42 protein-coding genes (1 of these 42 cut by a window edge) are annotated in these 47,602 nt (G+C 68.8%); 34 read left to right on the forward strand and 8 right to left on the reverse strand.

Features of this window, described 5'->3' with window-relative positions; translation table 11 throughout:
- Positions 1-387: the 5' portion of a TetR/AcrR family transcriptional regulator gene (locus B0I29_RS36315; RefSeq protein WP_111653676.1), read on the reverse strand. It extends 309 nt beyond the left edge of the window; 387 of the gene's 696 nt are visible here — the first part of the coding sequence; the start codon lies at positions 385-387; its stop codon lies beyond the left edge, outside the window.
- A gap of 60 nt (positions 388-447) precedes the next feature.
- Here B0I29_RS36315 and B0I29_RS36320 point away from each other — a divergent pair, with 60 nt between their 5' ends.
- From B0I29_RS36320 to B0I29_RS36370, 11 genes are all read left to right on the forward strand, one after another.
- Positions 448-1,335: an AurF N-oxygenase family protein gene (locus tag B0I29_RS36320; protein ID WP_111653677.1), complete on the forward strand. Its 888-nt coding sequence runs from the start codon at positions 448-450 to the stop codon at positions 1,333-1,335.
- A gap of 45 nt (positions 1,336-1,380) precedes the next feature.
- The gene (locus B0I29_RS36325) at positions 1,381-1,665 is read left to right on the forward strand and encodes a hypothetical protein (protein ID WP_111653678.1); all 285 of its coding nucleotides are present in this window, start codon (positions 1,381-1,383) and stop codon (positions 1,663-1,665) included.
- A gap of 178 nt (positions 1,666-1,843) precedes the next feature.
- Positions 1,844-2,053 carry a hypothetical protein gene (locus B0I29_RS36330; RefSeq protein ID WP_111653679.1) on the forward strand — a complete coding sequence of 70 codons (210 nt, stop codon included), beginning with the start codon at positions 1,844-1,846 and terminating at the stop codon, positions 2,051-2,053.
- Positions 2,054-2,227: 174 nt separating this feature from the next.
- Positions 2,228-3,328 carry a uroporphyrinogen-III synthase gene (locus B0I29_RS36335; protein ID WP_111653680.1) on the forward strand — a complete coding sequence of 367 codons (1,101 nt, stop codon included), beginning with the start codon at positions 2,228-2,230 and terminating at the stop codon, positions 3,326-3,328.
- Positions 3,329-3,405: 77 nt separating this feature from the next.
- A complete protein-coding gene (locus B0I29_RS36340; RefSeq protein ID WP_111653681.1) occupies positions 3,406-4,062 on the forward strand; it encodes a sirohydrochlorin chelatase in 657 nt (218 codons plus the stop codon).
- A gap of 175 nt (positions 4,063-4,237) precedes the next feature.
- Complete coding sequence (locus tag B0I29_RS36345) at positions 4,238-4,585, forward strand: molybdopterin oxidoreductase (RefSeq protein ID WP_111653682.1); 348 nt, start codon at positions 4,238-4,240, stop codon at positions 4,583-4,585.
- Positions 4,585-7,047: a nitrite reductase large subunit NirB gene (gene nirB, locus B0I29_RS36350; protein ID WP_111653683.1), complete on the forward strand. Its 2,463-nt coding sequence runs from the start codon at positions 4,585-4,587 to the stop codon at positions 7,045-7,047. The genes B0I29_RS36345 and nirB overlap by 1 nt, the downstream gene beginning before the upstream one ends.
- Positions 7,044-7,355 carry a Rieske (2Fe-2S) protein gene (locus B0I29_RS36355; protein ID WP_111653684.1) on the forward strand — a complete coding sequence of 104 codons (312 nt, stop codon included), beginning with the start codon at positions 7,044-7,046 and terminating at the stop codon, positions 7,353-7,355. The genes nirB and B0I29_RS36355 overlap by 4 nt, the downstream gene beginning before the upstream one ends.
- Before the next feature lies 1 nt (position 7,356).
- Positions 7,357-8,691, forward strand: a complete 1,335-nt coding sequence (locus tag B0I29_RS36360; protein WP_111653685.1) for an MFS transporter — start codon at positions 7,357-7,359, stop codon at positions 8,689-8,691.
- A gap of 176 nt (positions 8,692-8,867) precedes the next feature.
- Complete coding sequence (locus tag B0I29_RS36365) at positions 8,868-9,302, forward strand: hypothetical protein (RefSeq protein WP_146617009.1); 435 nt, start codon at positions 8,868-8,870, stop codon at positions 9,300-9,302.
- A gap of 987 nt (positions 9,303-10,289) precedes the next feature.
- On the forward strand, positions 10,290-11,495 hold the full coding sequence (locus B0I29_RS36370; protein WP_111653687.1) for an acyltransferase family protein: 1,206 nt from the start codon (positions 10,290-10,292) through the stop codon (positions 11,493-11,495).
- Positions 11,496-12,301: 806 nt separating this feature from the next.
- Here the strand turns inward: B0I29_RS36370 and B0I29_RS36380 are convergent.
- Positions 12,302-13,330: a LacI family DNA-binding transcriptional regulator gene (locus B0I29_RS36380; RefSeq protein WP_111653689.1), complete on the reverse strand. Its 1,029-nt coding sequence runs from the start codon at positions 13,328-13,330 to the stop codon at positions 12,302-12,304.
- Positions 13,331-13,383: 53 nt separating this feature from the next.
- On the opposite strand from B0I29_RS36380, the gene B0I29_RS36385 reads away from it, so the two are divergent.
- Positions 13,384-14,568, forward strand: a complete 1,185-nt coding sequence (locus B0I29_RS36385) for an MFS transporter (RefSeq protein ID WP_181558154.1) — start codon at positions 13,384-13,386, stop codon at positions 14,566-14,568.
- On the opposite strand, the gene B0I29_RS36390 is transcribed toward B0I29_RS36385, so the two are convergent.
- Entirely contained in the window at positions 14,539-15,993 is a 1,455-nt protein-coding gene (locus tag B0I29_RS36390) for a serine/threonine-protein kinase (protein WP_111653691.1), read from the reverse strand. The two genes, B0I29_RS36385 and B0I29_RS36390, sit on opposite strands and share 30 nt — an antisense overlap.
- Before the next feature lie 49 nt (positions 15,994-16,042).
- Here B0I29_RS36390 and B0I29_RS36395 point away from each other — a divergent pair, with 49 nt between their 5' ends.
- From B0I29_RS36395 to B0I29_RS36410, 4 genes are read left to right on the forward strand one after another with little or no spacing between them, the layout of a single operon-like run.
- A complete protein-coding gene (locus B0I29_RS36395) occupies positions 16,043-16,609 on the forward strand; it encodes an RNA polymerase sigma factor (protein WP_181558155.1) in 567 nt (188 codons plus the stop codon).
- A 27-nt stretch (positions 16,610-16,636) separates the two neighbouring features.
- The gene (locus tag B0I29_RS36400) at positions 16,637-17,473 is read left to right on the forward strand and encodes a M23 family metallopeptidase (protein ID WP_181558156.1); all 837 of its coding nucleotides are present in this window, start codon (positions 16,637-16,639) and stop codon (positions 17,471-17,473) included.
- A 46-nt stretch (positions 17,474-17,519) separates the two neighbouring features.
- Entirely contained in the window at positions 17,520-18,164 is a 645-nt protein-coding gene (locus B0I29_RS36405) for a DUF3159 domain-containing protein (RefSeq protein ID WP_111653735.1), read from the forward strand.
- On the forward strand, positions 18,164-18,940 hold the full coding sequence (locus B0I29_RS36410; RefSeq protein WP_111653694.1) for an NYN domain-containing protein: 777 nt from the start codon (positions 18,164-18,166) through the stop codon (positions 18,938-18,940). The genes B0I29_RS36405 and B0I29_RS36410 overlap by 1 nt, the downstream gene beginning before the upstream one ends.
- Here B0I29_RS36410 and B0I29_RS47130 read toward each other — a convergent pair.
- Complete coding sequence (locus B0I29_RS47130; protein ID WP_181558157.1) at positions 18,900-20,873, reverse strand: GGDEF domain-containing protein; 1,974 nt, start codon at positions 20,871-20,873, stop codon at positions 18,900-18,902. The two genes, B0I29_RS36410 and B0I29_RS47130, sit on opposite strands and share 41 nt — an antisense overlap.
- A gap of 138 nt (positions 20,874-21,011) precedes the next feature.
- On the opposite strand from B0I29_RS47130, the gene B0I29_RS36425 reads away from it, so the two are divergent.
- The 3 genes from B0I29_RS36425 to B0I29_RS36435 are packed head-to-tail and all read left to right on the forward strand — an operon-like array spanning position 21,012 to position 23,982.
- A complete protein-coding gene (locus B0I29_RS36425) occupies positions 21,012-22,013 on the forward strand; it encodes an efflux RND transporter periplasmic adaptor subunit (RefSeq protein WP_245973040.1) in 1,002 nt (333 codons plus the stop codon).
- The gene (locus B0I29_RS36430; RefSeq protein ID WP_111653698.1) at positions 22,010-22,708 is read left to right on the forward strand and encodes an ABC transporter ATP-binding protein; all 699 of its coding nucleotides are present in this window, start codon (positions 22,010-22,012) and stop codon (positions 22,706-22,708) included. The genes B0I29_RS36425 and B0I29_RS36430 overlap by 4 nt, the downstream gene beginning before the upstream one ends.
- Complete coding sequence (locus B0I29_RS36435) at positions 22,705-23,982, forward strand: ABC transporter permease (RefSeq protein WP_111653699.1); 1,278 nt, start codon at positions 22,705-22,707, stop codon at positions 23,980-23,982. The genes B0I29_RS36430 and B0I29_RS36435 overlap by 4 nt, the downstream gene beginning before the upstream one ends.
- 6 nt (positions 23,983-23,988) lie before the next feature.
- On the opposite strand, the gene B0I29_RS36440 is transcribed toward B0I29_RS36435, so the two are convergent.
- The gene (locus B0I29_RS36440; RefSeq protein ID WP_245973042.1) at positions 23,989-24,699 is read right to left on the reverse strand and encodes an SDR family NAD(P)-dependent oxidoreductase; all 711 of its coding nucleotides are present in this window, start codon (positions 24,697-24,699) and stop codon (positions 23,989-23,991) included.
- Between the two features lie 114 nt (positions 24,700-24,813).
- On the opposite strand from B0I29_RS36440, the gene B0I29_RS36445 reads away from it, so the two are divergent.
- Genes B0I29_RS36445 through B0I29_RS36455 form a run of 3 tightly spaced genes read left to right on the forward strand, consistent with a single transcriptional unit; the run spans position 24,814 to position 26,334 of the window.
- On the forward strand, positions 24,814-25,023 hold the full coding sequence (locus B0I29_RS36445; protein ID WP_111653701.1) for a hypothetical protein: 210 nt from the start codon (positions 24,814-24,816) through the stop codon (positions 25,021-25,023).
- A 35-nt stretch (positions 25,024-25,058) separates the two neighbouring features.
- Positions 25,059-25,862 (forward strand): SDR family oxidoreductase, encoded by an 804-nt coding sequence (locus B0I29_RS36450; RefSeq protein WP_111653702.1) that lies wholly within the window; start codon positions 25,059-25,061, stop codon positions 25,860-25,862.
- A gap of 43 nt (positions 25,863-25,905) precedes the next feature.
- Positions 25,906-26,334 (forward strand): hypothetical protein, encoded by a 429-nt coding sequence (locus B0I29_RS36455; RefSeq protein WP_111653703.1) that lies wholly within the window; start codon positions 25,906-25,908, stop codon positions 26,332-26,334.
- Here B0I29_RS36455 and B0I29_RS36460 read toward each other — a convergent pair.
- Positions 26,331-26,609, reverse strand: a complete 279-nt coding sequence (locus tag B0I29_RS36460; protein WP_111653704.1) for a hypothetical protein — start codon at positions 26,607-26,609, stop codon at positions 26,331-26,333. The genes B0I29_RS36455 and B0I29_RS36460 overlap by 4 nt on opposite strands.
- A 198-nt stretch (positions 26,610-26,807) precedes the next feature.
- Between B0I29_RS36460 and B0I29_RS36465 the strand changes: the two genes are divergently transcribed.
- The 6 genes from B0I29_RS36465 to B0I29_RS36490 all read left to right on the forward strand — a co-directional run bounded on the left by B0I29_RS36465 (position 26,808) and on the right by B0I29_RS36490 (position 34,061).
- On the forward strand, positions 26,808-27,152 hold the full coding sequence (locus B0I29_RS36465) for a hypothetical protein (protein WP_146617012.1): 345 nt from the start codon (positions 26,808-26,810) through the stop codon (positions 27,150-27,152).
- Positions 27,149-30,544, forward strand: coding sequence for a P-loop domain-containing protein (locus B0I29_RS36470; protein WP_111653706.1), 3,396 nt, complete (start codon positions 27,149-27,151; stop codon positions 30,542-30,544). The genes B0I29_RS36465 and B0I29_RS36470 overlap by 4 nt, the downstream gene beginning before the upstream one ends.
- Before the next feature lie 55 nt (positions 30,545-30,599).
- Entirely contained in the window at positions 30,600-31,241 is a 642-nt protein-coding gene (locus B0I29_RS36475) for an alpha/beta hydrolase (protein WP_111653707.1), read from the forward strand.
- A gap of 23 nt (positions 31,242-31,264) precedes the next feature.
- A complete protein-coding gene (locus tag B0I29_RS36480) occupies positions 31,265-32,563 on the forward strand; it encodes a WD40 repeat domain-containing protein (RefSeq protein ID WP_111653708.1) in 1,299 nt (432 codons plus the stop codon).
- Positions 32,564-32,581: 18 nt separating this feature from the next.
- Complete coding sequence (locus tag B0I29_RS36485) at positions 32,582-33,010, forward strand: hypothetical protein (RefSeq protein WP_111653709.1); 429 nt, start codon at positions 32,582-32,584, stop codon at positions 33,008-33,010.
- Between the two features lie 79 nt (positions 33,011-33,089).
- A complete protein-coding gene (locus B0I29_RS36490) occupies positions 33,090-34,061 on the forward strand; it encodes a dienelactone hydrolase family protein (protein ID WP_111653710.1) in 972 nt (323 codons plus the stop codon).
- 1,235 nt (positions 34,062-35,296) lie between these two features.
- Here B0I29_RS36490 and B0I29_RS36495 read toward each other — a convergent pair.
- On the reverse strand, positions 35,297-36,328 hold the full coding sequence (locus B0I29_RS36495; RefSeq protein WP_111653711.1) for a LacI family DNA-binding transcriptional regulator: 1,032 nt from the start codon (positions 36,326-36,328) through the stop codon (positions 35,297-35,299).
- Positions 36,329-36,504: 176 nt separating this feature from the next.
- On the opposite strand from B0I29_RS36495, the gene B0I29_RS36500 reads away from it, so the two are divergent.
- Positions 36,505-37,878, forward strand: a complete 1,374-nt coding sequence (locus B0I29_RS36500) for a DUF1996 domain-containing protein (RefSeq protein ID WP_111653712.1) — start codon at positions 36,505-36,507, stop codon at positions 37,876-37,878.
- 61 nt (positions 37,879-37,939) lie between these two features.
- Here the strand turns inward: B0I29_RS36500 and B0I29_RS36505 are convergent, their stop codons facing one another.
- On the reverse strand, positions 37,940-38,563 hold the full coding sequence (locus tag B0I29_RS36505) for a DUF305 domain-containing protein (protein WP_111653713.1): 624 nt from the start codon (positions 38,561-38,563) through the stop codon (positions 37,940-37,942).
- Positions 38,564-38,686: 123 nt separating this feature from the next.
- Here B0I29_RS36505 and B0I29_RS36510 point away from each other — a divergent pair, with 123 nt between their 5' ends.
- The 5 genes from B0I29_RS36510 (at position 38,687) to B0I29_RS36530 (ending at position 47,146) form a co-directional block, all read left to right on the forward strand.
- A complete protein-coding gene (locus tag B0I29_RS36510; RefSeq protein WP_111653714.1) occupies positions 38,687-41,692 on the forward strand; it encodes a discoidin domain-containing protein in 3,006 nt (1,001 codons plus the stop codon).
- Between the two features lie 231 nt (positions 41,693-41,923).
- Entirely contained in the window at positions 41,924-43,594 is a 1,671-nt protein-coding gene (locus B0I29_RS36515; RefSeq protein ID WP_111653715.1) for a discoidin domain-containing protein, read from the forward strand.
- Positions 43,591-44,847, forward strand: coding sequence for a DUF1996 domain-containing protein (locus B0I29_RS47750; protein WP_111653716.1), 1,257 nt, complete (start codon positions 43,591-43,593; stop codon positions 44,845-44,847). Before B0I29_RS36515 ends, B0I29_RS47750 begins: the two co-directional genes overlap by 4 nt.
- Positions 44,848-44,955: 108 nt before the next feature.
- Positions 44,956-46,062 carry a sensor histidine kinase gene (locus tag B0I29_RS36525; protein ID WP_111653717.1) on the forward strand — a complete coding sequence of 369 codons (1,107 nt, stop codon included), beginning with the start codon at positions 44,956-44,958 and terminating at the stop codon, positions 46,060-46,062.
- 22 nt (positions 46,063-46,084) lie between these two features.
- A complete protein-coding gene (locus tag B0I29_RS36530; protein ID WP_111653718.1) occupies positions 46,085-47,146 on the forward strand; it encodes a LacI family DNA-binding transcriptional regulator in 1,062 nt (353 codons plus the stop codon).
- Positions 47,147-47,602 lie beyond the last annotated feature (456 nt).

Here is a 47,602-nt window from a genome sequence, read left to right on the forward strand (position 1 = left end):
GATGTCGGGCTGATGCACGACGAACCGGTACAGGTTCAGGTCGGCCTCGATCTGTGCCAGGTAGACGTCGATGACCGCGGCCACGACGGCCCGTTCCTCCCGGACGCCGGCCACGGCCGGGACCATCGCCTCCAGGATGATCTGGCCGGCCGACTGCCCGACCGCGAGCCAGAGCTCGGACTTGTCGGCGAAGTACCGGTAGAGGACCGGCTTGCTCACGCCGGCGTGCGCGGCGATCGCCTCCATGCCGATGTCCGGGCCGTGCAGGCGGATCGCCTCGATGGCCGCGGCAGTCAACTCCGCACGTCGTTGCTCGCGGTGGTTGTCCCAGCGGCCTTTACGGCCGTCATTTTTGCCGGGATTGACGGGAGGAGTGACCGGGCTCATAGTACAAGAAGTAACTGTTACCGCCGGTAACGTCAAGGCCGTCCGACGGAAGGCAAGAAAATGACGACCGATCGCGACCGCACCGCCACTCGGCTTCTCCGCTCGTCCGCCGAGCATTCGTACGATCCGGAGATCGAGATTGACTGGGAGGCGCCGTTCGTCGAGGGCAAGTACTTCGTGCCGCCGCACCGGTCCAGCCTGTACGGCACCGCCCTCTGGGATCGGCTCACCGAACAGCAGCGCATCGAGCTCACCAAGCACGAGGTGGCGAGCATCGCCGGCCTCGGCGTCTGGTTCGAGACGATCCTGATGCAGCTGCTCATCCGGGACTACTTCAAGCAGGACCCGACCGCACCCCACGCGCAGTACGCGCTCACCGAGGTCGGCGACGAGTGCCGCCACTCGGTGATGTTCGGCCGGATGATCGGCCGCCTCGGCGCCCCGGTCTACCAGCCGGACGGCGTCAACCAGTGGCTCGGCCGCTGGATCGCGCACACCGGCACCGGTCCGCGGATGTTCGCCGCCATCCTGATCGCCGAGGAGATCCTGGACACCCTGCAGCGGGAGGCGATGGCCGACGAGACCGTGCAGCCCCTGGTCCGGATGGTGTCGCGGATCCACGTCGTCGAGGAGGCCCGGCACGTCCGGTTCGCCCGCGAGGAACTGGCCCGGCAGATCAAGCTGGCCGGCAAGGGGCGGCTCGCCTTCGACAAGCTGGTGATCGCCCGGGCCGCCTATCTGACCGGCACCCGGCTGATCGACCCTCGGGTCTACAAGTCCGTCGGCATCTCGCCCGAGGAGGGGATGCGGGCGGCCCGGGCCAACCCGTACTTCCGGGAGACCATGCGGTGGGCCGGCGAGCGCGTTGTCGCGTACCTCAGTGATCTTGATCTGATCGGTGGTCCGGGCCTGGCGCTGTGGCGCAAGTCGGGGTTGATCTCCCGCTGAAAGCGGGATCGCGCCATCTCCCATCGAAGGGCTAGGGTATGGCGCATGGGAATCGCGGATCAGGCGGTGGTGCGTTCCGGCCGGCGGCTCGACACGAGCCGATGGTGGGAGATCGCCTATCACGCGCCGACCGCGCTGTTCTGGATCGTGCTGACCGGTCTCTACGCGGTGGTCCCGGCGATCGTGGCCGGCGTGCTGTTCCTGGGCGTGGCGGCGGTCTGTTTCGTGGTCGTGGCGGCCGCCGAGGACTACCCCCGCCGGCAGCGCGGCCTCGCCGTCGCCTGCGGGATCCTGCTGGCCGCCTCCCTGGCGATCGGCCTCGCGCTGTGATCGAAGTCGCCCGGGTGCGAGACGGTTTCGGGTCGGTTGCGGGTGGACGGACGCCGACCGGCTGATCAAGACGTCGGCCTGGCGGACCCGAACCGGACGCTCGGCCGGTGGGCGGCCACTTCTTCCCATGCGAGATTGTCGCGACGGTTTCGCAGGGAGCACGCGGGGAGAAGGTTCGATGGACGAGGCTCTGGTCGCCTACAACGCCGGCCGGGTGGACGGGGCCGCGGGTTACCGGGACCCGCAGATCGCCGAGGACCCCGAGCTGGGCGCCGATTACCGGGTCGGGCTGCTCGACGGCCGGATCGCGGCGTTCCACCTGATCGCCGAGATCCGCAAGGTCTTGGGCGTCGAGGGCTCGATGTACGAGGGCCCCGACGAACCCTGAACCGGACACATGATCAAATCCTCACAACGGCGATCACCTGCGAAGTGACCCGCCGTTATCATCACGGAAACATGAGATGGCCGGTCCCGAAATCAGGTCTTAGGACTCTTGCGGCGGGGTGGTTCACGACCTGGTCGTGAGCGCCCGCCGACGGCGGCACAGGATGGGGACCGGATGACAGAGGGCGCACTGGCCGGTTTCACCGTGGCGGTGACCGCGGAAAGACGCCGGAGCGAGATGGCGGCGTTGCTGGAGCGGCGAGGCGCCCGCGTGATCACGGCTCCCGCGATCACCATCATCCCGCTGGTCGACGACGACGCTCTGAAAGCGGCGACCCTGGCCTGCATCGGTTTGGAACCGCACCTGGTCGTGGCGACCACCGGATTCGGGTTCCGCGGCTGGCTGGAAGCGGCCGAGGGCTGGGACCTGGCCGACGCGCTGCGTGTCTCGCTGGGTAACGCGAAAATCATCGCCCGGGGACCGAAACCGTGCGGCGCGATCCGCGCGGCCGGGCTCACCGAGGACTGGGCGGCCAAGACCGAGGCGTCCGAAGAGGTCCTCGAACGGCTGCTCGCCGACGGCGTCTCCGGCAAGCGGATCGTGGTGCAGGAGCACGGTGAGCCACAGACCGAGTTCGTGAACGCGCTGCGCCTCGCCGGCGCGGCCGTCGTCGAGGTGCCGGTCTACCGCTGGGCGATGCCGCCCGACATCGCGCCGGTGCGGCGGCTCGCCGACCAGGTCGCGGCCGGGCTGATCGACGCGGTCACGTTCACCAGCGCGCCCGCGGTCAAGGCGTTCATGCAGGTCGCCGAGGACTCCGGCGCCGACGTGACCGCCGCCTTCCAGTGCTCCACGCTCGCCGCGTGCGTCGGACCGGTGACGGCGGCGCCGCTGGTCGAGCGCGGCATCCCGGTGGTCACCCCGGAGCGGTACCGGCTGGGCGCGCTGATCAAGACGGTCACCGACGAGCTGCCCCGGCGGGCGGTACGGTTGCGCGTGGCGGGTTCCACCCTGGAGGTACGCGGACACGCCGTCCTCATCGACGAGGCGTTCCACGCGCTCGCGCCGGCCGCGATGGCGATCCTCGCGTCGCTGGCCCGCCGCCCGGGCGTGGTGGTGTCGAAGGAGCAGCTCGCCGAAGCGCTGCCCCGGGGCAACGACGGGCACGCCGTGGACGTGGCAGTGGCCCGTCTCCGGGCGGCGCTCGGGTCCGGAAAACACATCGAGACGGTCATCAAACGCGGCTACCGGCTGCGGGTCGACGAAGCCGCGTAACACCCAGCACCACCCCGCGTGCCTGATGCCTTGCCGGGCCGCTCCACCGCGCCCTTAACCGAGCACGAGGAGATCCCGTGACCACTCTCATCGCTGTCGCGCACGGCACCCGCTCGCCCGCGGGCCGCCGGCAGATCCAGGAACTGGCCTCCGCGGTCGCCCACCGCCGGCCCGGCCTCGACGTCCGGCTCTGCTACGTCGACGTGCAGGAACCCAAGGTCGCCGACGTCGTCCCGGCCGTGGACGACGCGGTCGTCGTGCCGCTGCTGCTGGCCTGCGGTTACCACGTCCGGGTCGACATCGCCGAGGCGGTCACCGAGAAGCAATTCCCGGTGGCCGCGCCGCTCGGACCGGATCCGATGCTGCTGGACAGCATGATCCGCAACCTCCCGGACGCCGACGCCGTGGTGCTCGCCGCGGCCGGCTCCTCGGACCCGCTGTGGCGCGCCGACGTCGAGGGTGTCGCGGCCCAGCTACCCGGCAGCGCCCGGATCGGCTACACCTCCGGCGCGGGACCGCAGGTCAAGGACGTCGTCGCCGGGCTGCGGGCCGACGGCGCCCAGCGGATCGCGATCGCCGCCTACCTGCTGGCCGAGGGTGTTTTCTACCGTTCATTGCACAGCGCGGGCGCCGATGCGGTGACGCCGCCGCTCTGTCACGACCCGGCGATCGCCGACCTCGTATTGCGGCGCTTCGATGCCGCGCGCCTCACATCGGCCGGTCGGGCGTTGTAGGGATTTCCTGACAACAGCGTCACGGTTATGCGTCTGCCGGGTTAACGGGCCGCCGAGAGGCTTCCTCTTGTGACGGCGACCCAGACGCATAACCCGTTCTCCTCCTTCAGGGAATGCGCGATCGCGCTGAGCAGAGCCGAGCGTCGCGAGGCTCAACTTGAGGGGAGTTCCTGACATGCACTCCACACCCCGCTTCCTGCAGGGCGTCTTCGCTTTCGAGGGCAAGGGCCTGGACCGGCCGTCCCTGCTGGACGCCGCGCTGAGCTGGACCGTTCCGGCCGGCTCGAACGGGCAGGCCGTCTACTTCCGTGGCGGCAACGCGGCCGCCGAGCTGATCTGCGTCGTCCTGGTACGCGACGGCGAGCCGATGCGCTACTTCCCGGTCGGCGCCAAGGGCGATGTCCACGTGCCACTGCGGGTTCTGGAGGACCTGCCCGGCGGCACCACCGTCGAGCTCTGGCTCGCCGCCCCGGCCGGCGTCTCCGGAACCGCGATCGTCGACCTCGGACTGGTGGAGATCTGATGACCGAACGCCTGGTAGTGATCGGCAACGGGATGGCCGGCGCCCGTACCGTCGAGGAGATCCTCGCCCGCGACGGCGACTTCACCGTGACGATGTTCGGCGACGAGCCGTACGGCAACTACAACCGGATCATGCTCTCCAACCTGCTGGCCGGGGTGGAGACCGAGGATGGCATCTTCCTCAACGACCTGGCCTGGTACGCCGACAACGGCATCACCCTGCACGCCGGCACCAAGATCGAACGGATCGACCGGTTCGCCAAGGTGGTCTACGCGACCGACGGCACGGCCACCCCGTACGACAAGCTGATCATCGCGACCGGCAGCAGCGCCTGGGTCCCGCCGATCAAGGGCATCAACAACCCGCACCGCGGTTACCACCAGGGCGTTTTCGCCTTCCGTACGCTCGACGACACCCGCGGCATGATCCGTTATGCCCGGGACCACGAGCGGGCCGTGGTGATCGGTGGTGGCCTGCTCGGTCTGGAGGCGGCCCGCGGCCTGCAGAACCACGTCAGCCACGTGACGCTGCTGCACGCCATGGGCCACCTGATGAACACCCAGCTGGACGAGAAGGCCGGCGCGATGCTGCGCGACAGCGTCGAGAACAAGCTCGGCATCGACGTCATCGTCAACGCGATGACCAGCGAGATCCTCGGCAAGGACCGGGTCACCGGGGTGAAGCTCGGCGACGGCACGGTCATCGACTGCGACGTCGTGGTGGTCGCCGCCGGCATCCGGCCGAACACCCAGGTGGCGGCGAACAGCGACCTCACCGTCGAGCGCGGCATCGTGGTCGACGACCACATGCGCGCCGAGGGCGAGGAGGACATCTACGTCGTCGGCGAGTGCGCCCAGCACCGCGGGTCGCTGTACGGCCTGGTCGCCCCGCTGTGGGACCAGGCGAAAGTCCTCGCCGACCACATCACCGGCCGCGACCTCACCGCCGCCTATCACGGGTCGAAGCTGTCCACGAAGCTCAAGGTCGCCGGCATCGACGTCGCCTCGATGGGTCTCAAGGAACCGGAGACCGACGACGACGAGGTGATCGTCTACAACGAACCCCGCAAGGGCGTCTACAAGCAGATCATCATCCGCGACGGGATCCTGGTCGGCGCGACGCTGGTCGGCGACAACCGCAAGGCGGCCGGCCTGATCCAGGCGTTCGACCGGGGTACGCCGCTGCCGGACGAGCGCGCCGAACTGCTCTTCGACATCGGCGGACCGGCCGGGGAGATCACGCCGGAGGAGATGCCGGACGACGCCCAGGTCTGCAACTGCAACGGCGTCAGCAAGGGCGCGATCTGCGGTGTGGTCAGCGACGGCTGCAAGACCGTCGGCGGTGTCATGGAGAAGACCCGGGCCGGCAAGGGCTGCGGCACCTGCAAGCCGCTGGTCCAGCGGATCGTCGAGTGGGCGGCCGGTGGCGAGGTCGAGGAGGACCCGGCGGCGTCGTGGTACGTCCCGGGCGTACCGATGCCGAAGCCGGAGCTGATGGCCGCGATCCGGAAGTACGAGCTCAAGAGCGTCTCGTCGGTCTTCATGAAGCTGGTACCCGGCGGCGAGCACGACGCCAAGAGCAAGATGGGCCTCGCCTCCCTGCTCAAGATGATGTGGGCCGACGAGTACGTCGACGAGCGCGACGCCCGCTTCATCAACGACCGGGTGCACGGCAACATCCAGCGTGACGGCACGTTCTCGGTGGTGCCGCAGATGAAGGGCGGCGTCACCACCCCGGCCCAGCTGCGACGGATCGCCGAGGTGGCCGAGAAGCACCAGGTCCCGATGGTCAAGCTCACCGGCGGCCAGCGCATCGACCTGCTCGGCATCCCGAAGGAGAAGCTGCCGGAGATCTGGGCCGACCTGGACATGCCCTCCGGGTACGCGTACGCGAAGAGCTTCCGCACGGTGAAGACCTGTGTCGGCTCGGACTTCTGCCGGTTCGGTGTCGGTGACTCGACCGCCCTCGGCATCGCCCTGGAGGAGCGCTATCAGGGCCTCGAAGGCCCCGGCAAGATGAAACTGGCGGTGACGGGCTGCCCGCGGAACTGCGCTGAGGCGTACGTAAAAGATCTTGGTGTTGTCGCGATCGACGGTGGCAAGTGGGAGATCTACGTGGGCGGCGCCGCAGGCGCGCACATCCGCAAGGGTGACCTGCTCACCACGGTCGAGACGGCCGAAGAGGTGATCCGGCTGACCGGGCGGTTCCTGCAGTACTACCGGGAGAACGCGAACTGGCTGGAACGGACGTACACGTTCGTTCCGCGGATCGGCGTCGACCGGATCCGGGAGATCGTGGTCGACGACGCGGACGGTATCGCTGCTGCTCTCGACGCCGCTGTCGAAGAGGCCGTGCAGGCCTACAAGGACCCCTGGAAGGAGCGGGCCGAGCCGGCCACGCCCGGCCAGTTCCGCACCTCGCTTCCGCTGATCGTCCTCCCTCAGGTTCCGGTGCGCTCATGACCGTCTCCGTCTTCAAGATCCTCGGCCCGGTCAGCGACATCCCGCTCGGCGAAGGACGGTCCTACACCGTCGACGGGCACATGATCGCCGTCTTCCGGCTGCGCGACGGCTCCCTGCGCGCGGTCGACGCGGTCTGCCCGCACAAGGGTGGCCCGCTCGCCGACGGGCAGATCGACAACAAGGTCGTCGTCTGCCCCTTGCACCTCAACGCGTGGAACCTCGCCACCGGGTGTTCCCAGTCCGGCCAGCCCCCGTTAGCTGTCTACCCGGTGCGGGTCGACGGCGACCAGATCGTACTGGGAGATTGACATGACAACTGTTCTTGAGCGGCCGTCGGCGAGAAGTATCAGCGGCCACTGGATCGACGACTGGCGCCCCGAGGACCGCGAGTTCTGGGACAACGGCGGCTCCGCGATCGCGAAACGCAACCTGATCTTCTCGATCTTCTCCGAGCACATCGGCTTCTCCGTCTGGACACTCTGGTCGGTGCTGGTGCTGTTCCTCGGCCCCGCCTATGGCATCGATCCGGCTCAGAAGTTCCTGCTCACGGCCGTACCCACGCTGTTCGGCGCCGGGTTGCGGATCCCGTACACCTTCGCGGTGGCCCGCTTCGGTGGCCGCAACTGGACCATCATCAGCGCATCCTTGCTGCTCATCCCGTCGATCGCGGCCGCCTTCCTGATCAAGCCGGGCGTCTCGTTCTCCACCTTGCTGATCTTGGCGGCTTTGGCGGGCGTCGGCGGCGGCAACTTCGCCTCCTCGATGGCGAACATCAACGCCTTCTACCCGGACCGTCTCAAGGGCTGGGCGCTCGGCATCAACGCCGGTGGCGGCAACCTCGGCGTGGCAGCGGTCCAGCTGGTCGGCCTCTTCGTCCTCGCCACGTTCGGCGCCGGCTCGCCCGGCATCGTCGCCGGCATCTACATCCCGCTGATCGTGATCGCGGCGGCCGGCTCGGCGATCTACATGGACAACCTCTCCCAGGCCCGTAACGAGAAGCGCGGCATGCGCGACGCCGCGAAAGAGGGCCACGCCTGGGTCATGTCACTGCTCTACATCGGCACGTTCGGCTCGTTCATCGGCTTCGGCTTCGCGTTCGGCCAGGTGCTTCAGGTGCAGTTCGCCGAGCAGTTCAACACCCCGATCAAGGCCGCGTACCTCACCTTCCTCGGCCCGCTGCTCGGCTCCCTGATCCGCCCGCTCGGCGGCGCGCTCGCCGACAGACTCGGCGGCGCCCGCGTGACGTTCGTGAACTTCATCGCGATGGCGATCGGCGCCTCGATCGTCCTCATCGCGGCCCAGCAACGATCCCTGCCGCTCTACATCGTCGGATTCATTACGCTGTTCGTCCTGAGCGGCCTCGGCAACGGCTCCACGTACAAAATGATCCCCGGCATCTTCCGCCAGAAATACGCCGGCGACGAACACCAGGCCCGCCGCATCTCCGGCGCCGTCATCGGCATCGCCGGCGCGGTAGGCGCGGTAGGCGGCGTCCTGGTCAACCTGGCCTTCCGCCAGTCGTTCCTGACATACAAGGACGCCGATGCCGCCTACGTGGCATTCATCGCCTTCTACCTGCTCTGCGTAGCGGTCACCTGGGCGGTCTACCTCCGCCCCGCCGCCCGCACCACCATCGCGGTCTAAAACCTTCTTCGGTACGCCCAACGGCCTCCCGCTTCCACCACAGCGGGAGGCCGCACCGCATGCAAGGGCATCGCAAGATCCCCCGATCGTGGCAGCGCGTCGCCGTGATCGTTTTGGACTAGATCATATGATTCTCTTTGTCCGAAAAAGCCCTTTCTTGTGGAAAGGTGATTCGCATGAAGAAATTGACGCGCGCACTCGCCATGTCGGGTGTGGCAGTCGCCGCCGGCGTGACCATGGCCGCCGGCCCGGCGGCCGCGTCCACCGGCTCCGCCGCTTCGCAGTCGGGCCCGTCCGCCGACACCGCGAAGTCCGCGGCGAAGACGGATGCCCGTCCGCGCCGCGAGCGTATCTACGACTACTACCGCAGCCCGCGGACCTGCCACAAGGTAGGCCGCTCCGGGGTGTGGGAGGACCGCTGGGAGCGGTACTCCTGCTTCCCGGTCAACGGCTTCCACCGAGGCGGCTGGGCCCTGAAGGTCTACTACGGCTGGGGCGGCGGCCACGGCCACGGAGGCCCCGGCGGTCACGGCCCGCACGGCCATGGCGGTCCGGGCGGTCCGGGCGGTCCGGGCGGCTTCGATGGCCCGGGCGGCTGGAAGAAGAACTGACCCACCACACATGAACGACCGAGGGCCGCACCTTCGCTTCAGGGTGCGGCCCTCGGCCTGTATCCAGGTGCCCAGGCCCACGGTGTGCTCCCATCCGCCCGAGTCATTGGCTCATCGTGCGCGTTCAGCCAGCCTGGAGGACCGCGCCAGTCGGCTCCGGCCGGCGGGTCAGTCGGGTGTGTCGACTTCGGGTTCGATAGGCCCCCAAAGTCGACACGCACACCGCGATGTGCCTGTCCGTGTCGACTTCGGGTTGGATGCGCGCCCAAAGTCGACACGCATCGGCGGGGCACTTAGGGCGTGTTCCCTCCGGCCTTGCCGGGCGAAAGCCGAAACTGGCCGTCGGGTGGGCCGACATCCTGGGCGAGCCGTAGCTCGGATAGGTCATCGGACTCCTATCAGGTGTCTGAGCTACGGCTGCCGGGCCCGAGCCGTAGGCCAGCTAGGTAATCGCAGCCTCATGACATGTCTGAGCTACGGCTCACATCGGCGTCCACGTGATCTTGTGAGTTTGAGGCTGACGCGACGGCACAAACTCACAAGATTGATGGGCGCGGCCTCGCGACGCGGCAATCTCGTGAGCTTGCGGCACCCGGCCCGGCACCCGGCCCAGCGCCCGCAAGGCCATGCGGCGAACGGTGCGCTTTCGGCGGCCGATCGTGGCGGGTGCAGGCTGCCATACGGGCAGAAGTCGCCACGATTGCGTCAAAGTGCAGAGCGATGGCGGCGGGCGAGGACGCAGCGAGCGGCGGCGACGGTGGGGGCGCGGGGAAGCAGCGGCCGCGGCGACGTTGGGGGCGCGGGGAAGCAGCGGCCGCGCCGACGTTGGGGCGAGGTGGCGGCGACAGCGGGGGACTTTGGGGGTGGACAGCGGTTACACAGCGTATGCAAAAAATGCGGTCATAACTTGACGCTGCGGTTCGTCCGGGCCGCCGGGGGAGCCGGTCGGTCGACGCCTCCGTGTGTATTCATGCCCCTGGAGGCGTCATGGCCGAAACCAGACCGGCTGGTCGCGACCGGTACTTCGATCTGCTGAGAGTGCTCGCGATCGCCCGTGTCTCGGTCTTCCACATGTTCCCGTATGCCGTACTCGAACTCGCCTTTCCATCGATGGGCGTGATGTTCGCTCTGGCGGGCTCGCTCATGGCGAATTCGCTCGATCGGTCACCCTCCGCGTTCAAGGTCCTGCGCGGCCGCCTGCGGCGGCTGCTTCCCGCGTTGTGGGTTCTGGGAGCGGTTCTGGTTCCGGCGATGTTTTTGTACGGGTGGCCGGAGCGCCCGCCGCTGTGGCACCTGATCGCCTGGATCGTGCCGTTCGTCGACCCGCCGTCCAGTGCTTTCGGCACGCAGGCCACCGAGGTTCTGTGGTACCTCGTGACGTACCTGTGGCTGGTTGCGCTCTCGCCGGTGATGCTGTGGCTGTACCGCAAGGCCCGGCTGGCGTCGATCGTCGCGCCGATCGTGGTCCTCGCGGTGCTCGCGATCCACCCGATCTGGCCCTCGAACGACAACGTCGAGGAGGTCGCGACCAACATTCTGATGTACGCGGCCTGCTGGATGCTCGGTTTCGCCCACCGCGACGGCTCGCTGCGCAAGATCCCGGGTCTGCTCGTGACGGTGCTCGGCGCGACCCTGGTGACGGCCGGGCTGGCGTGGAGCTGGGCGCACCCGGACGCCGGCGGGATCAAGGAGATCCCGGTCGCGTACGCGGTCTACAGCGCCGGTTTCGTGATGTTCCTGCTGCGCTGGAAGCCGAACATGGCGTGGCTGACGAAGCGGCGCGGCCTGGACAAGTGGGTCACGATGATCAACGCCCGCGCGGTGACGATCTACCTGTGGAACAACGTCGCGATCGCGCTCTGCTACCCGGTCGGTGACGCCCTGGAGGTGTGGCGTTTCGGGAAGTTCTTCGAGGTCGGATACGTCGTGATCGCCCTCGCGCTGCTCGTCAACGCGGTGCTGATCTTCGGCTGGGTGGAGGACCTGGCAGCCCGCAAGAAGCTGCGTTTCCTGCCCTGGCCGGCGAGCCCCGCGCCGGCCGAGACGACAACGGCCGTCAAGCAGGAGCCGGCGAGCTCGAAGCCTGACCTGACCGCGACTGTGGTGGCACCGATGCCGCTGCAGCCGGTGCCGGCGCGGCAGACCCGCCCGGGGGCGCCCAGCGGGCGGGCCGCGGTAATGCAACGTCAGTAGAAAGGGCATCGATCGTCCAGCAGTGACGAATACCGTGCCGCACCAGGGCACGGTGGCAACGGGCCACGGACCGGCGGTTTCCCAGCGCGATCGGGAAGCCGCCGGTCCGGTCCGCGTACAGGGCCAGCAGGATGGCGTGCGCCGGGTCGACGCCGGGCAGCGACTGCCAGATCGCCGAGACCGTCGAGTCGAGGGTGTGGTCGCGGTCGCCGCCGAGAATCACGGCGTGCTCACCGCCGTCGTCCAGCGGGTACGGCGGTGGCGCGTCCAGGTCCCGCTGGAGCAGCGGCCACAGGCCGCTGACGAGTTTCGGCACGTCGAAGTGAGGGCGGAAGTCGATGCCTCCGGGTCGATGAGATACACCTGCGGGGGAGTCGGTGCCGGAGAACAGGTAGCCCATCTGGCGGTCCAGCTCGCTGAGGCTCTCGGCGGCGTGGACCACGTTGGCGAACATGCCGAGGGCGTGCCGGGACCGCAGGCGGCGCTTGATCCGGCGTACCTTCTCGAAAGCGTCGTCACCGCTGACCAGGACCGCCTCGGCGTCGTCGGTGGTGAGGTATCGGTCGAGGAAGGCGCGGGCCAGGACGTGTCCGTCGTCGGTGTACTCCGACCAGAGGTACCGCACGTCGGCGGGTGTGAGCCGGATCCGCCGCCGTTCCTCGACGCGCAGGCCGGCCTCGCTGATCAGCCGCAACGCCTCCGCGGTGATGCCCAGGCGCAGGCAGTCGGGCTTGAGCAGGAGAAAGGCCGTTATCGCGAGCTCCTCGGTCCATGGTTTCGAAATCCCATGGTAGAGACCGTGGTTGTCAACGAGGTGCCGGCGCGGTGGTGGCTCGGGTGACGAGGTGCGTCGGCAGGCGCACACCCGCCGAGCGGGCGCCGGTCAGCACCTCGACGGCGAGGACGCCCTTGTCGGCGAGCGGCTGCCGGACCGTGGTGAGCGGGGGATCGGTGCGGCTCGCCTCGGGGATGTCGTCGAACCCGATGACCGACAGGTCCCGGGGCACCGCGACGCCCATGGTCGCGGCCGTCCGCAGCACACCCCGGGCCAGCTCGTCGGTCATCGCGAGCACCCCGGTCACGCCGCTTGCCAGCAGGGCGCGGGTCGCCGGTACGGCATGCTCGGGCGTGCCGCCGCCGCACTCCCAGATCCACGGGTGCTCGGGCAGCGGCGCGAGATATCCGGTGAGGCGTTCCCGGGCGACCTGATAGGTGGTGGCGGCGAGGCGTTCCGGGTCGGCCGGGCCCTGCCGGTCGCCCGGGGTGAGCCGGTCGACGAGCACGCCGATCCGGCGGTGGCCCAGCTCCAGCAGGTGCCGGGCGGCCAGTTCGGCGCCGCCCCGGTCGTCGACGCCGAGGAACATCCAGTCGTCGCCGTTCGGCGGCGCCGGCTCGTCCACGACGACCAGGGGGATGTCGCGGCGGAGGGCGGCCAGGAACCCGGGGTTGCCGGCGGCGACCGAGTAGACGAGGAAACCGTCGACCAGGGCGCTGCGCGCCGCGAGGTCCTCGGTGGTGCGCGGTGCCGGGAGCAGCGTCAGCCCGAGCGCGGACGCCTGCCCGGCACGGGCCACGCCCTGCAGGAACAGCAGCGCGGCCGGGTCGGTCAGCGCGTGGGCGAGGTCCTCGTCGAAGAGCACGCCGAGCGCCCCGGCCTGCCGCCGCACGAGCCCGGCGGCGAGTGGATCGGGACCCTGGTAACCCATCTCGGCCGCCGTGTCGAGGATCCGCCGGCGCAGCTGCTCACTGAGCTTGGCGGGCCGGTTGTACGCGTTCGACACCGTCGTGTGCGAGACGCCGAGGGCGTGTGCCACGTCTCGCAGGGTCACTGCCATCCGGCTAGTTTACCGGTAAACTCGATGTTTACCGGTAAACCATGGGAGGCGCGATGCGACAGGCTCGACTCGCGGTGACGCTGGCGTTCATCACGAACGGCCTGCTCTTCGGCACGTGGACACCACGAATACCGGCGGTTCAGGACACGCTGGGCCTCGGCGAGGGCCTGCTCGGCCTGGCGTTGCTCGCGCCCGCGCTGGGATCGGTCGGATCGATGATGATGACCGGCCTGCTCGTGCAGCGGTTCGGCGCCGGCCGGGTGATGACCTGCGCGCTGACCGGGTTCTCGGTCACCCTGCCGCTGATCGGATTCGCCCCGTCATTGCCGTGGTTGTTCGCCGCGCTCCTGGTCTGGGGAGCGGCGATGGGATCGCTCGATGTCGCGATGAACGCCGCCGGCCTGGGAGTGCAGCGAGGGTACGGAAGACCGGTGCTCTCCGGGTTCCACGCGGCCTTCAGCGCCGGCGGGCTGATCGGCGCGCTACTGGGCTCGGTGGCCGCCGGTGCGGACGTGCCGGTGGCGAAGCACCTGGTCATCGCCGGAGTACTCGGCCTGCTGGTGACGCTCGCCGTGGCGCGAACCCCGGTGCCAAACCCCGGCGGCCCCGGCGACCCCGGCGGCCCTGGTGACTCCGGCGATTCCAGAGAACCCGGCGCCGGGCGGCTGCTCCGCAACCCCGCGCTCGCCCTGCTCAGCCTGCTCGCCTTCGCCGGCCTGCTGGCCGAGGGCGCCACCGCTGACTGGAGCGCGGTCTACCTCAGCGACTCCCTCGGGGCCTCGCCCGGACTCGCGGGCGCCGGCTTCGTCGCGTTCAGCGTGACCATGACCGTCGGCCGGCTCGTCGGCGATCGGGTGGTGGCCGCGTTCGGCCCGGTCACGACCGTACGATGGGCTGCCTCGACGGCTGCCCTGGCTCTCGCCGCCGCACTTCTGGCAGGGAGCACCTGGGCCGCGCTCGCGGGTTTCGCCCTGCTCGGCGCCGGCCTGGCGACGCTGGTGCCGGTGATCTTCACGGCGGCGGCGCAGCGGACGCCGACGCCGGCCACCGCTGTCGCCGCCGTCTCCACCTGTGGTTATCTCGGGTTCATCGCGGGGCCGCCGTTGATCGGCGGGTTCGCCTCGCTGACCAGCCTCAGCGGCGCGCTCTGGCTGGTGGTGGCGCTGACCGCGGTCGTCGCCGTGCTCGCGCCGGTCACCGCGGTCCGGTCAGGCGAACGTGTGGCCGACCGTGCGTAACGCCTCGTCCCAGGCCTTGTCGTCCTCGGCGGTGACCATCTTGATCTCCAGAGCGAGGATCCAGCGATGGTGGTCCGGCCATCCGTACGCGTACCGCCAGTGCACGCCGCCGCCGCAGGTCCACTCGCCCTGGGTGCCGGTCAGGCCGAGCCGGTCGAGGCGGAACTCGCTGCGGCCGGCGGCGGTGCAGCCCTTCGGGCCGAAGTACTGCGCCATGTAGTCCGGTGTGAACTTCCCCTGTGCGACGACCTTGCTGGAGATGCCGGCGAAGAGGCCGGGTACGGCGGCGTCGGTGAACCAGTCGGAGACGTTGGGCGAGGCGTTCATGCCGGGGCCGACGTTGACCTCGTTGAAGAACGGGTTCTGGCCGGGGTGCCAGCCGTTGCCCCAGTGCTGGCTCCAGGTGGCGGGCACGTCGACAGAGAGCTTGCCGGTGTCGTCGGTGATCCGCACGAAAGCGACAGCGGCCTCAGCCGCGGCCGCCGGCGCCTTCTTCTCCGGCGTGGTGATGATCAAACCGATGCCGAGTGAGGCGATGAGGACGGCCATCGCCACGCCGAGCACCGCCGCTCGTCTGCGGCGTCGGGCCGGGCGGACGCCGGTGCTGTCGGCGGCCACCGCCTTGTCCAGGCTGACCAGCCAATCACCGGCGGACGGCTGCCGGCTGGCCGGCTGCGGATCGAGTCCGGAAAGGATCGTCGCGCGGACCGCGGGTCCCACCGGCAACGAATGCGCCGAACCGGCACCCGGCGGGCGGCCGGTCAGGATGCGGGTGAGCAGGGCGCTGCACGCGTACACATCGGCACGTTCGTCGACGGCGGCCGCCGCGTCCGACTGCTCCGGCGCCATGTACCCGGGTGTGCCGGCCGGCAGGCTGATCCCACTGGCCCGGATCGTCAGGTCCTTGGCCAGGCCGAAATCGCCGAGGACCAGGCGCTCGTCGGCCGCGATGAGAGGCTCGGCGCCACCGAGCGACGAATCCGCCTCGGAGAAGATCAGCAGGTTGCCCGGCTTCACGTCGCGGTGCACCACCCCGGCCTCGTGCACCCGGCGCAGGGCCAGTGCCACATCACGGGCCACGGCGTACGCGGCCGAGGCCGGAATCTGCTCGCCGGCCAGCGCCGCGAGCCGGTCCTCCAGGGTGCCCCGGTCGGCGTACGGCATCACGAAGTACGGCCGCCCGTCCGGCAGCTCGCCGATGTCGTGCACCGCGACCAGCCGCGCCCCGCCGAGCCGGCGCAGCAGCCGGGCCTCGTTGAGGAAGCGTTCCCGCACGTCCTCGTCGTCCGACCAGCGCCGCGCCAGCACCTTGATCGCGACCGGTGACTCCAGCTCCTCGTCGATCGCGAGGAACACCTCGGCGAAGGCACCCTCGCCGAGCCGGCGGCCCACCCGGTATCGGCCGATGAATTCGATCTCCATCATGGAATCGGGCCTCTCATTCTCGGGTAGGCGCCTTGTATACCATTCCGGAATGTCGTCTCCCCCCGACCGATCACCCGATCGGAGCGACCTTCAGGAATTGGCGCTGCGGGCGGCAGCCGGTTCCCGCCAAGATCTGCAGGAGTTGCTTTCCGAAATCCATTCGCGTCGTCTCGCGTACCCGGGCGCCCGCCGGGTTCTGGCCGACCCGGCCGACGTCGACGACGCCGTGCAGGAGACCCTGATCGCTGTGGCGCGGGGGATCGGCACGTTCCAGGCGCGGGCGCGTTTCACCACGTGGCTGCACCGGATCGCGTACCACGCGGCCCTGGAGGTGCTGCGCCGCAAGACCCGCGTGGGTACGCCGAGCGAGGACGTTCCGGAGCCGGCCGGAACGCTGCGCCGGATGAGCTCGGTGGCGGCCACCAGGATGGACGTGGAGAACGCGCTGCGCCGATTACCGGCCGAATATCAAGAGGCGTTACGGCTGCGCGAGTGGGACCAGCAATCGTACGAAGAGATCGCCGAACGGCTGAACCTCCCGATCGGCACGGTCCGCTCCCGAATTTCCCGGGCCCGCCGCCTCGTCGCCGTTTACCTGAACCTCATTCCGAAATAGAGCACGGCGGACATGGACACTGGGAGGGTGACTACTTCGCGCGTACCCACGTGGTTTGTTGTTGCCTCGCGCCTGCGTGGGCTGGGGCTCGCTGTCGGGCCGGGGCTGATCGTCGGTGCGTTTCTGCTCAATCTGGTGGCTGATCCGCCGCCGGCGCTGATTGTCGGGCTCACCTTCGGCGGGGCGGTGCCGCTCGCTCTCGGGCTGGCGGCCGCCTATTGGCCCGGGGTTCCGCGGATCGAGCCGATCGAGGTGGGCTCGCCGGTGCGCGGGCGGTGGGTGGCGATCAACAGTCCGGCGTCCAAAAAGCCCAGTCACGGCACCAACGGGTACGGGCAGACCTTCGCGATCGATCTGATCCACGAGCCGGAGCCGGGTGGGCGGCCGGTGTTCGGGGAGGGTGATGGTTTTCGGTCACCGGGGGGCTATCCGGGGTTCGGGCAGCCGGTGTACGCGCCGTCCGAGGGGACCGTGGTCCGGGTGCATGACAGCGCCCGTGACCACCGGAGTCGTAACTCGTGGGCGGCCTATTTCTATCTGATCGCCGAGGGGATGGTCCGGGAGTTCGGCGGGCCGAAGCTGCTGCTCGGCAATCACGTGATCCTGGATACCGGCGACGGGATCCACGCGGTGCTCGCTCACCTCAAAATAGGCTCTATATCCGTTAAAGTCGGGCAGGAAGTCACCGCGGGGCAGGAGATTGGACAGTGTGGGAACTCCGGCAACTCCAGCGAGCCACATCTGCACTTCCAGCTCATGGACTCGCCACGCCCGATGTTCGCCGCAGGACTGCCCTTCCACATGAAAAACGAACAGATGAAAGACGACACCCCGGCCACCGGCGAAGCCCGGATATTCCACTAGACCCGGATTGGGTTAGGCTCGCCTAACTCGAAGAAACAGGGTGAAGATGGCGCAGCCGGAATCGCTGGCGGAGTTGCTCAACGGGCGGCGGGCGGCCGTCGACGCGTCGCTGCCGCCGGTCGGATTCGTGGCCGGCTACCTGATCAGTGACGGGTCGATCTGGGCCGGGACCGGCGCCGCCGTGGTCTTCGCCCTCGCGCTGTCGGCGTGGCGGGTCCGGCGTGGTGACAAGCCCCGCGCTGTCGTGATCGGTCTGCTCGGCGTCTGTGTGGCGGCGCTGATCGCGCTCTACACCGGCCGGGCCGAGGACTTCTTCCTGATCCAGCTGTTCAGCAACACGGCGAGTGCGCTCGTGTGGATCGTCAGCATTCTGGTCCGGTGGCCGCTGCTCGGACTCGTGGTCGGCGGCGTGCTCAAGCAGCGGACACGGTGGCGGCGCGATCCGGCCCTCGTTCGGGCGTACCAAAGAGGCAGTTGGGTCTGGGTTTTGCAGTATGTGATCCGGGTTGCGGTTTTTCTCCCGCTCTATCAGGCCGGGCGGGCCGCTGAGCTGGGGATCGCGCGGGTGGCGCTGAGCTGGCCGCTGGTGGCCGCGTGCCTCGCGGTGAGCTGGTGGGTCATCCAGCGCAACCTGCCGGAGGGGCATCCCGGCTTGCGTCATCCGCAGGATCAGGAGACCGTGAAGGCCTGATGGCAAACGACAACTCCGCCAAGCTGGCCGTTCTGATCGACGCCGACAACGCGCAGGCGGCGATCGTCGACGGTCTGCTCGCGGAGGTCGCGAAGTACGGCACGGCGCACGTGAAACGCGCGTTCGGCGACTGGACCGGCACGAGCCTGCGCAGCTGGAAAGAGCAGCTGCTGGCGCAGTCGATCCAGCCGATCCAGCAGTTCTCCTACACGGTCGGCAAGAACGCCACCGACTCCGCGATGATCATCGACGCGATGGACCTGCTCTACAGCGGCCGGTTCGACGGCTTCTGCATCGTCTCCAGCGACAGCGACTTCACCCGGCTCGCGTCGCGGATCCGTGAGTCGGGGCTGACGGTGTACGGGTTCGGCGAGCGCAAGACCCCGAAGCCGTTCGTGGCGGCCTGCGACAAGTTCATCTACACCGAGAACCTGGTGGAGCCCGCCGAGGTGACGCCGGTGATCGGTGAGCCGGCCGCCGCGCCGGCACCGAGCACGGCCCAGCTGCGCGGCGACACCAGCCTGATGAACCTGATCCGCGCCGCCGTCGAGGCCGCCTCCGGTGACGACGGCTGGGCGCCGCTCGCCGCGGTCGGGCAGATCGTCACGAAACAGCGCTCCGACTTCGACCCGCGCAGTTATGGGTACGCGAAACTGGGCGGCCTGATCGGCGCGATCGGCCTGTTCGAGGTGGAGCGGCGCGAGCATGGCGACGGCAAGGCCGCGGTGATCTGGGTCAAAGACCGGCGGCGGCGCTATAAGACGCCGGCCGAGTGAGTTTCTGCTGGTAGAGGCGGGCGTCGGCGACCGCGTAGAGACTGTCGAACCCGTCTCCGTCGCGGCCCGCGATCGCCACGCCGATGCTGGCGCCGGTGCGTTCGGCGAGGGCGTCGCGCAACTCGGTCGCCACGGTGTCGGCGTTGCCGCTGACCAGCAGGACGAACTCGTCGCCTCCTAGTCTGCCGACGAGGTCGTCCGGGCGTACCGAAGTGCGCAGCGTCTGGGCCACCCAGCGTAGGAGATCGTCGCCGGCCGCATGGCCGTGCGCGTCGTTGAGCTGCTTGAACTTGTCCAGGTCGACGACGAGCAGCCCGGTGCCGGGATCGGCGGTGAACCGTTCCGCGAAGCCGCGCCGGTTCAGCACGCCGGTGAGCACGTCGACGCGGGCGAGGCGGGTCAGCATCCGGCGCTGGCGGGCGGCGGCGCGACCCTGGACCGCACAGGCGAACGAGGTCGCGGCGGTCCCGAACAGGTTCAGCGCGACATACCACGGGTTCGGGTCGCCGACCGTTGTGGCGACCAGCGTGTAAAGGCCCGCCGCCAGGACCGCGACCGGCACCGCGACGCTGGTCCGCATGCCGAACACGAGCAGCGGGATGGACAGCAGCATGCCGACGCCGAGCGGGCCGTCCACGCCTCCGTCGAGGGCGGCGATCGCGGCGCAACTCAGGAACGAGCTGGTCGCGAACGCGAGCATCAGCGGACGCGCGGCCCTGGCCCGGCTCAGCCAATCGGCACTGGCGACCACCGCGAGGCCCGCGGCGAAACCCCAGACGCAGATCGCGGCCATCACCGCGCGATGATCATGATGCTCGGTGAAGAACCCGACGTAGACCAGCGCGATCAGGGTCTGCGCCATCGCCATCCAGCCGGGGTCAGCGATCGAATGGCGGCGGCGCTCACCCTTGGCGACTGTCGCCGCCGGGCCGTTTTCACTCATGTGGGTACGCGCGAACTCGACCTGTTGTTCGGTGGCCGCCTGCCGGACGTGAGCGGATTTATCCGCATAAAGTTTCGAATCAGCGGCGATCGACAGGCTGTCGGCATCGTCCGCGTCCGCCGGGAACGTTGCGAAACCCAGGCTCGACGGCGTGGCACCGGCCAGCCGCGCGCGGACCCGGGTGACGATCTCGGCGGCCTCGGCGGCATCCGTGCCGGGCAGCAGGATCGCGAACTCGTCGCCGCCCAGCCGGCCGACCGCGTCGGTGGCGCGTACCTCGGCCAGCAGCTCGTGACCCGCCCAGGCGAGCAGATCGTCGCCGGCCTGGTGACCGTAGGTGTCGTTCACGCTCTTGAAGTGGTCGAGGTCGAGCAGGACCAGCGTGGTCGTCCGGCCCTTTGCCAGCTCGGCGGCGACACGCTCGTCGAAACCCCGCCGATTGAGGCAGCCGGTCAGCGGGTCTGTCCGGGACGCGTGCGACAGGCGGCGGCGCAGCGACGCCAGAATGGTCGAGTGACGCAGGCACAGGACCGCCGCGGCGCCATAGGCGAGAAGGTGCACCATCGCATAGCCCGGCGGGGGCGGATCACCGAAAAAGACCAGGATTCCGTACGCGAGAACGCTCAGCACCGAGAACCCGAGGAACGCCCGGGGCGGCACGGTGATCGCCAGGAACACCGCCGAGGCGGGCAGGAGCGTGCCCAGCGGACCGGCCGCGCCGCCGTCGAGCAGCCCGAGGGCGGTGTCGCCGGCCAGGTTGATCAGGGCGCCGGTGAGCAACGGAACCCGCCACCAGATCCTGGACTCGCTCAGCCGGTTCGCGGCCAGCCATCCGCCGGTCGCGAAGAGCATCATGACCAGCACCACAACCAGCATCGGGGCACGGTTGGGGCCGTCCCAGGTACCCGCGAGATAGGCGCCACAGAGCAGCGCCGGAATGAAGCCATAGGCGGCGGCGACACGGATCGCGCGCCGGCGCCACTGGTTCATAGCGCTCCGATCGGCCGACCCTGGGTCGGGTTGAGGGTTCTGCACAGAGTTGCGGGGGCCCTGTACCGTCTGCTCCGCGCCAGGCGCATTGGAGATCATGTTTGGCCGGGTTCATGCCGGCTCAGGGGATGAGGGACCGTGAAAATATCCGTACTTGCCCGTGCGGGGGCGGTGACAGCGGCAGCAGTGCTGCTCCTCACCGGCTGCACGTCTGAGGACGAGACGGCCCCGACGCCCGGTCTCGAGGAGCGCGGCACCGTATTGACCACTGTCAAAGCGGAGCGGCAGGACCTGACCAACAAGATCAGCCTGGCCGGCAAGGTCGCCATCAACCCGGTCTTCGGTGTCGTCGCGCCGCTCGCCGGCGAGGTGCGGTACGTGTCGCGCCAGCCGTCGACGCTGCCGGCGAGCAAGCCGGTCTGGGTCGCGACGATCTGGAACAGCGGCCAGCCCCGTGAGGTGACCATCCCGAAGGGCTCGGTGATGGCGGGCCGGCTCATGGACGACCGCTCCGAGGTCTCCAAGGGGATGCCGATCATCTCGGCACGGCACGGCGGGTACGGCATCGTGGCCGACATCGACAGCGCTCAGGCGTACCGGATCTCCGGCGCCGTCTCCAGCGTGACCGGCCAGATCAAGAACGGTCCCGGCCCGTTCAAGTGCAAGCCCAAGGGCACCATCGCGGCCCTGCCGGCCGGTGTGATCCCGGCGGCGCCGCTGCCGACCACGGCCGCGCCCAACGCGTCCGGCGGCCCGGTGCCGAACCCGGTCGAGACCGAGGCGCCGTCGACCGAGTCGCGCGGCGGCGGGTCCGAGCCGACCGGCCTGCAGCTGGTCTGCACCCCGCCGGACACCGTCCAGCTGATCAACGGCGCCGAGGTGACGCTCGACGTGGTCACCGGCAAGGCCAAGGACGTGCTGGTCCTGCCGGTCGAGGCGGTCGCCGGCAGCCAGGGCAAGGGCAAGGTCGACATCGTCGACGAGAACCGCAACCGCAAGACCGTCGACGTCACCCTCGGCATGACCGACGGCAAGGTCATCGAGATCAAGAAGGGTCTGACCGGTGACGAGACGATCGCCATCCCGGGTCCGAACCTGCCGACCGCCGAGGCGCAGCCGCAGCCGGGGCAGGGCGGATGAACCAGCCCCTGATCGAGCTGACCGGCATCACCAAGATCCTCAAGGGTCAGGAAGAGCCCCGGACCATCCTCGACGGGGTCGGCCTGACCGTGCACGCCGGCGAGAGCGTGGCCATCGTCGGCCGTTCCGGCTCCGGCAAGAGCACGCTGCTCAGCATCCTCGGCCTGTTCGACCGGCCGGACTCGGGCAGTTACCTGCTCGACGGCCAGGAGATCAGCCGGCTGCCCGAGCGCAAGGCCGCCAAGCTGCGCAGCTCGCACTACGGTTTCGTCTTCCAGCGGTTCTTCCTGCTCAAGCACCTGACCGCCGCGCAGAACGTGGCGATGGCGCTGGTCAACGGCCAGGGCTGGCTGCCCCGCCGGCAGCGCCGGGTCCGGGTCATGGAAGCGCTCGACCTGGTCGGCATCGCGCACCTGGCGAAGAACCGGCCGACCAAGATGTCCGGCGGCGAGCAGCAGCGGGTGGCCATCGCCCGGGCACTCGTACGCGACCCGCGGGTGCTGCTGGCCGACGAGCCGACCGGCGCCCTCGACACCGAGACCGGAGCCGCCGTGATCGACGCGCTCTCCGCGGCGACCCACCGCGGCTGCGGCCTGATCCTGGTCACCCACGACCGCGACCACGCCGCCCGGATGGGCCGCACGCTCAGCCTGGCCAACGGGGTGCTGACGGAGACCGGGAGGGTGCACGCATGATGCGCCTGTCGGGCCGGTTCCGGTCCTCCCTGATCATCGGCCTGCAAGGCATCCGGGCCCGCAAGCTGCGCACTCTGCTCTCGATGATCAGCCTGTTCCTCGGTGTGCTGGCCGTGGTCACCGTGCAGGCCGGCGCCAGCATCGCCGAACGCGCCCTGATGTCCGACGTCGAGCTCCAGTCCGGGTACGACGGCACTGTCGTCATCGACGTGATGCCGCACGAGAAGTCCCCGTCGATCGTCTCCGAGACGGTGGCCGGCCGTAACGACGCGGTCAGCCTGATCGGCACCTCGGCGATCATCGGTGAGCCCGGCGTCAGCCCGATCAACCCGGGTGGGGCGCCGTTCGACCAGGGTGCCTGGGGTTCGACCGAGATCTGCGACAACGTCGGGAACTGCGTACCCGGTCCGCCGACCGGCGAGGCCATCGAAGTGGTGCTCACCGCGGTCGCCGGCGACCTGCTGACGTTCCGCCCGCTGCGCCCGGTCTCCGGCGACTGGCTCGCCTTCGACACCGTCCCGTCGCTGGCCCCGAAGATCGTGATCAACGAGGAGGCCGCGAAGGGCTTCCGCGATCACCAGGTGCCGGCCGAGATGCGGGTCCGTGGCGCCAAGGCGAACATGACCCCGCAGATCGTCGGTGTCGTGCACGACGGGGACTACCAGCCTCGGGCGTACGTCCGGCAGGACGAACTGACCAACTGGATGCCGACGAGCAGCCTGATCGACCCGAACTTCGGCGGCCAGATCACGGTCATGACGTCCTCCGGCAGCCCGGTCGAGCAGGTGCTGCAGTCCCGGCTGCGCGGCGCCGGAGCCGAGTCCTACGTCAACGTCGTCCAGAACCGCAAGGAGATGGAGAAGCAGCTCATGCTGATGCGGCTGATCTTCCTCTCGATGGCCGGGCTGGTCCTGCTGATCGGCGTCGCCGGCATCCTCAACGTCGGCCTCGCCACGGTCGGCGAACGGGTCGAGGAGTTCGCACTGCGCCGCGCGGTCGGCACACCACGCACGCTGCTGGCCGGCATCGTGCTCGCCGAGACGATGCTGACCGGCCTGCTCACCGCGGCCGCCGCGATCGGCGCCGGCATCGCCGGCCTCAAGATCGTCTCGATGGTGCTGGGCGGCTCGGAACCGCTGCTGGCGAACGTCCAGTTCCCGTGGGACGCCGGCGTGGCCGGCATCCTCGCCGGGATCATCGCGGGCGTGCTGGGCGGTTTCATCCCGGCGCTGCGCGCGGCGGGCATCCCGATCGCCACCGTGATGCGCGCATAGATCTGGTTATTGGACGCCGAGCACGCGGTGGCCGACGGCGATGGACTCGCCGGTGATCGCCGCCGCGTGGATCGACGCGAGGTACACGACGAGTCCGGCCACCTGCTGCGGCGTTGAATCGCCGCCGGTGGCCGGCTCGATCCCGTCCCGGGGCTCCGCCGTCACGATCGCCGGATTGACCACGTTGATCGTGACCCCGGACGCGACGTAGGCGTCGGCCAAGGCCTTCGACGCGGTGATCACCGCGCTGTTGCGGACAGACCCCACGACGGTACGCGTCGTGAAAGCGTTCTGGCCGCTGATGTTGACGACCCGGCCGAAGCCGTTCGCCCGCATCCGCGGCAGGACGGCGTCCATGGTGCGCAGATAGCCGATGGTCTTCGCGTCGACCGCCGCCAGGATCTGCTCCGGGTTGTGGTCGAGCGACGGGTCCAGGGTGTGCGCCGGCGGAGCCGCCGAGTTGACCAGGATGTCGATCTCGCTGATCTCGTTGACGGCCGCGTTGACCGACGCCTGGTCCCGGTTGTCGAGGGTGACAGTGCCCGGCGCACCACCGAGCTCCTTCGCGACCGCCGCGAGCCGCGCCGCGTCCCGGCCGGCGAGCACGACCTTCACATCCTCGCTGAGCAGGGCGGACGCCACCGCCCGGCCGATCAGTCCACTGCCGCCGACGATGAGGGCGGTACGCCCCGCGATCCCGAGATCCATAACGGACATGAGATCACACCGACTTGGGTAAGTGAGGCTTCACGCTGTGCAGTGGTGACGTTTTCCCGGCGTACGCCGCTGAACAGAATGGATCGACGACGCTCACTTTTTCGGGAGAAGCCGATGACTGTGCAGACCTCACAGGCCCCCGCGCCTGTCCGCCGGATCGCGACCGGCCTGCTCTGGGTTTCACTGGCGATGATCCTCTTCGTCGCCGGCCGCAACGCCTGGGCCTCCCTGGCCTCCGGCAACCACCTGCTGGCCCTGGCGGCCGCGGTGGCAGGCATCGCGCCCGTCCTGCTCGCGTTCCTGGTGACCCGCTCGGATCACTGACCCTTCGCCGGGCCGGTAATCGGTATGGTGCTCCGATGACCCGGACCGCATTGATCACTGGAGCCTCGTCGGGGATCGGGCTCGCGACCGCGGCGGCCCTGGCCGGCCGTGGATACCGGGTGATCGGCACCAGCCGTGATCCCGACGCGCTCAAGCCCGAGCAGCGTGCCGCCGGGGTGGAGTACGTCGCCCTCGACCTCACCTCGGACGACTCGATCGAGCAGCTCGCGGACGTCCTCGCCGGCGTCGACGTGCTGGTCAACAACGCGGGGGAGAGCCAGTCCGGTCCCCTTGAGGAGTTGCCCACCGAGGCGTTGCGGCGGCTCTTCCAGGTCAACGTGCTCGGCCCGGTGCGGCTCGCGCAGCTGACGCTGCCCGGGATGCGCGAGCGAGGGTACGGCCGGGTCGTCATGGTCGGCTCGATGCTGGCGTCGTTCCCGCTGGCGTACCGGTCGTCCTATGTCGCCACGAAAGCCGCGATCAAGGGTTTCAGCAACGGCGCCCGGCACGAGTACTCGCCGTTCGGCGTCTGGCTGACCACTGTCGAACCCGGCTCGATCAACACCGGCATCAGCGAGCGCCGCACCAAATACGTCGCAGCGGACTCCCCGCACCGCGGCGACTTCGACCGGATGCTGACCGCGCTGGACCGCAACGAGAGCACCGGCATCACCGCCGAGCGCGTGGCGCGGACCGTGGTGACCGCGATCGAGGCGCGGCGGCCGCGGCAGCGGTACGCGGTAGGCAGCAACGCCCCGTTCGTCTTCGCGCTGCGGCGGCTGCTCCCGGCCTCCCTCGTCGAGAAGGTGACCCACCGCAAGCACAACCTGCCACGCTGACTCCGTACCGTCCGCTGTGATCGATCCGGCTAGGATCGCAGCCATGTCCATCGATCAACCTGATGTGGCGACCGATCCGGCTCTGCCCGTTAAGCAGCGCCGGGAACGGGACATCGTGGGCTGGCTGCTCACACCGATCGCCACGTTCGTGCTGGCACCGCCGCTCACGATGATCCTCGGGTTCGTCCTGCTGACCGGCGACTCGTCGCCGGCGATCTGCCGCGGTGTCGCCACGGCGAACGGCTGCGAGGAACTCACGCTCGGCCTGATCGGCGAGCACGTGGTGATCTTCGCGGCGCTGTGGCTGATTCTCTGGGCCCTGCCGTGGTGGCGCTCCCTGCGCAGGGCCCGGATCGTGCTCGCCGTGATCGCGTCAGTGGTCCTGCTGGCCGTGCCGATCCGGATGGCCGCGGCCGACACCGGCTCCGGCGCCGACGACCAGCAACCGGGAAACACGTACCAGCAGAACTAGAGGGTCGCGCGGAACTCCGGCCAGGTTCCCCAGAAGCGCTCGACCTCTTCGATGATCGGCTGCAGCCGGGTCACGATGTCGCGCGGGACCGGCGTGCCGTCGTCCCAGCGCGGCGCCGATGGCAGGTAGTACAGCCCGCCGCGCACCCCTGGCTCGACACCGAGCGTGATCACGTGCCCGTCGAGCTCGAACTGCCGAGCGAACCGCCCGTGGCTCCGCAAGATCGCGCCCGTGTGATGTTGTGCCTCTTGGCGGTGCAGTTCCCGGACCGTCATGATGCCCTCCTCCGTCGGCGATGTGACCCTCGCAACAGTGGATACGCCCCGCCGTCGTCAGCCGTTCACTACACAGCGTAAACATTCCACAGTAGAGATCATTTGCTTTCCGTAACCGTCTGAAGCTGTGGCGGTCGATCGCCCCGGTGCTCCGACCAGAGTGGTGACTCATTGCCTCCCGGCCCCTACCCTGGGATCGTGACGGCCCGCGTACTCAAAGTGATCGTGGCGGTTGTGGCGGCAGGGCTTGCGGTCGCTGTCGCTACGACGATCCTTGCTGGTCAAGGTCTGGACCGTGCCGAGAAGTGGGTTTCGATCTCCGGCGTGGTGATCGGAGCGATCGGCACGACGCTGGCCTGGCTGGCCTGGCGTCGCCCCGTGCACGGCTCTCGTTCGGCCCGCCGGACTGGCGACGCCACGGCGACAGGTGCCGGAAGCCTGGCCAACACAGGGCTGCTTGGTGATACCGATGCGACAGCGACGGCTACGGGCGATGCGAAGGCCGAGCGGGGCGGGCACGCCAACACCGGGGCCGGCGAGTGAGCGCGTACCGGCGAGACGAGACGGTACGCGACACGGGCCATTCCACCGCGAGTCACGGCGGGGTCGCCAACACCGGCCGGATCGACAACCTCACGGTGAATCAGGTTCCGGGCACGCGGGTCCGGTCCGCGTACCGTGAAAGAGTCCGTGCCATCGCGCCCGACGAGTTGATCGAGCGGGAAGCTGAGTACGCCCGTCTCGTGACGTTTTGCACTGCGCCTGGTCCCGGCTATCTGTGGCTGCGCGCTCCGGCCTGGGCTGGCAAGTCCGCGCTGATGTCATGGTTCGTTCTGCATCCGCCGGACGGCGTCGCGGTGGTCTCGTTCTTCGTGACCGCGCGCTTCGCCGGGCAGAACGACCGGATTGCCTTCGCTGAGGTCCTTATCGAGCAGTTGGCCGAACTTCTCGCAGAACCGCTGCCTCCGCTGCTCACCGAGTCCACGCGGGAGGCGCATCTGGCTGGGATGCTGTCTCGAGCCGCTGAAGGGCGTCGGCTGGTGCTTGTTGTCGATGGTCTGGATGAGGATCGCGGCGTCACGGCTGGAGCAGACGCGTACAGCATCGCTGCACTCCTGCCCGCCGACCCGCCGGAGGGCCTACGGGTGGTCGTCGCCAGTCGACCTCACCCGCCGGTGCCTGTTGACGTGTCACAGCGGCATCCGTTGCGTGACCCCGGAATCGTTCAAGACTTGGCGCGGTCACCGCATGCCGAGGTGGTCCGGCAGGACGCCGAGCGGGAATTGAAACAGCTGATCCACGGCAGCGCCGAAGATCAGAAGTTGCTTGGTCTGTTGACTGCTTCAGGTGGAGGGCTGAGCGTCACGGATCTGGCTGAATTGTCCAATATTGAGGTATGGGATGTGGAGGAACACCTGGAACAGGTGTCGGCCCGAACTTTCGCCACGCAAGCCGGACGCTGGCGGCCTGAGCTCACCAAGTACGGACTCGCCCACGAAGAACTTCAGCGGCTGTCGGTACGGCGATTGGGTGAGGCCCGGCTTAGCGCGCACCGGGATCGACTGCACGCATGGGCGGATGGCTATCGGCAACGGGGATGGCCGCCGGGAACTCCTGGCTATCTGCTGGCCGGCTACTTCGTCCTGCTCCAGTCGACCGGCGACCAAGCGAGAATGCTTGAATGCGCAACTGATGCGCAACGGCACGCCCGCATGCAGGAGACCACGGGCGGGGACTACGTGGCTCTTGCCGAGATCTCGGCAACCAGCAGTTCGTTTGCCGTCAGTGAACCTGTCGATCTGCCTGCGATCGCAAGCCTCGCCGTCCACCGCCACGAACTCGAGGTTCGTGCCGGCAATGTTCCGGTGGCGTTGCCGGGCGCGTGGGGCCGGGCCGGCAATCTCAGCCGCGCCGAGATCCTTGCTCGCTGTCTCCGGGACTCTTCGGAGCGAAGCAGGGCGATGGCGGAGGTTGCCGAAGCGGCCGTTGCCGCCGGCGACCTCGATTTTGCGGAACGGGTGGCTGATGGGATTCCGGATCCGAGACGGCGGAGCTGGGCTGTCAGCGCATTGATGCTGGCCGCGTCCCGCGCTGGCGACCGGCTAAGAGTGGACAGGCTGGTGAATCTGGAGTGGGACAACGCCGTCCGCAACACATTGCCGGGCGTCGCGGTATTGCTGGCAGCTGGTGAGCTGGCGGCGGCAGAGAATGCGGCACGAGCAATTCAGGGTAACGAGGAGAGGGTTTCGGCGTTGACCGGCGTGGTGCTTGCCGCCGCAGGGGCGGGGCAACTGGACATCGTCCGGCGTCTGGCCGAGCAGGCCACAGCGTTGATTCCGGCCATCGGGAGCGAGATCCGCAGGGCGGCCCGGATGAATGACTTGGTCCGGGCGTCGGCCTCGGCCGACGGCTTCCGGGTCGAGGCCTTGGTGGCACTGGCGGTCGACCTGTCCCGCGCCATCCGACAGGTCGATCGGCGGGCGGTGGCATTGGCCGATGCGGGCCGAGTGGCCGTCGCCGCCCGTGTGAGCGGGCTTGCTGCCGCACTCTTCGAATCGGCGAAGGTGGCGGCTCAGGCGCCGGCCGATGGCTATCTCCGGGTGCGCGCCTGTGTCCAGGTTCTGCAGGCTATGGCACGAACAGGTCGGGCGGACAGTGCCCGTGACCTTGTCGTCCAGGCCGGAAAGTCGGTGGAGGGTATCGCTGACCCGAGCCAGCGTGTCCGTGGATACGCTCTTCTGGCCCAGGCGTATGCGGTCCTCGACGAAGATGATTTGGTCATGGACACGTGTGAGCTGGCGGAGGCGGCAGCGAAGTCCGTTACCGATGCGGACCAGCAGATGTGGTCACTGCTCAGCATCGTCGCGCCGCTCGATACAGTCGACCGGCGCAAGGCCGCCGCAGTTCTCGAGCGAATCGAAGTGTTGGCCCGCGACGTGTGGGACGTCGAGGACCAGGTCTCACTCCTCGTGCTGACCGCCGAGGCGGTCGCGGTGACCGGTGACAGGCAACGGGCAGGTGCGATGCTGGAGAGCGCCGAAAACCTCGCGCGTACCTTGGCCCAGCCGATCCGGCAGGAGGTCACGCTCGGGCGAGTGTCCAGAACTGCCGCCGCGAGTGGTCACCTGGTGACAGCTGAGCGGATCGCGAGGTCTGTGGCCGCGTCCCAGTGGGCGTCACCGGGCGGCCCGCCTTTGGGCAGGGTGGCAAGCGCGTTCGTGGACGCTGCCAAGGAATCTGACGCCGGATCGGCCGGCAAACTGCTGGACCATGCAGAGGCGCTGGTTGCCGAGCTTGGCGAGGAGCAGCACGACGCCCGGCAGGGCTGGCACGCTCACGCACTGGCACACCTGGCCGAGCGGGTGGCCGGAATCGATCAGGACCGCGCTTACGCACTGGCGCGCCATGCGTACCGTCTCGTGTTGTTGATGCCGCGGTCGGACTGGCAACACGAGGTGCAGATCGCGGTGGCGTGTGCCATGGCTGCGTCCGGGCAAGTCGATCGAGCCGAGCAGATCTCTGTCGAGCTCACCTCGATCGAGCATCAGGCGCGTGCCAAGGCCGGCATTGCGGTTGCGCTGGCGGGCATCGACCCTGACCGCGCCGCGCAGTTCACGGCGCAGGCTGAGGCGTCGTGCGCCATGATTCACGACCAGCATTCGCGTTCCGCAGTGCAGGTCGCGATAGGCGCTGCCCTGATCGCGGCGGGCGCGGGGGCTGCCGCGTACTCGTTGGCGCAGACCATCGTGGTGCCGGATTCCCGGGCCGAGGCCCTGGCCGCAGTGGCGGCTGCAAGAGCAGTCCCTGAAGCCGAGGACCTATTGGTCGAACTACTTCAGGGGCCGCACTGGCATCTATCGCTGCTCGCTCTCGGCCAGGTGTGCCCCCAGGCTGTGATTGCGATCGCGGACCATCTGACCGGTGCCACCTCCTGACGCCACAGCGGATGGAAAGGTTGACGCTTCAAGTTTCTGGGGTTAGGTTGTTGACGTGGCAACTATTGATGCGCCCGTTGTGGCTACTGCCGGATCGGACGATCCTGAGGCTCCGCTCGTTGTGCTGCTGCACGGGCGCGGGTCGCACGAGCGCGAGATTCTTGCGCTCTCCGCGCACCTTCCGGCCGGTCTTGGGTACGCGGCCGTGCGCGCCCCGATCAGCGAAGGCGCTGGTTTCGCGTGGTTCGCCAACCGGGGGATCGGGCGGCCCGTCGCGTCGTCGTTGCGGACCGGGATGGACTGGTTCCGGGGCTGGCTCGACGCCGCCGTGCCGGTCGGGCGGCCGGTGGTGCTGGTCGGGTTCAGCGGGGGAGCGGCTTTTGCCGGTGGGCTCCTGCTCGACGATCCGGGGCGTTATGCCGGGGCGGCCATCCTTTACGGCACCCTGCCGTTTGATGCCGGGGTTCCGGTTGACGGTGGGCGGCTTGCCGGTGTCCCGGTCTTCGTCGCGCAGGGTGATCAGGACACCGTGATTCCGCGGGAGCTGCTCGACCGCACGTGGCAGTACCTGCACGACGAGTCGGGGGCGGACGTGACCGGGCGTCGCGATCCTGTCGGGCACGGGCTGACGGCGCCGGTTACGCGTACCCTCGCTGGTTGGTTGGAGGAGCGCTCCGCGCTCGGGTTGCGCTCTTGACCTGAGCAGGCACACTCTGTCGGGTGTGGAAAAAGATCTTGATCGGCGTGGCGGTCGTCGGGCTTGCCGCCGCCGGCGTGGCGCGGCCCTGGCGTGACGCGCCCGGTGACGTGGTGCCCAGCGGCCTCGAACTGCCCTGGATGTGGCAGGCCACCGTCGACATGGATCCGCCCGGGCGTGCGTCCATGCTGGTCGGTGGCGACACCATCGGCTTCAACGGCACCGACATCTTCGACTCCGAAGGCAAGATCGCCGTGGTGGGGCGCGGCGGGGATTACCGCACGCTGCTGAACGGCGGGTGGGACTCGATCGTCGCGGGCGAGGACGTGCTGCTCTCGCCGGACGGCAGGCGCGTCGTGCGGCCGGCGGTCGACCAGGACGGCCTCGAAGTGATCGACCTGGAGAGCGGTGCCAGCAGGGTGTATCCGGCGCCTGATCTGGCGGTCGCGGCGGCTCCGACGCAGGCGCCGGGGTGGTCCGGACCGGTCGCGTGGGCGCCGGACGGGCGATCCGTGCTCGCCGAGGTCTACGCCGGCGACGACACCCATCTCGCGCTGCTCGACCTGGAGACCAGCGCCGTCGCGCCGATCGGTGACCGGATTCTGGGCTGGACCCGGCGTAGTGCGTCGCGGGCGGCGTTCGCGCCGGACGTCCGTCACATCGCGGTCAGTTCGGGCACGTCGGTGATGCTTGTCGACCGTGCCGGGGAAGCGGCCTGGACCACCGATCTGGGCGACCGGGCCTATCTGGGTGGGACGGGCGCGTTCAGTCCCGACGGGAAACTGATCGCTATCAGTCAGCTGGAGGGTTGTCTCGATCGTTGTGACCGGGATGCCCTGGCGGCTCGGCGCTGGACGATCACGTATCTCGACGCTGTCACCGGTGCTGTTGTCGCCGGGCCGGCGTTTCCGGCGGTGACCGGGAGTGCCGTCCGGGTGCTCGGCTGGAGTCGGGGCCGGGACCTGGTCGTTCTGCGGTACTCGCCGGAGGACGGCGCGTACCGGGAGGCCATCGATGACGGGTCGGTCCAGGGATGGAACGACACCGGTTGGTATGAGACCGGACATGTCACGCTGCAGTCGCTGAGTCCGGGTGGCGAGGCGCGCACGCTGCTGGATCCGCCGGACGGGGTGCTGACCATGGATGTCGCCCAGGATCTGCTGCAGGCGGGAGCGTTCGGTGGCGCGGTGCCGGCGGCGAATCCGTTCCCGGCCCGGCCGATCATCTTCTGGGCCTTGGTGCCGATCGCGTGCCTGGGTGTGATCCTGGTTCCGCTGGTGTTCTGGGGTGTCACGGTGATCCGGCGGCGCCGAGCTTTGTAGCGTCTCCATAATGCGGCGATGAGTTCCATCATCACGTTCTTTGTCGTGGCCGATGACGCCGTCGCTGCCGCCCTCGCCGGCTCCGGCCCGGGCGCTGACCTGGCGATCGCGGAGTACGGCAACTTCGACGTCTGGACCACGCTGACCGAGTGGGAGAGCCTCGCCACCGGCCGGGACCTGGACGAGGTCGAGGACGACGGCGGCGCGGACATGGTCAGCGACGCCGACGAGCCGGTGGTCCTGGCGTTTCCGCCGGCGCTCACCGAGGCCCTGGCCGCAGCCGATGCTCCCGCGCTGAACAGGCTTGCCTCGCGGTGGATCGAGCTGCGCGCCGAAGAGGGCGAAGAAATCGACGAGGAGCTGGCGAACGACCTGCTGGGCGAGGTGGCAGGCCTGGCCGCCGAGGCGGTGAAGGCCGGGGCGTCCCTCTACGTCTGGATCTGCTGACCTCTTGACAGTTCACAGTGAACACTTGTTAATGGAAACACTGTTTCGGAGAGTGTTACGGCTGACCACTGGAGGTCCCGTGTCTCTGTCCCTGCGCCGCGTTCTCGCTGCGCTCGCTCTAACCGCTGCCACCCTCGTCGCCACCCCGCAGGCCGCCCAGGCCGCCGCGGTGGAGGTCGACGGGGAGATCTCCGTCCCCTGCTGGATCTACAACTACACACCGGACGCCGACTGGTACTTCCCCGCCACGACCAGCCCGAAGGCGCTCGTCTACCTGCAGCACGGTTTCTCCCGCGCCAACGACAACGTCGCTGACCTGGCTCGCAAATATCAGGCCGCCGGCTTCCTCGTCTTCGCGCCGGCGCTGTCGTCAGCCGACATCTACGGCTGCACGGTCAACAACCTCGGCAACAACACCGTCTTCCTCAACAGCGTGGCCGGCTGGATCGGCAACGCCACAAACGCCGGCGGTGCGCTCGCGAAGAGTTACGCCACGGCGGCCAAAATTGCCGGTCGCGCCGGCAGCACGCTGCCGGCAAAATACGTTCTCGCCGGTCACTCCGCCGGCGGCGAAGCGGTCACCTACCTTGCCAACAGCTTGCGTACGAGCTACCCGAGCGCGTTCGCGAACCTGAAGTACGTGCAGCTGCTCGACCCGGTGAAGTCCATCTTCGGCAACAACCTGGCGACCGGCCTGGCCGGGATCGCGGGCACATCCCTGCCGATCCGCACCATTTCGTCCCCGCCGTACCTGGCGAACAGCGACGCCAGCGGCACCGTACAGCTGACCACCGACCTGGACCGCGACTTCCTCGGAGTCCGGCTCACGACGGGCTCACACTGTGACGCCGAGGGCTCCAGCACGAACATCCTCTGCACCCTGACCGCCGGCACGTCCAAGGCAGCGAACGTAACCGCCTTGCAGACGCTGGCGGTCAACTGGACGATCGACGCGGTCGACGGCACGACAACCGCGACGTATTACCCGGGCGGCGCTTATTACCAGGGCCTGCTCACCGGCGGCGTCATCCAGACGCTGAGCGGCAGCTGACCCAAAGCCCGGCCGGCAGCCCCGACGGCATCCGGCCGGGCACCAGTCATGCGCCGCCCGCAGCCAGCCGCCTGTCACGCGGTGTGTGCGGGCGGCCGCCTGTCACGCGACGTGCACGGGCGGCCGCCTGTCACGCGACGTGCACGGCCGGCCGCCTGTCACGCGCCACCGGCCATGCGCCGCCCGCCACCAGCGACGTTGCCCGTGGGCGCCAACCGCTTGCCTGCGTTCGTTTGCTGGCCGCTCGCCTACCGCCTCCTGCCTGCCGTCGCAGGACCTTTTTACCCCGTTTTTGGCGGCCTCCCGCCCACATGCTGACCGCTCGAGTTTCGCCATTGTTGGGGCGAGGTGGTCGGCGACGTCACTCGCCGAACCCTCACGGAGGGTGATCATTCGGCAAGGGACGCCGCTGGCGCAGGCCGATCTTGGAATTCTGTGGGTGCTCTGACCCCCACGGGACTCCACAAACCCGAAACTCTCCAACATCGTGGTGGCAGCGCGTAGTAGCGGCGCAGCCGGCCCTCGACGGCTTCCTCCCGGCACCAAGGCGCCGCAGACCACTCCGCAATCGACAGGCCACGGCGGCAGCCATCCTGAACTCGTGAGTTTGTGGTCGATGGGACGGCCGAACCGCACAAGATCTGTCTGAACAACGCCTTGGAGCGAGCCGGCGCGCCGCCCGAACCCGCCACCGGTCGTCTACGGAATGGCGAAACTCGACTGACCACGAATCGCCAAGATCTCGCACGGTCGGCAAGCGGCCCCGACCGGCCAGCCCCGAAGGAACGGTCACGCACGCGGGATGCTTGCGCTGGGGCGATGAGCGCACGCGGACCCGTTTGGGCGGTCCGCCAGCGCACGCCGAACGTTCGGGCAGCGGCGGTGAGCGCGCGCGGACTGGTTGGGCGGGGCGGTTAGTGCACGCGGACTGGTTGGGCGGGGCGGTTAGTGCACGCGGACCGGTTGGGCGGTGAGCGCGCGGAACTTGTTCGCGTGCGTTCACCGGTGTCCTTGGGGCGGTCAGCGCGCGCAGGCCGCTTGTGCGTGAGCTCACCGGCGCCAACATTTCGGTCTTCCCGCGCCGGCCTTAGCTCGCGGTGGGATTGGGTCCTGGTCGGCTCGGGAGGGTCTTGGCTGCTTCCACTTGGGCATGGGCTTGAGCTTGGTGGGTGGGGCCTAACACCGGCGTGACAGGGGCGCTTCGGCTGTTGTTACGCCGGAGCCCATAACGTCGGTCATGCGGTCTGGCGAGGGACCAGCGTGGGTTCGTAGATGATGGAGGTGACTCGGGTGGTGGGGTCGTCGAGGCGGGTCAGGAGTAGGCGGGCTGCCTCCGCCGACATGTCCTCCAGCGGGTGGCGGACCGTTGTCAGGGCCGGCCGGGCTGCCAAGGCGGCGCTGGAGTCGTCGAAGCCGATCACCGCTACGTCCTCCGGCACCCGGCGGCCCGCGTCGCGCAGGACCAGGAGGGCGCCCAGGGCCATCAGGTCGTTCGCCACGAAGACGCCGTCGATTGCCGGGTGGGATGACAGCAGCGAGCGCATCGCCTCGGCGCCGCTCTCCTGGGTGAAGTTGCCGCTGGCCGAAGGTAGCCAGGCGTGGCCGTGGCGGGCCATCGTGTGGCGGAAGCCGGAGATGCGGTCGACGCTGGCGGGTACGTCGGGTGGGCCGGAGATGACGGCCGGGCAGGTGCAGCCGCGGGCGGCCAGGCGGTCGGCGGCCAGGGCGGCGCCGGCTGAGTTGTCCAGGTCGACGTAACTGATCGGGACCGGCTCGGGTGGGCGTCCGATCAGGACGGCCGGGATGCCGTTGTCGGCGAGCATGCCCGGCAGCGGGTCGTGCGCCGGGAGGGACAGCACCACGGCGCCGTCGGCCTGGCCGTTGCGCAGGTCGCCGACCAGGCGTTTGTGGCCGTCGGCGCCGACCATCTGCAACGCCAGCTGAACGCCGGCCGGGCGGAGCACGCTCATCAGGCCGCCGACGACGCGACCGAAGTACGGGTCGGAGAAGAACCGGCTCATGAACGGGTCGTCGTCGTGCGTCTCGGAGTCGGAGACGACCAGGGCCACCGTCCCGGTACGCCGGGTGACCAGCGATCGGGCCAGCTTGTTCGGCACATAGCCGGTCTGGTCGACGGCGCTCCACACCAGCTCGTGCAGTTGCGGGTCGACGTTGCGGATGCCGTTGATCACGCGGGACACGGTCGCGCGGGAGACACCCGCCACGCGCGCCACGTCTTCGAGCGTGGGCAGCCGCTGGCTCTGCATGCCCGAATTTATAGCACGCGGAGAGCGCTTTCCGCCGACCCCTCAGACCGAGGGCAAGGGCCAGTTCCGGAACCTCAAATCATTGACGTACGTGATAACGAGGCCGATGCTGGGAAAGCGCTCTCCAAGTCTCCGAACGTCCTCAACCCCCAGGAGACACCGTGCGAAAACGGTTCATGGCGCCCCTCGGCGTCACCCTCCTCGCCGCCGCCCTGCTGGTCGCCGGCAACCAGTCCGCCCAGGCCGCGGACACCCTCCTCTCCCAGGGCCGCCCCGCCCTGGCCTCGTCGCTGGAGAACGGCGAATCCCCGGCCATCGCGGCCTTCGACGGCCGCGCCGACACCCGCTGGGGCAGCCAGTGGGCCGATCCCCAATGGCTCCGCGTCGACCTGGGCGCCACCGCCACGGTCAGCCGGGTCGTGCTCGACTGGGAGGCCGCGTACGCGAAGGCCTTCCAGATTCAGACGTCGCCGGACGGCAACGCCTGGACCACGATCTACAGCACCACCACCGGCGCCGGCGGCAAGCAGAACCTGTCGGTCACCGGTTCCGGGCGATACGTCCGGATGTACGGCACCCAGCGCGGCACCGGCTACGGATATTCGCTGCTGGAGTTCCAGGTCTACGGAACGTCATCGTCGACGCCGCCGCCGACCGGGGGCAGCGGGTACGTCTACGCGAACCCGCCGGTGACCGGAGTCGTACCGTCCACGGCCGTTCCGCCCACCCAGAACCCGCCGGTGACGCACCGCGAGTTCCAGGCGAACTGCTCGGTGAGCAGGACGAACCTGAACGACGACCCGATCGTGTTCCCCGGCTTGCCAGGGGCGTCGCACTCGCACACGTTCATGGGCAACCGCACCACGAACGCGAATTCGACGCTGGCTTCCCTGCAGGCGGGCGGCACGTCGTGCATCACGCCCGGTGACAAGACCGGGTACTGGATGCCGACGCTGCTCAACGGCGACCAGGCGGTGCAGCCGGATGGGCCGCAGGTCATCTACTACAAGAGCGGCGTGATCGACTACCGCAGCGTGCGGCCGTTCCCGCCGGGCCTGCGGTACGTGGTCGGCAGCCCGTCGGCCACGCAGGACGAGTTCCGGTACTCGCCGGGCGCGGTCGAGGGGTTCGAGTGCGGTAACAGCGCGTTCAACTGGGACATCCCGGCGAACTGCCCGGCCGGTACCCAGCTCAACGCCCGCTATCAGGCGCCGAGCTGCTGGGACGGCCTCCACCTGGATACGCCGGACCACAAGAGCCACATGGCGTACCCGATCGTCGGGGTCTGCCCGGCGTCACACCCGGTGGCCGTGCCGATGATCGAGTTCAAGATGGCGTGGCCGGTCAGCGGGAACATGTCCGCCGTGCGGTTCTCCAGTGGGCGCGGGTACTCGTTCCACTACGACGTCTACAACGTGTGGGACACGCGGACCCTTGCGGCGCTGGTGACGCACTGCATCAACGGTGGGCTCCAGTGCAACCCGCGTGGCTTCGACCAGTACAAGCCGGAGCGTGGCGCGGCGCTGAACGAGAACTACGAACTGCCCTGATAAAGCACGGGAAGCCCGGGGCGACGTGCCCCGGGCTTCTCCGATAACAGTTTTCGCCGAATTAATTCTCGGGAATGTCGGCCAATGTGTACCGGATGTAATCACGGTTGGATTTCATGCGGATCGCGAGGTCGACGATGGGCTGTGGGCTGTCCAATTTCATCAGGCTGCCGAGCAGCATCTCGCTCTGTGTCCAGTGTTCCTTGACGTGCTGGCGGAGCAGGACGTCGAACGGTGCGCCGGTCTTCGCGGCCGCCTCGGTGACCTGATCGGGCGTCACCATGCCGGGCATCGGCATGCCCAGGTGCGGGTTCTCGGTGGGCAGTCCGGCCTCACCGTGCAGCCGCCGCAGGTCGTCGAGCTCGGTCCCGAACCGTTTCGTCAGGTCTGCCGCGAGCGCCTTGAGCTGCGGATTCGACCCGTGCGCAGGTGCCAGGTCGAGCAGCGGCAGGATCTGCTCGTTCATCGCGATGTTCACCTCGATCCAGGCGTTGTCGGTCGCCGAGAAGCCGCCGGCGCCGGCGTTGCCGGCGGTGAGGCCCGCGGTGGGGGAGAGGCCGGGAGCGGCCGACGTGGCCGGTGGCGCTGCCGCTGGACCGGCGCAACCAGCTGTGAGACCGGCCGTGCCGGACAAGAGGCCGGCGCTCAGCGCGACCGCGAGAAATACCCGGTGATTGGCGAACACCCGGGCAGTCTCCAGTTCCGGAACCGGCGATGTCAATGCTGTCTATTGACGGTCGGCAACATGGGCGAAACAATCGCCTCGCTTGGAGAGCGCTTTCCCTGCCCCTTCTCGAATGGTGCGATCATGAGAAAACGGCTGACCTTACTTCTCGCGTTCATCGCCACCGTGCTCGGCCTGACCGGTGTCGTCCCGGCACACATGGCCGCCGCCGCCGAAGTCCTGCTGTCCCAAGGGAAGCCGGTCACCGCCTCGTCCCAGGAGGGCGACGCCTGGGCCGCTGCCAACGCGGTCGACGGCAATGCGGGCACCCGATGGTCGAGTGCGTTCGCCGATCCGGCCACCGCCGACAGTCAGTGGATCCGGGTCGATCTCGGCACGACCACCACGATCAGCCGCGTCGTCCTGCAGTGGGAGGGCGCGTTCGGTAAGGCGTACCAAATCCAGACCTCGAGCGATGGCAGTGCCTGGACCACGATCTTGGCTAGAAGCAATGGTGCCGGAGGCACCGAGACGCTCGATGTGAGCGGGAGCGGGCGATATGTCCGGGTGAACGGGGTGCAGCGGGGGACCGGTTACGGCTACTCGCTGTGGGAGTTCCAGGTGTTCGGCGAGACGACGCCGACCACGCCGCCGACGACCCCGACGACGCCGGACACCTTCACCACGATCTGGACGGACACCTTCGACGGCGCCGCGAACACGAGCCCGAGCACGGCGAACTGGCTCAAGCGGACCGGCACGCAATATCCGGGCGGCGCGGCGAACTGGGGCACCGGCTCGGTGGAGACGGCGAGTGACTCGACCGCGAACGTCTATCTGGACGGCGCCGGCAAGCTCAACCTCAAGGCGATCCGCGGCGGGGACGGCAAGTGGACCTCCGGGCGGATCGAGACGCAACGCAGCGACTTCACTCCGAACCGCGGTGAGCAGCTGAAATTCACCGCCGTGATCAAGCAGCCGAGTGTGGCGAACGGCCTGGGTTATTGGCCGGGCTTCCGGGCGACCGGCGCCGCATATCGCGGTAACTTCACGAACTGGCCGGGTGTCGGCGAGACCGACATCATGACCGACGTGAACGGGCGCGGGCAGCTCGCGCAGACGCTGCACTGCGGGACCGCGCCCGACGGGGTGTGCGCCGAGTACACCGGGCGGTCCTCCGGGTTCGCGACCTGCGAGGGGTGCCAGAGCGGGTACCACGAGTACACGCAGGTCATCGACCGGACGAAGACCGACGAGGAGATCCGCTTCTACCTTGACGGGCGGCAGACCTGGGTGGTCCGTGAGTCGCAGGTCGGCGTGGCCGCGTGGCAGGCCGCCGTGCACCACGGCTTCTACCTGCGGTTCGATCTGGCGATCGGTGGGTCGCTGCCGAACGCGGTGAACAACGGCCGGACGACGCCGACCGCCGAGACCACGTCGGGTGGCGTGCTCAGCATCGACTCGGTCACCGTGGCGCGGAGCACCGGGACGACAGCGACGGCGATGATCGATCCCGCCGTCCCGGCCGGGCCGAGCATCGTCAAGGTCACCGGCAGCCAGGGGAACTGGCAGCTGACCGTGAACGGCACGCCGTGGCAGGTCAAGGGCATGACGTACGGTCCGCCGCAGGGCGCCGCCGACGGATACATGCGGGACCTGGCGAACATGGGTGTCAACACGATCCGCATCTGGGGACCGGATGCGAACACGCCGTTGCTGCTCGACACCGCGGCCCGCTATGGGATCAAGGTGGTCGTCGGGTTGTGGCTCAACCACGGCACGGACTACGTGAACGACACCGCGTACAAAAACGCGGTAAAAGCGGAAATAGTTGCCAAGGTCAACGAGCTCAAGGGCCGCCAGGGCGTTCTGCTCTGGGATGTCGGCAACGAGGTCATCCTGGAGATGCAGAACTACGGGCTCGCCGCCGACGTGGTCGAGGCGCGCCGGGTGGCCTACGCGAAATTCGTCAACGAGGTCACCGAGGCGATCCACGCGGCCGACCCGAACCATCCGGTCACGTCGACCGATGCGTACACCCACGCGTGGACGTACTACAAGCCGCACGCCCCGGCACTGGACCTGCTCGCCGTGAACTCCTACGGCGCGATCGACACCGTGAAACGGGACTGGATCGCGGGCGGCTACACGAAGCCGTACATCCTCACCGAGGGTGGTCCGGCCGGGGAGTGGGAGGTGCCCAACGACGTCAACGGAGTGCCGAACGAGCCCTCTGACCTGGCGAAAAAGGCCGGATACACGTACTCGTGGAACGCGATCAAGGGGCATCCGGGCGTCGCTCTCGGTGCGACCCTGTTCCACTACGGCCTGGAGAACGACTTCGGCGGCGTCTGGCTGAACACCACGACCGGTGGCTGGCGGCGGCTCGGTTACCACGCGGTCCGCGAGGCGTACACCGGGCAGAAGGCACCGAACACCTCGCCGGAGATCACCGCGATGACGGTCGGCAACCAGACCAGCGTGCCGGCCGGGGGAACATTCTCGGTCACCGTGACCGCGAATGATCCGCAGGGCGACCTCATCCGCTACCACCTGATGGCGAGCGACAAACACATCACCGCCAACCGCGGCCTCAGCCATCTGGCTTTCAGCCAGACCGGGCAAGGATCATTTTCGGTACGCGCACCGGAGGCGCTCGGCGTCTGGAAGATCTATGTGTACGCGTACGACGGCCACGGCAACGTCGGCATCGAACAGCGGTCGTTCCGGGTGGTGCCGCCGGCCGTACCCGGCATCGACCTGTCCCGTGGCAAGCCGGTGACCGCGTCCAGTTACCAGCCGACCGGCACGAACGGACCGCAGCTGCCGGCGTACGCGGTCGACGGTGACTACGGCACACGGTGGGCCAGCGAATGGACCGACACGGCGTGGTTGCAGGTGGACCTGGGTTCGGTGCAGTCGTTCAACCGGGTGCGGCTCGCCTGGGAGGCCGCGTACGCGACCGGTTACACCGTGCAGACCTCGAACGACGGCTCGAACTGGTCCACGATTCACACGACCACCGCGGGCGACGGCGGCTTCGACGAGCTGACCGTCGCCGGATCGGGCCGATACGTCCGGGTCAACGGGACCGGGCGGGCGACCGGGTGGGGCTACTCGCTCTACGAGTTCGGCGTGTACCGCGTCTAAGCGCAGTCGAAGGCGCCCGTAGGTTCCGGAACCTACGGGCGCCTCTCCGTATCGATACCCCACTGAGCTGCGTCTATGCATGCCGGAACGGTTGTGAAAGCGCTTCCCCGGCGTTTCCCGAGCATTGACAGCCCTCAACGGCCCGTTCACAGTCTTGGCAAGAGAGCGCTTTCACAGCTCCGTCCTCGCTGTGAAACAACTCCGAAACGTTCCCCCGAGGAGTCCCCGCCCATGAATCGACGCCTTTTATCCGTCGCCGCCCTCGGCGGCCTGCTCGCCGCGTTCCTCGCGGTACCCGCCGGCCCCGCCGCGGCGGCCGAGGTCCTCGTCTCCCAGAACAAGCCGGCCACCGCCTCGTCCAGCGAGTGGGCCGGCACCCCCGCCGCCTCCGGTGTCGACGGTGACAACGGCACACGGTGGTCCAGCGCCTTCGCCGCCGCGCAGTGGTTCCAGGTCGACCTCGGCGCCGCCACCGCGGTCAGCCGGGTCGCGATCAACTGGGAGGCGGCGTATGCCCGCGCCTTCCAGGTCCAGCTCTCCAGCAACGGCAGCACCTGGACGAACGCGTACTCCACCACCACGGCCACCGGCGGCCAGCAGAGCATCCCGGTGAGTGGCACCGCGCGATATGTCCGGCTCAACCTGACCCAGCGCGCGCTGGAGGCCTACGGCTACTCCTTCTGGGAGTTCCAGGTCTTCTCCGAGAGCGGCACCACGAACCCGACGAACGGATTGCTCTCTTACGCCAAACCGGCGAGAGCGTCCACTGAGCAGAACGACCCGCAGTGCAACCCGTGCACCGCCGACAAGGCGTTCGACAACGACCCGGCCAGCCGCTGGGCCACCAACGCGACCACGGGCTGGGTCGACCCCGGCTGGATCCAGGTCGATCTCGGCGCCACCGCCCAGATCAGCCAGGTCGTGCTGCAGTGGGACCCGGCTTACGCTCGGGCGTACCAGATCCAGGTCTCCGCGGACGCCGCCACCTGGTCGACCATCTACTCGACCACCACAGGCGACGGACTCAAGGACGTCATCAACGCCAGCGGCACCGGCCGGTACGTCCGGATGTACGGCACCGCCCGCAGCAGCACCTATGGGTACTCGCTCTGGGAGTTCAGCGTGTACGGCACCGGCGGCAACCCGACCCCGCCGCCAGCGAAGCCCGCCGACCCGGTCTTCCCCGCGTCCCGCCTGGTCTTCGCCGACGAGTTCAACGGCGGAGCCGGCAGCAAGCCGGACACCAGTAAGTGGACGTACGACCCGGGCTTCCCGCAGAACGGCGAGGTCCAGTACTACACCCCGGACAGCGCCAACGCCGCGATGAACGGCACCGGCGCGCTCGTGATCGAGGCCCGCAAGGAAGCCTCCAACGGCCGCGACTACACCTCGCACCGGATGAACACCAGCAACAAGTTCAGCGTCCAGTACGGCCGGATCGAAGCCCGGGTCAAGGTGCCGAAGGGCAACGGGCTGTGGCCGGCGTTCTGGCTGATGGGCGACGACTTCCTGCAGGGCCGCCCGTGGCCGTACAACGGCGAGATCGACATCATGGAGGTCCTCGGCCGCAACACCAGCGAGGCTTACTCCACGTTGCACGCGCCGGCTTACAACGGCGCCGGAGGGTACGGCCAGAAGTACGCGACCGTCGACCTGTCCCAGGACTTCCACGTGTGGGCGGCCGAGTGGGACAGCAAGGGCATCCGCTTCTTCCTGGACAACACCCTGGTCTTCACGGCGAGCAAGGACACCGTCGAGAACACCCGTGGCCCGTGGATCTTCGACCACAAGTTCTACCTGATCCTCAACCTGGCCGTCGGCGGCGACTTCCCCGGACCGATCGACGCCACCACCCCGTTCCCCGCCCGGATGCTCGTCGACTACGTGAGGGTCTACCAATGAGACGCTTGTTCGCTCTTGTCGCGGCCGCCGCTCTCACCACATATCTGCTGGTCAGCACTTCGTCAGCGTCAGCAGCCGACACCCTTCTCTCCCAGGGGAAGACGGCCACCGCCTCGTCGACCGAGTCGGCCGCCTTCCCCGCGTCGAACGCCGTCGACGGTAACGGCGGCACACGGTGGTCCAGCGCTTTCAGTGACCCGCAGTGGTTGCAGGTCGACCTGGGCGCCAGTGCCACGATCACTTCGGTCGTGCTGGATTGGGAGTCCGCGTACGCTCGCGGGTTTGCTCTGAAGACCTCGAGTAATGCGCAGAGCTGGACCACCATCTATTCGACGGCCGCCGGGACCGGCGGTCGCCAGACGGTGAACGTGACCGGGACCGGTCGTTATGTGCGGCTCGAGACGACCGTGCGGGCGACGCAGTGGGGTGTGTCGCTGACCGAGTTCCAGGTGTTCGGCAGCGGCGGCGGGACCACCCCGACCATTCCGCCGGGCGCGGTCCGGGTTGCGGAGTTCTTGGCCGACTGCCCGTTCAGCCATCGGCTGCCGGACGACCCGATCATCTTCCCGAACCTGCCGGGCGCGTCGCACATGCACAGCTTCTTCGGCAGCACCGTGACGAACGCGTTCTCGACGGCCGACCAGCTACTCAACGCGAACAGCAACTGCAACCCGTCGATCGACAAGTCGTCGTACTGGATCCCCACGCTCTACCAGGACAACGCACCCGTCGAACCGGTCACCGGGATCTTCTACTACCTCGGTGAAGGCGTACGCGACGACCTGATCGCGCAGACCCAGCCGTTGCCGTTCGGACTGCGGATCGTGGCCGGCAACGCCAAGGCGACCGGGCCGGCCGACAACACCATCTCCCGGTGGTCATGCCTGCACGCCGGGGACGCCGGGTCGTCGCCGGACTTCGTGACCTGCCCGGCCGGCACGATGCTGGAGTCGTACCTCGATTTCCCGCACTGCTGGGACGGGCGCAATCTGGACTCGACGGATCACAAGAGTCATATGGCGTACCCGGTCAACAACGCCTGCCCGGCCACCCACCCGGTCGTGGTGCCGAAGATGCGGCAGGTCATGCGGTACCCGGTCAGCGGTGACCCGGCTCGGCTGAGGCTGGCGTCGGGTGGCGGTTACACCATGCACGGCGACTTCTTCAACGCGTGGCCGGTCGAGGAGATGGCACGGCGGGTGAACGACTGCATTCGCCCGATCATCAAGTGCGGGGCCGACGGACGGCCTTGAGATCGTGGCCCCTCCTCCGGGAGGGGCCACGTATGCTGATAACCGGTGCAAACGGGGCCTTTTCGACTGTTAGGAACCGGGCCGCGTGAGGCGGCCCGGCAAGCCGGCGTGCTCCTCGCTGTCGCGGGCTGGCTCGCGCTGCTCGGCATCCTCAACGACCCCGATCGATCCGGGCGGCTCTCCCTCGTGGCGGCCTGCGACTTCATCGTCGCCTCCTTCGGCCTGTTGCTTCCGTGGGGGCGGTTCAACGTTCACGCGCCGGCCCTGCTCGGGCTGGTGGCCTTCGGCGTGCTCGGCCTGTCCACCTGGTCGTTCGGCGGCGTCGCCACCGGCACCGGGCCGTTCCTCGTACTGCTCTACGCGTGGGCGGCGCTGCACTTTCCGCGCTGGATCCTGCTGCTCTATCTGGTGCCGTCCACTCTCGCGTACCTGGTGCCGCTGATCATCACCGATCAGCCGCAGGCGATCCTCGGCAGCGCTGTCGTCCTGATGCCGATCGCGCTCTCGGTCGCCCTGCTCATCGAGGCACAGGCGCGCCACCTGCGCGACGACCGGGCCCGGCTGGCCCGCATCGAGCAGTGGCGGGCCGGCATGGTCAGCACCCTCGCGCACGACGTCCGGGCGCCGCTCAGCACCGTCCGAGGCGTCCTCGAAGAGTTGGAGGACGCCGCCGGTGGCCACGAGCGGAAGATGATCGAAGCCGCGTTACGGCAGACCGCCCGCATCGCCCGGCTCGCCGACGGGCTGCTTGACCTGGACCGGATCGACAGCTCAGGGCACCTCAAGCTGGATCTTGGATCCCATCCGGCGCACAGCCTGGTGAAAGAGGCCCTGCTGTACGTGCGTGCCGATGCCGACATCCAGGTCGAGATAGACGAGAGCCTCGCGGTGTGGGTCGACAAGATGCGATTCGAGCAGATCCTGCTCAATCTGGTCACCAACGCGATGCGGTACGGCGCGCCGCCGATCATCGTCCGGATCACCCGCGAGGGCGGGTTCGACCGTCTCGAAGTGCGTGACCACGGTCCCGGGATTCCGGACGAGCTGCGGAACCGCCTGTTCGGCCAGTTCGCGGTCGGTGGGGCGCAGGGCGTGGGGCTCGGGCTCTGGATCGTCCGGCAGTTGGCCGTCGCCCACGGCGGCAACGCGGTCGCCGAAGCACGCGAGCCCGGGGTGGCGATGGTGGTCACCTTTCCGATACACCAGTCTCCATGATCTCGCGACCCAGGCAGCCTCTATGATCTCGCGTCCTCGGCAACCGACCATGGACCAGGTTGCCGAGGTGGCCGGCGTCTCGCGCGCCACGGTCTCCCGGGTGATCAACAACGCGGCCTCGGTGGCGCCCTCGATCCGGGAGGCGGTCCAGCGAGCGATCACCGCGACCGGGTACGTCCCGAACGTCGCCGCCCGCAGCCTGGTGACCCGCCGATCCAACTCGGTGGCCCTGGTGATCAGCGAGCCGGACCGGCCGGACGACCACTCCTTCCTGAACCGGATCTTCACCGACCCGTACTTCGGCCGGGTGACCGCCGGCGCGACCGGAGCGCTCCGCCCGCACGACGTGCACCTGGTGGTCGTGCCCACCGACGCCGCCGACCAGCACCAGGTGATCCGGTACCTGCGGCAGGGTCACGTCGACGGCGTCCTGCTGATCAGTAGCAACGAGCACGATCCGCTGCCCGCCCAGGTCCACGCGCTGGGCATCCCGGCCGTGCTGTCGTCCCGGCCGTCCGGGCCGCTGCCGGTCAGCTACGTCGACGTCGACCAGCGGGCCGGCGCCGCCCTCGCCGCGGCTCACCTGCTGTCCCGGGGGTGCCGGGAGCTCGCCACGATCAACGGGCCGCTGGACATTCCCGCTGGTCAGGAGCGGTTGGACGGCTTCCGGTCGTACCTCGGCCAGTCGTCGGCCTTGAGCATCGCCTCGAACGCGTTGCCCCGGCATGTGCCGGCGGTGACCGGCGATTTCACCCGGGCCGGTGGTGAGGCCGCCGCCCGAGCGCTGCTGGAGGCGCATCCGGCGATCGACGGCCTGTTCGTCGCCAGCGATCTGATGGCCGAGGGCGCCCTGCGCGCCGTGCAGGACCGGGGCCGGCGGGTACCGCAGGACGTGGCGGTCGTCGGATTCGACGACTCCAGCGTCGCGCTGGAGTGCCGGCCACCGCTGACGACGGTCCGCCAGCCGGTCGAGGAGATGGCGGCCGAGATGGCCGAGCTGCTGATGGCCCACATCGACATGCCGGGCCGATCACCCCGCTCAGTGATCTTCCAACCGACGCTGGTCCTGCGCGAATCCGCCTGAAGCCACATCCCGGCGCAGCGATCGTGGTCCCCGAACCACAGCTCGACGGGAGTCCCGGCCCAAGTTCACGCAGGTCAGGGCGAGCGTGTCGATTCGGGGTTCGCCACGGCGCCCTGCCGCTGAGCCCTGTCGCCACGCCCAGTTGCTACGCCCAGTTGCTACGCCCTGTTGCTACGCCCTGTTGCCACGCCCCCAAACGCGACACGCTCGCCGCAGGCCGCCCGCCTGTGTCGATTTCGGGTTTGGTGCGCGCCCGAATTCGACACGCGCGGGTGGGGCGCTCGCAGTGTGTCGACTTCGGCACCCGTTGGGCGGTGACCGAACCCCCGACCTCTGCGCGAGCCGAGCGCTGGCGAGCCGAGCCGATGCTCCTATGGATGTCAAGTGGTGGGTGGGGTGTGGTTGGTGGTGATGATTTGGTAGATCTCGCGTGCTATGTAGCGTTTGAGGCAACGG

The sequence above is a fragment of the Actinoplanes lutulentus genome (assembly GCF_003259845.1).
GTDB lineage: Bacteria > Actinomycetota > Actinomycetes > Mycobacteriales > Micromonosporaceae > Actinoplanes > Actinoplanes lutulentus.

Coding starts and splice junctions, on each gene's coding strand:
- B0I29_RS36385 (WP_181558154.1), top strand. CDS start 13,384: ATGCGACAGGCTCGACTCGCGGTGACGCTGGCGTTCATCACGAACGGC.
- B0I29_RS36365 (WP_146617009.1), top strand. CDS start 8,868: ATGAAGAAATTGACGCGCGCACTCGCCATGTCGGGTGTGGCAGTCGCC.
- B0I29_RS36355 (WP_111653684.1), top strand. CDS start 7,044: ATGACCGTCTCCGTCTTCAAGATCCTCGGCCCGGTCAGCGACATCCCG.
- B0I29_RS36430 (WP_111653698.1), top strand. CDS start 22,010: ATGAACCAGCCCCTGATCGAGCTGACCGGCATCACCAAGATCCTCAAG.
- B0I29_RS36515 (WP_111653715.1), top strand. CDS start 41,924: ATGAATCGACGCCTTTTATCCGTCGCCGCCCTCGGCGGCCTGCTCGCC.
- nirB (WP_111653683.1), top strand. CDS start 4,585: ATGACCGAACGCCTGGTAGTGATCGGCAACGGGATGGCCGGCGCCCGT.
- B0I29_RS36395 (WP_181558155.1), top strand. CDS start 16,043: ATGTCGTCTCCCCCCGACCGATCACCCGATCGGAGCGACCTTCAGGAA.
- B0I29_RS47750 (WP_111653716.1), top strand. CDS start 43,591: ATGAGACGCTTGTTCGCTCTTGTCGCGGCCGCCGCTCTCACCACATAT.
- B0I29_RS36320 (WP_111653677.1), top strand. CDS start 448: ATGACGACCGATCGCGACCGCACCGCCACTCGGCTTCTCCGCTCGTCC.
- B0I29_RS36410 (WP_111653694.1), top strand. CDS start 18,164: ATGGCAAACGACAACTCCGCCAAGCTGGCCGTTCTGATCGACGCCGAC.
- B0I29_RS36510 (WP_111653714.1), top strand. CDS start 38,687: ATGAGAAAACGGCTGACCTTACTTCTCGCGTTCATCGCCACCGTGCTC.
- B0I29_RS36345 (WP_111653682.1), top strand. CDS start 4,238: ATGCACTCCACACCCCGCTTCCTGCAGGGCGTCTTCGCTTTCGAGGGC.
- B0I29_RS36460 (WP_111653704.1), bottom strand. CDS start 26,609: ATGACGGTCCGGGAACTGCACCGCCAAGAGGCACAACATCACACGGGC.
- B0I29_RS36390 (WP_111653691.1), bottom strand. CDS start 15,993: ATGATGGAGATCGAATTCATCGGCCGATACCGGGTGGGCCGCCGGCTC.
- B0I29_RS36440 (WP_245973042.1), bottom strand. CDS start 24,699: ATGTCCGTTATGGATCTCGGGATCGCGGGGCGTACCGCCCTCATCGTC.
- B0I29_RS36405 (WP_111653735.1), top strand. CDS start 17,520: ATGGCGCAGCCGGAATCGCTGGCGGAGTTGCTCAACGGGCGGCGGGCG.
- B0I29_RS36530 (WP_111653718.1), top strand. CDS start 46,085: ATGATCTCGCGTCCTCGGCAACCGACCATGGACCAGGTTGCCGAGGTG.
- B0I29_RS36325 (WP_111653678.1), top strand. CDS start 1,381: ATGGGAATCGCGGATCAGGCGGTGGTGCGTTCCGGCCGGCGGCTCGAC.
- B0I29_RS36335 (WP_111653680.1), top strand. CDS start 2,228: ATGACAGAGGGCGCACTGGCCGGTTTCACCGTGGCGGTGACCGCGGAA.
- B0I29_RS36370 (WP_111653687.1), top strand. CDS start 10,290: ATGGCCGAAACCAGACCGGCTGGTCGCGACCGGTACTTCGATCTGCTG.
- B0I29_RS36500 (WP_111653712.1), top strand. CDS start 36,505: ATGGCGCCCCTCGGCGTCACCCTCCTCGCCGCCGCCCTGCTGGTCGCC.
- B0I29_RS36380 (WP_111653689.1), bottom strand. CDS start 13,330: ATGGCAGTGACCCTGCGAGACGTGGCACACGCCCTCGGCGTCTCGCAC.
- B0I29_RS47130 (WP_181558157.1), bottom strand. CDS start 20,873: ATGAACCAGTGGCGCCGGCGCGCGATCCGTGTCGCCGCCGCCTATGGC.
- B0I29_RS36435 (WP_111653699.1), top strand. CDS start 22,705: ATGATGCGCCTGTCGGGCCGGTTCCGGTCCTCCCTGATCATCGGCCTG.
- B0I29_RS36445 (WP_111653701.1), top strand. CDS start 24,814: ATGACTGTGCAGACCTCACAGGCCCCCGCGCCTGTCCGCCGGATCGCG.
- B0I29_RS36495 (WP_111653711.1), bottom strand. CDS start 36,328: ATGCAGAGCCAGCGGCTGCCCACGCTCGAAGACGTGGCGCGCGTGGCG.
- B0I29_RS36330 (WP_111653679.1), top strand. CDS start 1,844: ATGGACGAGGCTCTGGTCGCCTACAACGCCGGCCGGGTGGACGGGGCC.
- B0I29_RS36450 (WP_111653702.1), top strand. CDS start 25,059: ATGACCCGGACCGCATTGATCACTGGAGCCTCGTCGGGGATCGGGCTC.
- B0I29_RS36455 (WP_111653703.1), top strand. CDS start 25,906: ATGTCCATCGATCAACCTGATGTGGCGACCGATCCGGCTCTGCCCGTT.
- B0I29_RS36485 (WP_111653709.1), top strand. CDS start 32,582: ATGAGTTCCATCATCACGTTCTTTGTCGTGGCCGATGACGCCGTCGCT.
- B0I29_RS36360 (WP_111653685.1), top strand. CDS start 7,357: ATGACAACTGTTCTTGAGCGGCCGTCGGCGAGAAGTATCAGCGGCCAC.